Annotated in this window: 40 protein-coding genes and 3 pseudogenes; 18 read left to right on the top strand and 25 right to left on the bottom strand. The window is 39.5% G+C overall.

Annotated features, from left to right (window positions below):
* Positions 1–479: 479 nt before the first annotated feature.
* Positions 480–845, top strand: a complete 366-nt coding sequence (locus GN217_RS15580; protein ID WP_156857573.1) for a riboflavin kinase — start codon at positions 480–482, stop codon at positions 843–845.
* A gap of 347 nt (positions 846–1192) precedes the next feature.
* Here GN217_RS15580 and GN217_RS15575 read toward each other — a convergent pair whose 3' ends face one another.
* Complete coding sequence (locus GN217_RS15575) at positions 1193–3421, bottom strand: MMPL family transporter (RefSeq protein ID WP_156857572.1); 2229 nt, start codon at positions 3419–3421, stop codon at positions 1193–1195.
* Positions 3422–3546: 125 nt separating this feature from the next.
* Here GN217_RS15575 and GN217_RS15570 point away from each other — a divergent pair, with 125 nt between their 5' ends.
* On the top strand, positions 3547–4182 hold the full coding sequence (locus tag GN217_RS15570) for a TetR/AcrR family transcriptional regulator (RefSeq protein WP_156857571.1): 636 nt from the start codon (positions 3547–3549) through the stop codon (positions 4180–4182).
* 155 nt (positions 4183–4337) lie between these two features.
* Here the strand turns inward: GN217_RS15570 and GN217_RS15565 are convergent, their stop codons facing one another.
* From GN217_RS15565 to GN217_RS15555, 4 genes are all read right to left on the bottom strand, one after another.
* Entirely contained in the window at positions 4338–6257 is a 1920-nt protein-coding gene (locus GN217_RS15565) for an SEC-C domain-containing protein (RefSeq protein ID WP_156857578.1), read from the bottom strand.
* Between the two features lie 117 nt (positions 6258–6374).
* A complete protein-coding gene (locus tag GN217_RS15560) occupies positions 6375–6620 on the bottom strand; it encodes a hypothetical protein (RefSeq protein WP_232334463.1) in 246 nt (81 codons plus the stop codon).
* The gene (locus GN217_RS19270) at positions 6608–6733 is read right to left on the bottom strand and encodes a hypothetical protein (RefSeq protein ID WP_255454413.1); all 126 of its coding nucleotides are present in this window, start codon (positions 6731–6733) and stop codon (positions 6608–6610) included. The genes GN217_RS15560 and GN217_RS19270 overlap by 13 nt, the downstream gene beginning before the upstream one ends.
* Positions 6734–6805: 72 nt before the next feature.
* Positions 6806–7396, bottom strand: coding sequence for a Uma2 family endonuclease (locus GN217_RS15555; protein WP_156857570.1), 591 nt, complete (start codon positions 7394–7396; stop codon positions 6806–6808).
* A 458-nt stretch (positions 7397–7854) separates the two neighbouring features.
* On the opposite strand from GN217_RS15555, the gene GN217_RS15550 reads away from it, so the two are divergent.
* From GN217_RS15550 to GN217_RS15540, 3 genes are all read left to right on the top strand, one after another.
* Positions 7855–8436, top strand: a complete 582-nt coding sequence (locus GN217_RS15550) for a Uma2 family endonuclease (protein WP_370459809.1) — start codon at positions 7855–7857, stop codon at positions 8434–8436.
* 492 nt (positions 8437–8928) lie between these two features.
* Positions 8929–9672 (top strand): spr1630 family ClpXP-sensitive toxin, encoded by a 744-nt coding sequence (locus GN217_RS15545; RefSeq protein WP_156857569.1) that lies wholly within the window; start codon positions 8929–8931, stop codon positions 9670–9672.
* A gap of 17 nt (positions 9673–9689) precedes the next feature.
* Entirely contained in the window at positions 9690–10874 is a 1185-nt protein-coding gene (locus tag GN217_RS15540; RefSeq protein WP_156857568.1) for a spr1629 family repressor/antitoxin, read from the top strand.
* 276 nt (positions 10875–11150) lie between these two features.
* Here GN217_RS15540 and GN217_RS15535 read toward each other — a convergent pair whose 3' ends face one another.
* The 7 genes and pseudogenes from GN217_RS15535 to GN217_RS19560 all read right to left on the bottom strand — a co-directional run.
* Positions 11151–12011 (bottom strand): hypothetical protein, encoded by an 861-nt coding sequence (locus tag GN217_RS15535; protein ID WP_156857567.1) that lies wholly within the window; start codon positions 12009–12011, stop codon positions 11151–11153.
* Positions 12012–12274: 263 nt separating this feature from the next.
* A complete protein-coding gene (locus tag GN217_RS15530; protein WP_156857566.1) occupies positions 12275–13198 on the bottom strand; it encodes a catalase family peroxidase in 924 nt (307 codons plus the stop codon).
* A gap of 41 nt (positions 13199–13239) precedes the next feature.
* A complete protein-coding gene (locus tag GN217_RS15525) occupies positions 13240–13749 on the bottom strand; it encodes a hypothetical protein (protein ID WP_156857565.1) in 510 nt (169 codons plus the stop codon).
* Between the two features lie 25 nt (positions 13750–13774).
* Positions 13775–15100, bottom strand: a complete 1326-nt coding sequence (locus tag GN217_RS15520; RefSeq protein WP_156857564.1) for a Dyp-type peroxidase — start codon at positions 15098–15100, stop codon at positions 13775–13777.
* Between the two features lie 2167 nt (positions 15101–17267).
* A pseudogene (locus GN217_RS15510) lies at positions 17268–17381 on the bottom strand (flagellin); the annotation flags it as partial.
* A gap of 354 nt (positions 17382–17735) precedes the next feature.
* Positions 17736–18326: pseudogene (locus tag GN217_RS15505) on the bottom strand (flagellin N-terminal helical domain-containing protein); the annotation flags it as partial.
* Between the two features lie 284 nt (positions 18327–18610).
* A pseudogene (locus tag GN217_RS19560) lies at positions 18611–18817 on the bottom strand (flagellin N-terminal helical domain-containing protein); the annotation flags it as partial.
* 353 nt (positions 18818–19170) lie between these two features.
* Here GN217_RS19560 and GN217_RS15495 point away from each other — a divergent pair.
* Together GN217_RS15495 and GN217_RS15490 are read left to right on the top strand one after the other, a co-directional pair.
* Positions 19171–21633 (top strand): YheC/YheD family protein, encoded by a 2463-nt coding sequence (locus GN217_RS15495; RefSeq protein WP_156857561.1) that lies wholly within the window; start codon positions 19171–19173, stop codon positions 21631–21633.
* Positions 21634–21772: 139 nt separating this feature from the next.
* Positions 21773–23233 (top strand): APC family permease, encoded by a 1461-nt coding sequence (locus GN217_RS15490; protein WP_156857560.1) that lies wholly within the window; start codon positions 21773–21775, stop codon positions 23231–23233.
* Positions 23234–23388: 155 nt separating this feature from the next.
* Here the strand turns inward: GN217_RS15490 and GN217_RS15485 are convergent, their stop codons facing one another.
* From GN217_RS15485 to GN217_RS15470, 4 genes are all read right to left on the bottom strand, one after another.
* Positions 23389–24258: a Yip1 family protein gene (locus tag GN217_RS15485; RefSeq protein ID WP_156857559.1), complete on the bottom strand. Its 870-nt coding sequence runs from the start codon at positions 24256–24258 to the stop codon at positions 23389–23391.
* A 301-nt stretch (positions 24259–24559) separates the two neighbouring features.
* Positions 24560–26257, bottom strand: a complete 1698-nt coding sequence (locus GN217_RS15480; RefSeq protein ID WP_156857558.1) for an acyl-CoA dehydrogenase family protein — start codon at positions 26255–26257, stop codon at positions 24560–24562.
* A 29-nt stretch (positions 26258–26286) separates the two neighbouring features.
* On the bottom strand, positions 26287–27804 hold the full coding sequence (locus tag GN217_RS15475) for a class I adenylate-forming enzyme family protein (RefSeq protein WP_156857576.1): 1518 nt from the start codon (positions 27802–27804) through the stop codon (positions 26287–26289).
* Positions 27791–28198 carry a MerR family transcriptional regulator gene (locus tag GN217_RS15470; protein ID WP_370459808.1) on the bottom strand — a complete coding sequence of 136 codons (408 nt, stop codon included), beginning with the start codon at positions 28196–28198 and terminating at the stop codon, positions 27791–27793. Before GN217_RS15470 ends, GN217_RS15475 begins: the two co-directional genes overlap by 14 nt.
* 615 nt (positions 28199–28813) lie before the next feature.
* Here GN217_RS15470 and GN217_RS15465 point away from each other — a divergent pair.
* The 10 genes from GN217_RS15465 (at position 28814) to GN217_RS15420 (ending at position 38592) form a co-directional block, all read left to right on the top strand.
* Positions 28814–29728, top strand: coding sequence for an ABC transporter permease (locus tag GN217_RS15465; protein WP_156857556.1), 915 nt, complete (start codon positions 28814–28816; stop codon positions 29726–29728).
* Positions 29729–29744: 16 nt separating this feature from the next.
* The gene (locus GN217_RS15460) at positions 29745–30638 is read left to right on the top strand and encodes an ABC transporter permease (RefSeq protein ID WP_156857555.1); all 894 of its coding nucleotides are present in this window, start codon (positions 29745–29747) and stop codon (positions 30636–30638) included.
* A complete protein-coding gene (locus tag GN217_RS15455; RefSeq protein ID WP_156857554.1) occupies positions 30631–31557 on the top strand; it encodes an ABC transporter ATP-binding protein in 927 nt (308 codons plus the stop codon). Before GN217_RS15460 ends, GN217_RS15455 begins: the two co-directional genes overlap by 8 nt.
* A complete protein-coding gene (locus GN217_RS15450; RefSeq protein WP_156857553.1) occupies positions 31547–32338 on the top strand; it encodes an ATP-binding cassette domain-containing protein in 792 nt (263 codons plus the stop codon). Before GN217_RS15455 ends, GN217_RS15450 begins: the two co-directional genes overlap by 11 nt.
* Before the next feature lie 34 nt (positions 32339–32372).
* Positions 32373–33905, top strand: a complete 1533-nt coding sequence (locus GN217_RS15445) for an ABC transporter substrate-binding protein (RefSeq protein ID WP_156857552.1) — start codon at positions 32373–32375, stop codon at positions 33903–33905.
* 15 nt (positions 33906–33920) lie between these two features.
* Complete coding sequence (locus tag GN217_RS15440; RefSeq protein WP_156857551.1) at positions 33921–34364, top strand: hypothetical protein; 444 nt, start codon at positions 33921–33923, stop codon at positions 34362–34364.
* Positions 34365–34845: 481 nt separating this feature from the next.
* Entirely contained in the window at positions 34846–36246 is a 1401-nt protein-coding gene (locus GN217_RS15435; RefSeq protein WP_156857575.1) for an alanine/glycine:cation symporter family protein, read from the top strand.
* A gap of 56 nt (positions 36247–36302) precedes the next feature.
* On the top strand, positions 36303–37421 hold the full coding sequence (ald, locus tag GN217_RS15430) for an alanine dehydrogenase (RefSeq protein ID WP_156857550.1): 1119 nt from the start codon (positions 36303–36305) through the stop codon (positions 37419–37421).
* Between the two features lie 379 nt (positions 37422–37800).
* Complete coding sequence (locus GN217_RS15425) at positions 37801–37992, top strand: superinfection immunity protein (RefSeq protein WP_198042683.1); 192 nt, start codon at positions 37801–37803, stop codon at positions 37990–37992.
* 138 nt (positions 37993–38130) lie between these two features.
* Positions 38131–38592, top strand: a complete 462-nt coding sequence (locus GN217_RS15420) for an SRPBCC family protein (RefSeq protein ID WP_156857548.1) — start codon at positions 38131–38133, stop codon at positions 38590–38592.
* A 60-nt stretch (positions 38593–38652) separates the two neighbouring features.
* Here the strand turns inward: GN217_RS15420 and GN217_RS15415 are convergent, their stop codons facing one another.
* From GN217_RS15415 to GN217_RS15375, 9 genes are all read right to left on the bottom strand, one after another.
* Positions 38653–40674 (bottom strand): TRAP transporter permease, encoded by a 2022-nt coding sequence (locus GN217_RS15415; protein WP_156857547.1) that lies wholly within the window; start codon positions 40672–40674, stop codon positions 38653–38655.
* Positions 40671–41141, bottom strand: coding sequence for a DUF1850 domain-containing protein (locus tag GN217_RS15410; RefSeq protein WP_156857546.1), 471 nt, complete (start codon positions 41139–41141; stop codon positions 40671–40673). The genes GN217_RS15415 and GN217_RS15410 overlap by 4 nt, the downstream gene beginning before the upstream one ends.
* Entirely contained in the window at positions 41131–42120 is a 990-nt protein-coding gene (locus tag GN217_RS15405) for a TAXI family TRAP transporter solute-binding subunit (protein ID WP_156857545.1), read from the bottom strand. Before GN217_RS15405 ends, GN217_RS15410 begins: the two co-directional genes overlap by 11 nt.
* A gap of 174 nt (positions 42121–42294) precedes the next feature.
* Positions 42295–43098 (bottom strand): formate/nitrite transporter family protein, encoded by an 804-nt coding sequence (locus tag GN217_RS15400; protein WP_232334462.1) that lies wholly within the window; start codon positions 43096–43098, stop codon positions 42295–42297.
* Positions 43099–43493: 395 nt separating this feature from the next.
* Entirely contained in the window at positions 43494–44741 is a 1248-nt protein-coding gene (fdhA, locus tag GN217_RS15395) for a formaldehyde dehydrogenase, glutathione-independent (protein ID WP_156857544.1), read from the bottom strand.
* A gap of 241 nt (positions 44742–44982) precedes the next feature.
* Entirely contained in the window at positions 44983–45465 is a 483-nt protein-coding gene (rraA, locus tag GN217_RS15390) for a ribonuclease E activity regulator RraA (protein ID WP_156857543.1), read from the bottom strand.
* Positions 45466–45498: 33 nt separating this feature from the next.
* Positions 45499–45732 (bottom strand): TM2 domain-containing protein, encoded by a 234-nt coding sequence (locus GN217_RS15385; RefSeq protein ID WP_156857542.1) that lies wholly within the window; start codon positions 45730–45732, stop codon positions 45499–45501.
* A 130-nt stretch (positions 45733–45862) separates the two neighbouring features.
* A complete protein-coding gene (locus GN217_RS15380; protein ID WP_156857541.1) occupies positions 45863–46972 on the bottom strand; it encodes a hypothetical protein in 1110 nt (369 codons plus the stop codon).
* A 116-nt stretch (positions 46973–47088) separates the two neighbouring features.
* The gene (locus GN217_RS15375; protein ID WP_156857540.1) at positions 47089–48015 is read right to left on the bottom strand and encodes a threonine ammonia-lyase; all 927 of its coding nucleotides are present in this window, start codon (positions 48013–48015) and stop codon (positions 47089–47091) included.
* A gap of 382 nt (positions 48016–48397) precedes the next feature.
* Here GN217_RS15375 and GN217_RS15370 point away from each other — a divergent pair, with 382 nt between their 5' ends.
* Complete coding sequence (locus GN217_RS15370) at positions 48398–48649, top strand: hypothetical protein (protein ID WP_156857539.1); 252 nt, start codon at positions 48398–48400, stop codon at positions 48647–48649.
* The last annotated feature ends 190 nt before the right edge of the window (positions 48650–48839 follow it).

Here is a 48839-nt window from a genome sequence, read left to right as displayed (position 1 = left end):
TAATTCATGGTGAGTCCTCTCCTTGGTATGTTTTAATTTAGGGGTCAATGCGCATTGACACCCAGTACTATACCAGAGAGGCTCTTTTTTGTTCAAACCTCAAATTTCTTCATTACAGGAATGCTCCATTCTATTATTAAAATTCATATGAGTTTTATACTTTTCTTCTAACCCTATGTAACACCGACCTATTTACCACTACGAATAATACAATATAATACTTTCCCCATTTACCTTATGAAAATTTAAATCAAACACATAAAAAAATTACAAGCACACATATATTCTGACAATTCTTCTATAAAACTATTCAGCACCCTTTACAACTTCTAGATTAAAAAATACAGCTTATATGATAACGCAAACTACCTTCCAACCTCCCCCAATGAAAGCCCTTGCATTATTGCGCAATTTTATATATAATGATAATACTAAGTGATTTTCTTCACAAATAGTGCATACATGAAAGGAGCGAAAACATGGACAACTTTAACACAACGATTTCATGTCTGTACCAAACACAAGGTGCGATTACACACGAAAATATTCGTTCAAGGTTTTTGGACTATCAAATTGCGGACATAAATATCCATCCGGATATCCCGTTACCTGCAACAGGTTACCATCCAATTTCAATTAAAATTTCAGGTGTTTGGTATGAAGCAGTTGCTTCCATTGTAACTACACCAACAGAGGGAAACAATAAAAGAGTGAAAGTATATATTCATAATTTTGAACAGCGACTTCAAGCTTGTAACGTCTTACTTTCTTGGAATAATTATGTTATTCCTTCAACAAAACAAAAACGACAAAACGAAGCGTTTCCGGCAGCTATAAGTTTGTAACATGTCTTGCAGCTATCTACTATAACTCTCTGGTCTTTTACTCCGTTTCCCTACTTCCGGGCAAACATGTGATAGTAACAATGATTAAAGTTTGCCGCTATATACACATTACTTCCCATTTCAGCGTCAATTTGCTATCACTCACTGGCTGGCTGACACATATAGGAATAATGTATATATCGTCACTCCATCCAACCGGGGTTCATACCTAATAAATCTCGGTCCTAATCTCTATCACTTCAGTTTCTTTCTCATTTATAAGATGCCAAAAATGAGGACCTAAAGATCCTCATTTTATTAATTCGAGTGCGCTAAGCACCCGAATGTATCATCATTTGTAATAAAAACTATTCATTTTTAGAACGTTTATACAATGTTTCATCACCTTTCAGTTTCCATAGCTTACCTGGCCAGAAAGAAATTCTGCCAAGGACAGAGGTGATTGCTGGTACAAGCAGCGGCCTTACAATAAACGTATCAAGCAAAATTCCAATCGCTGTAATTGTACCGAAGTGCACGAGAACGTCGAATGGCATTGTGGCGAGTACTGCAAAAGTTCCGGCAAGAATTAAACCTGCTGAACTGATAACACTCCCTGTAATTGCTACACTTTTAGATATCGCATCTTTTAATGGGAAAGTCTTTCTGTAATCCCATAAGCTCGATACGAGGAAAATATTATAGTCGATTCCTAATGCGACAAGAAATACAAACGAATAAAGTGGAATTAGTCCCTGAATTGCGGATACATCAAAAATATAATGCAGCACAATCCAACCTAGTCCGAGAGCCGATGCATATGAAATGATAACGGTGAATAATAGGTACGCCATTGCAACGATGGAACGTAAGAAAATCATAAGCATAACGGCAAGAATTAGTAATAACACCGGCATGATAACTGACTGATCCCGGCTAGTCGCCTGATCCGTATCATAAAGAGTTGCTGTTTCCCCGCCAATCCACACAGAATCATCGGCACCGCCTAATGCATTTGCGGCAATTTCCTTGATCTCAGGAATGCTCTCCACAGCTTCTGCCGAATATGGATCAATAGAAAGGATGACTTCCCATTTCTTTATTTCGCTGTTTTCCTCCCCTACTTCCAAATCAGATACAGCTTCCACGAATGGATGGTCCTCCAATTCTTCTTTTAAATCAATCTCCTCTCCGTCCGTATCGACGATTACTTCAATCGGCGCTATTTCACCAGGTGGATAGTGCTCAGAAATCATCGTGAACCCTTCTTTTGACGGCATGTCATCCGGGAATGAATCAAGCAATGCATACGTATATTGAATTCTCGGTACAAACGCAGCCAATCCACCAAGAACAATAAGTGTAATTAGAATGACCGTCCACGGGCGGTTGGTGACCACTTCCCCAATTTTTTTACCGAATTTATTCGTTTCTTTCGATCTGCGCAGTTTCTTCCCTTTCTTTTCTTCCAACTCCTGAATCATTTCCTCCGGCCGGGGAACAAATGGAATGAACGCAAAGCGGCCAATCAATGCCAAGATTGCTGGAAGAATACTAAGTGCAGCAATCCCCATAATGAAAATCGATAAACTGAACGGGATTGCAAAACGATGATAAGAAGCATAGACTCCAAGCGCGAGCGATAATAGACCAATCACCGTCGAGGACGAACTCATCATTATCGCTCCACCGACTCCACTCATCGCATTTTTTAACGCTGTATATTTATCCCTTTCATGGCGCAATTCATCGCGGTAACGTGATATTAGGAATAAACAGTAATCGGTTCCCGCTCCGAATAGGAGAACCGTCATAATCGAGATCGCCTGTGCATCAACTTCAATCCAACCTTTCCCCGCTAAAAATCCGAGCAATGGACTGATGACCCCGTAAGCAATGCCCACCGTAACAAGTGGAACAAGTGCAAGAATAGGTGAACGATATAAAATAATGAGTAGGGCAAATACAATAATTACCGTCCCAAGCAGTAACGTAAAATCAGCATTACTGAATAAGGATACCGTATCCGTCTGAATCCCGACAGGACCGGAAAAACGTACATGAAGACCCGATTCATCCAATTCTTTTTGTGTAATTTCCTCATTCGCTCCGTCTTCAATCAGTGTGCGTAAATCTTCCAATATCGACTTAAATTCATCTGTTGTTGTTCCATTTTCGAAAAAGACCGGTGTAGTCAATGCCTCCCCGTCTTCAGAAACGCTTCCAAGTAATGCTTCAACAGGAATTTCCGAAAATGGCGGGATCATTTTCTGTTTAAATAACGGTTCAGCGTCCAACTCCTTATAAATCTCCTGAATCATTTCAACATCTTCCAGCTCAAGTCCACCATCCTTGTACCAGACGAGCAATAACGGTGTACCCGAGTCATCAGCAAATTCCCGTTCCACAATTTCCTTGGCCTGAACCGACATCATATCATCTGGTAACAACTGCTGATCTGTCGTTTCCTCATCATTTACTTGCGGCCAAATAAATGAAAATATACCAATAAGTAAAATCCAAATAAAAATGGTCAGCCAACGCGTTTTCGAACTCGCAACGAGGCCACCCCAGCTTTTAAGGAAATTCTTCACTATTTCAAATCCCTTCCCTGAAAAATAAAATCCTTTTATAATTATATATACTGGATAGTTAATTAATCAAGCAGTATTTTTGTATGTTATAATATTGTCACGAAAAACACGCTGGAGTTGGATGAATAATGGAAAAGAAACAACACCGTTCCCTAGGTCGTCCGCGCAAGGAACAAGGTGCGGTCGCAACAAAAGATATCATATTACATACGGCAACAACGCTATTTTTGGAAAATGGGTTTCCGTCCATTTCCATGGATGATGTAGCGGAAAGCTGTAATGTTACAAAAGCGACCGTTTATTATTACTATAAAACAAAAACAGATTTGTTCACCGCTGCCATGGTGCAATTAATGACCAACATCAAAGAAAAATCTGCCGCTATCTTGACGACAAATGAACCGTTCAAAACTAAATTATTTCATTTTGCGAAGGGTCATCTGCAAGCAACAGTGGACATTGATATTAATGTATTCATGAGAGAAGCAAAACTTTCCCTGTCCAGAGAGCAGCTTGAACAGATGGAAGAAACTGAAGAGGCTTTATACAAAGAACTTGAAACTGCATTAGCTACAGCAATGAAACAAGGCGAGATCCCCAAGACGAATACACGGCTTGCAACTTTGATTTTTGTGAACTTATTAACCGTCAGGAATTCAATGGATGAAGATTTTAAACGTACCTTTTCTTCCACGGATGATTTAGCTAGAGAAATTGTGGATTTTTATTGGAGTGGGATTTCTAGAGGAGCTTCAAGTTCCTGATTAATTTGCCTCCCGGATGATATATAACTTAAATAAAGCCCAAGTGCACCAACACTTGGGCTTCATCATTTTCATATTCTAAGATTATTCTGCTTGTATAAAATAACGTGAGCGGGACTATCTAAGTTCCATGATCTTCTCCACTGAAAAGTAGACTACATTTTTTTAATCGCTTCAATCAGCTCCCCAGCTTGTTGCCACAAGGCAATGTTATCCAGAACATAGGCATTCGCTTCCATGTCTTGGATATTTGCCACTTTGTCTCTCTTCGTCCGAAGCTTTGTTTGACCAGTTAAAAAATATTTGACAAACGGGTTCTGCTTCATTGCTTGTTTCAATAGTTTCTTTGTTTTTGCTGTGATTCCATCTCGGAAATAATGCAGCAACACATTGTTGAAAGCAAATTCTACAGACGCATCATCCTTATATTCAGTGACTAGCTTCCAAGCAGATTCATAATCTCCAAGTTCAAGATATAATCGCAATAGATAATATCTGATTCCCTGATTATCATTTGGGTTTAATTCAAGTAATTGTTCATAATGCTCTTGAGCTTTCGTCTTATCGCCATATTCATCAAGGAACATAGCAAGTCCTGCCTTTGCCCTCATAAAGGGACGAGTTTCCGTAATTCCCCAGAAATGTCCTTTATCTTCATGAAAATATTCTTTATCTAACTCTTTTTCAGCAAGGGAGAGCGCATAGGAATAAAGCTGATATTTTTCATTAGTTGAGCTTGTATCTTCCGCTTTCATTAAATATGCATCGGAAAAATCCGGATCAATTGCTAACGCTTCGTCAATAAGTTTCTTCCGGGCCTTTCCGCTCGTTTGAATTGCTTCAGCCAGTTTTTCTTCAGCGAGATCTCTAGGTGTCTCTAAAATAGGATCAAATAACCCAACACTTTCCAGCAACTGATCGACAAAGGCCTCCGCTTCTTCTTCTGATTCAAACTCCTGTTCCTCTAGAAGGCTTTCAACTTCATCCATAAAACTCTCCATTATTTCTGGATCCAGAAGGTCGTCCAGATCATGAGGTAAGTCCGCTTTTATGTTCTCCGCTGCTTCAGTGATCTGTTCTTCTAATAGCTCTTTCAATTTCTTTGCATTTTTAGATAATGTCGTAACACTTATCCCGTACTCTTCCGCCAATTCCTTTTGGCTATCCAATTCAATCCCAAGAATTTCACGCTGAATAACATACTCTAATGCCCCAGCATAAGATCCTACCTTTGTAAACATGGGCTGTTCCAATTCTGTAAAGTACTTCCAGAGTACTATCCCAGTTGAAATCACAATTTGAGGTGCTTCCTTTTGTTCCATATGTCTTGCGAAAAGCTCTGCAACCATTTCATAGGGTGGATAATCCCATTCGAGCTCACCGGTAACTGTTTCAAATTCAATGAATGCAGCTAATACATCAGGGTAGTTATTTATGATTTCCTCTTCACTCCATGTTTGGATCATTTCCAGAGCTTCTGGAGTCGTATCGGTGAACTCTGGTATCATCATAAAGAAATCATACAACTGAATATAAGGAAGCAAGAAGCCCATTAGATAACTTCCCTCTAAAAAATCTCTTTCTTCATCCCCTGCTCCTATAAGTTTGTACGTTTCTTGGGAACGCAAATCTTTAATTTCTATTTCGTCTTCTGTATTCGAGAGTACCTCATAAATCGAAGGAACCGTTCCCGACCATGATGCAAAAGTTCTCCTTACCCTTTCATTACTAATTTTCCACTTTTGTTCCATATAATATAAATCAAAAATCGTTTTACCATTTTGTATTGGTGCATGGAGAATAATCCAAGCACGGAGAATGGATGAAAAAACTTCTTTCTCTCCATCATCCGCTACTTGTAGTTCCTTATACTCTTCTAGTATTTCATCTAATTCTTTTTCTATAAAATATGAATAGTTGTGCGTGGCAAATTCTAATAAACCTATATGAAGGCGTTCCAATTCAGCATTATACCGTTCTGGACTAATTTCGATCACATTTGAAGCACCATGACATTTTTTATATTTCTTGCCGCTCCCACAGGGACATGGATCGTTTCTTCCGATATTCTTCATCAGCCTTCACCTCATTTTTGGGGTCTTTCTTTGTATTATGAAGATTAATTGCAGGGATTTCAAGAGATTTAGGGGAAGATAACTTGATACATTTTGAGTGCTTTCACATCAAATTCCTCAAAACTTCACGATCATCCATTCATTTCTCCTCCTTATGGTTGCTAGTAAAAATTCATCCGCTCGCTGATTTGCTTCAATTTGCCAGCCCCGGTCCGTATATACAATCATCGGTAGCTTATCTGAATAAAATATTTCAAGAAAATCATGCTCAATCATCCAATCTACTTTTTCCGTTATCGCTGCGATTGTTTCGGATTGAAAATAACCATAGACAGGTGATTTATCCAATTCTAATTCAAGCACTTTTTTCTCGCGGGATCCTTTAAGATTTTGGAAAGAAGATTTCTTCCACCTGTCGCGATCAGTTCATCCGCCGCTCTTAATATTGCCAGCTTTTCGTTTTTTGTTAAATTCATGACTTTCACTCCTTATTGATTGAGGTTACATCCCTGTATTCTCACACTGCAACCACAGATAAATTAGTTTAATTACAGATTGGGAAAATCCGGAATCTCATTAAAAATAGTATCCATAGAAAATGCTGCACACTTGATATGAGATGATTTTATTGTTTCATCATGCATGTAAACTTCATTTAATTCATAGATTGCTTCGTTTAAAATATATTGTTCTAAGAACTTCTGAACGGGATCAATAAGCCAATATTCAGGTATGTTATATTTTGCATAGGTATCTAACTTGTCCTTTCTATCGCGTTTCATAGATGAAGGTGATAAAATCTCAACAACTAAGTCTGGACTCCCTTCAATTCCACGATTGGTAACAAATTCTGATTTCCTTGTGTGTATCAGAAGTAAGTCTGGCTGCCTCACTTCATGCTTAGAGAGAATTAAATCTATTGGCGCTACGAAGAGAATATATTCATTTTGACAGCCTTGCCTTAATTGATATGCTATCTCTTGGCTAACTAATTGATGAATGGGATGAGGCGCTGGCGTCATAGCTTGAAGTATCCCATCAGCTAATTCATACTGCACACCATCATCAGCAAGGCTTGCATAATCGTCATAGGTTAGCGGCTCCTCGCGGATGACATTTTTTTTCTTTTTCGATTGCATATTTTCACATCCTTTTAGAAGATATGACAGGAAAAAAGCCTCACGTAGATAGAGGTGTATTTTAGATAGAAGTTTTTAAAAGCAAATCGTTCATTATGTATTCATTGTAATGCATTCCACTTATACCCTGCAATAAACACAGATCCGTTGAGGGTATATTAGGTTAATAAAATTTAAGTAAAAGTGTTAGTTGGCTTACATGATGGGGTGCGAGAGATTTTTGAGAAGTATAAATGGAGATACAACCGTTGAATGTGTATGATCTGTTTTCCCTTCGTTTGGTTCTTAGTGTTACAAACGCTTGAAGAGCGTGGCAGGTGGCTGACCTCATAACTTTATTTATTGAAAGGCATTACAAAACAGGGTATACTGCCATTAACTATAGGCAAAGACAACTAACAATTCCAGAAATATTTGTTTCTATTTTACCGCGTCTCACATAAATTTAAGGAGCGATAATGAGTATGACATTGGATAATAAGAAACATTCCTACGCCGATTATATTTTAGAAAAGGAAGAAACCTACGAGGTTATTGCCGGCGAGATTCTCAATATGTCCCTTCCTTCTCCTACACCAAAACATCAAGATGTCGTTGCTGAATTGACCGCTGAATTCAAAATGTTTCTTCGTGGGAAAGAATGCATAGCTTTTTCAGCTCCAATGGACGTTTGCCTATTTGCCACAGAAACAACAAAAAAAGAAAACATTTTCGACTGGGTACAGCCTGATTTATTTGTTATATGTGATCGAAAGAAAATAAAAGATACGAATATTGTCGGCGCCCCTGATTTCGTAATTGAAGTATTATCCCCCTCAACAGCCCGTATTGATCGCTGGATCAAATTCAACAGTTATGAGAAGGCGGGAGTAAAAGAATACTGGATTGTTGACCCAGCTAATATGTTTGTTGAAGTTTATAAACTTCGGGATACATCCTTTCATCAAGCGGGAATCTATGAGCAAGAGGAGAGCATAACAGTGGGAATTTTTCCTGAGTTGAAAATAGATTTGAAAAATATTTTTAAGGAAAGGGTTTAGGACGGTGGATCAGGTAGGTTCCTTGACCAATTACGGTCTAATGTAATTTATAATAATAGTTGCTAACGACATTAGAAGAAAAATACCAACGTTAATTAGTGTATGACCACATTCGAAAAAAAATGTAGTACCCTTCAATTTATAATATTATTTATTGAAAGGCATTTCAAAACGAGGTAAACTAACCTTAAGAAAGATATATAATAATAGCTCAGGTGCGTCTACACCCGAGCAGTTGCAACTACATGCCGTAAGATATACGGTGACCTATTTTAAATTGCGAATAAGTAACCGCCTTATCCTTTAACTGGGAAGAGCGGTTACTTATTTTATTGATGACAATAATTTAATACACTGTAATACATTGCATCCAACTTTGCAAAAGTAAATATTGTATATGCTATCACTTTAATTTTTCTCCACCTTTTATAGATTTACTTTAATAACATTTTTGTTTATAATAAATTTAATATAAGGGGGAGGGAGAAACCGATGGATGAGTATAAATTTACAGATGAAATGAGTGCAAGTATTGTAAAGGGAATCATGAGAGGATATAAAAGTTACTTAAATGAGCGTATTCAAAAGAAAAAAGAACTTATTATCAGCAGTGCATATGCATGGGTTCAAGGAAATCATATTGACCACTATGTAGCAATGGAGACAAAAAACTTAGGCATCAACTATATCCCCTCAAAGGCAGGTTATTCATGGGGATATTTACAATTTCAAAATATTAACGATAAAGTGCTCTTTTTAATTAAAAACGGGGCTGCAATCAAAAGGAATGTAACCAAAAAAAGAGCTAATCGGGAGGACAACTACCTCGAACAAATGGCAAGAAAATTCAATGGAAAAATCAATTTTTCCAGCAAAACAACTGTTAGTGAGCAATTAGATTTGTTTAGATTGTATGATCAGATTCAAGTTGTTCCCGACTTGATTGAAAGTGAAATAGAAGAACTAGAAGACCAAATTGACCGTTTTTATGTTGTTACCTATACACTTGATGAACAAAAAATGATTTCCGATATTTCTTTATGCCTCCCCCATCCAGATACTTTTAAATTGCACCGGGTTGATTCATTGACGAGATTTATTGATATAATCGATATAGAATTTACGGATGAAGATTTTGCAGGAATTAGGGATGATAAAGAAATTGATACACAAATAACCATTGGTGATTATGATATAGTAGTTGAAGACAAAGATAAAGCTAGTGACACAGAATAATAAAGGAGGAATGCAACATGTTTGTTGGTGATTCCTTAACCAACATTCGATTACTCCGCGGACTATCGAGAAAACAACTAGCTGAAGAGTTAGATCTAACAGAACAGTCCATCTGGCAGTATGAAAATGGGTATATCTCCCCCAGTTTACAAGTCATTAATAAAATGAGGACATATTTCAACGTCCAGCCAAAGTATTTTTATTCAAATCTTAACCTTTCTAATGAAATAAATGAACAACAAATCGCATATCGCTCAACCGTACGTAATAGCAGGCAGAAAACAAAATCGGAAACGGTTTATTTGGAATTTCTTAATTATGTAACGAATTATTTAAGTTCTATTATTACGTTTCCACCAAATCAAATAAAGGCAATAAAAGACTATGCCGTTAACTACAAAAGTAAAAACGCTGGTTATTTAGAAATGGATGAAATAATCGAGCATATCGCTTCATACGCAAGGAGCTCGATTGGGTTGAGCGACCAGCACAATGAAGACCTTCTATTTTTAATTGAGAAGAGTGGAGCCTTTATTTTCGAAAAATCATTCGGGTATACTGTTGACGCATGCAGCACCTGGTCAAGCGGTGGTATTCCTTATATTATCCTTGGAAATATTAAAAAAACTGCGGTAAGACGAAACTTCGATTTAGCACATGAATTAGGACATTTGCTCTTACATTACAAAATGGACATCACTGATTTAAACAATAAAGAATATAGCACAATCGAAAAAGAAGCAAATACGTTTGCAAGACACTTTCTTTTACCAAAAGAAGAGTTCCTGAGCGATTTAAAAACAGTGAGTAAAATTTCTAATCCCGATGCCTACAGCGATCTCAAGAAAAAGTGGAAAGTTTCAATCGCCGCTATGGCTTACCACGCTTACTCCCTTAATCAGATGACCTATCAACAATACAGATACTTTAATGCTTCATTGAACCGGAAGAATTATAAGCTGATGGAACCTCTTGATGATGAAATTGTTATAATGAAACCCGGTAAAATCAGAAGTTCGTTCGAAGCTATATTTGAAAAGGACGTACGGTCGGTGGAGGATGTATTGGGTTATTTAAAATTCGAGCTGAAGTCGTTAGCTAGTTTGCTTGATGTGGAGCAAGAGTTTTTTGAAAAGTATATGATAAAAGCGGAACATCCGAAAGTGTATGATTTTGTTGTGCAGGAGAATGGAATACTGTAAGGGATGTAAGCCGAGGGGCAAGGTGTAAAGACTTCTATCTCCGCTTTATATTTTGGTAAAGTTAGCATACCCGCCGTTGTAAATGATAATCATGAATGGGAAAGTGTCGAATAGGTGATTTAATACTAAAGGACTAGCTATCCAAACTCCTAAGCATAAGAAATAACCGCCTTATCCATTGGTTCGGAAAGGCGGTTATTTCTTACTTTTATTGATAAAATTTCATTAGCAAGCAAGTCCTGCCAACCTTCCATATCAATCACAACTGAATATGACCTATTCGAACTTTAATAAAATCCCTGTCTTATCATCCCTCTGTTTAAAACGCGGATACATCTCGCAATCCGCATCCCATTCCTCTCGTCTTTCAACCGCTGCTACCAATGAATGAAGCCCGTGTTCAAAAACTAGCTTAGCAGTTTCCATCCATATATCCGTCTCAGTTCCATCTGTAGGTAAAAGCAATCCGTCGCTGACAAGCAGAAGATCTGTAACTTTATGAAGCGGCAGTCTGCCATAGGAAATATATTCAAGCGCTTCTTCACTGCCGTCGATGATACCGTAACCCTCGTTTGTATTAAGTTTTTCTTTATTACTGAGTAAAATAGCATTTACAGATTGTTGGATTTCTTGCTGGCTGATTGGTGGATCTTCCTCCCGAAGGCGAACCATCTCTTTAATGGCTAAATCATCAAAGTAATGGATTCCATCGTAGGTCACACTTCGAATTTCGCCAGTTTTATATCTAAGAAACAGCATACAGTCACCAGCATGCACATACTCAAGATTTTTTCTTTCTGGATGAATTTTTACTGCAGCAATTCCTGCTGTACTTCGCTGACTTTTAGGTATTTCCGTGATAACAGGGCTTGCCAGTTTTCCGATATTTGTTTCATAATAATCAACCATTTTGGTACCAAGTCTCTCATTAGCTTGTTGAATAGATTGGTAGAGACTGCTGCTTTCGGTCATTTTTGACAGACCCTCTTGTAAGGTCTGAGAAGCGAGATAGCCCGGTGCGCCAAACAGGCCAGTAGCCCCGTCAATAGCCGCAAATACTTGTGCAGCTTCATTTACTACACAAGAGTCCTCGTTAATTTGGCTGTCTCCTTTTTTATATACTTTTTGTATTTTCATAATGATTTCCTTTCTGTAAGAGGCGGGTTTTTTCTTGTGTTTGTATGCGTTGTTAATTATTTAAAAATTGCCTTGTACAAAATGGGAAACTATTTGTTTGTTTTATTATAACTCAACTTTCAGTCTGAAACAGTATAATTAATCAGTACGATAATCAGTACGATTGCTTCATACACAAGTACCTAAAAAAAAGAGCTGCCACTTTCAATAAAGTGGTGGCTCGTTTTTATCTTGTGATCAGACCGTTAACCGTGCAATCTAAATCAGCCGTTGGTCCGTCGGTCGAGAGAGACGGCGTACGCTTCATGACGGAATTTCAGGAATGGGTCGCCGGAAAGTTCAATTCCAGAACTTACAACGGTGGGATCAAACAATAGATTCTCTGGTGTTCCAGTCTGTTTGCTGATTACGGAAAGCCGTCCGATTGAAATTTTCGTCCTTGCTTCTGGCCAAGACTTCGAAGGATCATCAATCGGATCCCCCTCCTCACCCAGCTGAATGATCAAATCAAATGAGATGGGGCCTCTTGTCAGTCGATCATCCAGTTCTTCCATCAAGTAATCATGGGATGTCTCCTTAGCTTCTCTGCTGGTGAGTGTATGCTTATCGAGCATCGGATGCCACTCGTACCGGACTGGCTGCTTCATTCCTTCTTTATTTACAAAGTAGAAAGCGTGCAGCGGATAATAGGACAGTTCCGAAAAACTGGCAGGCGGATGACTTTTTAGTTCCTTTACTTTCAGCAGAGCTTCCTTACTGTCTGGGTAGCGAGTAAGCAGATTTTTGAGTGCCATCCTTTTGTCCGTTTTATCGTCGGTCAGTATTTTAATCATTTCGATAAAATCTTCCGGACTCTCAGCAGGGAAGAGAGGAATCGATACACCGATCAAATCATTGTGCCCGCCATCTGGCAAGTTGAATTTAACGGCCATCCCTTTTACTGGGGACAGAATGTCAGCTGCCGTCGGATTCGTAGAACTGTTTGAAAAACGGACAGTTGCGGACACTTCTTCTTTCTGTAGATGGGGTGCCGTCGTATAGGGCACGGCATTTCCATTCGGTACAAACTTCGCGTCATACACTTGTCCTTTTGCATGCGCCCGGCGAGCCGAAGGGAATGTACCCGCTATTTTTTCAAGCGTATCGATGGCATCTTCGGTTAATGGTTTCTGTTTGTGATTAGTCATGGGGATCTCCTCTTTTATATACTTTAGCTGTCAAGGTGGTCTTAATAACCCTGCACGGCATCAATCAGGTCGTTGAAGGCTTTCAAACTGCGTTCGCCGCGCCAAATGTCACGTACAGTAGAGTTAGGGTACGCACAATACCAGCCAGTAGCAGTCACTTGATGCTTGGCAATAAAGTCTTTGATTGTCGGATCATTGATTCCCGGATAATCTACAACTTCCGAAAAGAAATGGTCGAGTAGCTCCGGAATCTTCGTGCCGAAATCGTCAATATAAGCATCCCAGTCACCATCATAGGCGGTCGCGAACAACAACCGCTTGTCATCATCAAAAATCACCCAGCGCATGTCATGAACAGTTGCTATTCGGGCCATAACTTCCATTTGGTCCGGATTATTTGAAAGTTTTTTTCGCAGACGTTCAGCACCGCCTTCTTTCAAAGGAGCGATGACGGTCAGTTCTGAGACTTTACCCAGTCGCAAGCCGACCCGACCTGCAGTTTCCATCTCAATTGCTTGATTTTGTTTGTTCTCGTTGTTTTCATTTGTCATTGTTGTTAACCTCCGAAATAATAAATTATTTTTCACCCAACTCAGAAATCCATTTTAATGCAGAAATACTGGGAATAAAGAAATATGATCCTCCTTTTGTTACAGAGAAAGCAGGAATTCCGTGCATTCTTTTACGGAATGGCTCCTCCGGGATGGTATACATACCTTCACCGGCTTTGTTGCCTGTAATAGGGTCTTCTTCAGACAGTTCAATGAAATTGCCGTCATTCAGCCAGGTTGATTTGATGAATTCATATTGGCGGGAGAGCGAGGTGCAAATCCCTGCAAAGATTAGTCCTCTATCTTCCCCATCGTCTGCAAGCTCACCTTCAGGAAGGGGCGGACCATACATGGTAGAGCGCCGGAGCAGACGATGAATATTTACATCTGCAATTGAGTCCTCCAGGCTATCCCGCGGATTAGCTCTTCTAACATGGGAGCTCAAAGGGCATTTGAGCCCTTTCGGATCGTCTTTGTACAGGAAATCATTCCGTACATTCTCGTCCAGTGCAAGTTTTGGATCGTCCTTATCCGGTGACAAGGAAAGAGGAGTTCCGCTTGGCCACCTGCCGACCATTTTTGCCGCAAGTAATTCACGCTCTTCATCAGTTTCTCCTTTTTCGTGCAAGTACGAGCGAAAGGCCGCGACCCGCAAATGAATTTTCCGCAGCGCCATATAACTGCCATTATTCCCAAGTATGTTCGGAGTCGGACCCTCCTCGATATTCCCTTTTTCATTTTCTTTTCCGATGATGAATTCTCCCGCCTTGAGAGGGGTCTCACCTTTTAATGGCGGATGCAGCTCATTTCCTTCAATTGCCGGGTTGCTGATCCCCTCCGTAAACCCCATATGGGACAGCCCATTTTCCGGTGAACTGACGCTAAATTCGTACAGCAGCGTAATTCCATCCAACTCATCGTATACCTTTCTCGCACGGTCCAGAGCTTCCTTCAACCGCTCCTCATCGGGTGAGAAAATAGCAATCGCTAAATGCAACCGTTCTTCTTCAAAATAATCTTCCCAGTTTTCGGGTGCACTTTCGTTGTAATCTCCCAGCTTTTCAGCTCGTGAAGACATGCCTTCCCTGAATTCAGCCGGAAAACTTTCCAAAGACTCTTTTGGAACACCGAGCTTTTCCAGACCTTTATAGGTCAAGGCACCATTAACCCAAGCCCCATCCGATGGTTTTTCCCAACGATTGGCAGAGGTGATTTCAGGAAGGAGTTTTTTTAGAACACTACGTCCGCTCTTTGGATCATCTATTTGTAAGAGTAAATACATACCAACATACTTTTCAGGGCGCTCCTGCAGTAGGATTCCTTGTATGTCATCATAGTCAAGACTCGCCATAGATCTTCTCCTCGTCGTTAATTTAGCGCGATAAAGCCTACTTTTTCGCTATGTCTTAAGTATGCCCCTGAATGCCCTTGAATATTTATTTTAAAACAAAAGAAAGAGTGAGTGGTCTGTATCAAAAGATAGGAGTTCTTAGTGTAATTTATTTCAAAAAAACATAATTGAAGTGTTCTCCCAATCAACTGTCCGTATTGATCGCTGGAATAAATTCAACAGTTATGAGAAAGTGGGAGTAAAAGAATACTGAATTGTTGACCGCTAATATGTTTGTTGAAGTTTATGAACTGTGGGATACATCAAGCAGGGATTTATGAGCAGAAGGAGAGCGTAACTACTGGAATTTTTCCTAAGCTGAACATAGATTTGAAGAATATTTTTAAGGAAAGGGTTTAGGACGGTGGATCAGGTTCCTTGACCAATTACGAACTAATGTAATTTTGTATAATAGTTGCTAACGACATTACAAAAAAATACCAAAGTTAATTAGTGTATAACCTCATTCGAAACAGAAATGTAATGCCCTTTCATTTTAAAATACTATTTATTTATTGAAAGACATTTCAAAACAAGGTATACTAATCTTAAGAAAGACATATAATAATAAAAGCTCAGGTGCGTCAACACCCGATCTATTGCAACTACATGCCGTAAGATTTACGGTGACCTATTAATCAAGTGAATAAGTAACCGCCTTATCCTATGGCTCGGGAGGGCGGTTACTTATTTTTATTGGTGACAATAATCGCAATTATCGCTACGATTGTTCCTAACGATACTACAATGAAACTTCCAAAATCAATTAATAATTTAATTAATTCTAGATATGTCACCATCTTACCACCTCCCTTCTCAGGGAAATGGTCACCGCCCATCCTACTTATGTAGTTGCTAGGTTAATATTACCATTTTTCATTTGAATTGGCTATCATATTTTGTTGCTATGAATGACTATCACTATTATAGTATTATACTCTATTGTAAGGCTTTACAAAACGAGGTATACTGTCCTTAAGTAAGCTAAATTTAAGAATAACTCAGGTACGCTGACTCCTTAACTACTGCAACCGCGTATTCTCCCAGAGATATTGTTAACAACTATTCTTCCAGTACTGCAAATCTCTTTTTAGTTTGTTGTTAATCATTTAATTGAATGGAGAGACATGCGATGACTGTGTTTAGAAAAATTGCAAACAGTGAAATCTTATACAAGGTGATGGATTCACCCGATGACCTAAAAAATAAAGAGGTTGAAATAATTGTATTTCCGCATGATAATCATAATAGTTTACTTTTCCTCTCCAAATTCAAATAAGCCCTAATTCCAGCAATAGGAATTAGGGCTATATAATTGATTCCGGATTATAATATATATTTACTAGTGTATTTAACACGATTAATACTATTAAAATCAACATTTCAATTGCTTAGCGTAGTATAAATCAAATATCTCTTAATATATTAAAATTACAGGAGAAATTGACTAAATATACTTAGCATTTAGCTCTACATCTATAGATTCTGACCAATAGCACATAACTTGTAAGTGTAATATGTATGAAAATATATTTTTGCGAAAAAAGGCGGTGAGAATAATGAAGAAATCAATTGTAGACTATGCAATAGTAAAATAAAAGGGAATGCCACTATTTTATTTTTATTCGGATATTGTACAAATCATTTATGTAAATTTACTTCCCCTATTTTTATCGAAAGGGCTCTTTCAAAAATGTTCTAAGTAAAAAGAGACTCCAGCCAAAACTAGAGTCTCTTTTAATTTGAAAAATTATTGTAATAACTGTAAAACACCTTGTGGTTGTTGGTTGGCTTGCTTCGCCGCTATGCCTTTCGATCATAGAATAGACTATATCTTCACCCTTATATTCATAAGGGGCTGGGCACTTCGAATGATTGATTGCAATCACCCTACGAATCTCATTGCCTTAAGCTTTGCTGTTAGGCAGTGCATTCTAGTCGTTGAACCTTCGCCAGGTTTTCACCTTAGGCGCTTGGCTGCTGATTATCCATTGTTACATTGTTTTGATTTTCGACCTTCACGTTTGTCGTTTCCGACTGCGTTGTGGTACAAAACACTTTAGGAACTTCCAGCAATTCACCCAGTTATTCTCTAACCCGTTACCAGATTAGACGCCCTTCTCAACAATTACTGTAAGAGTTGTAATACTCCCTGAGGCATTTGTTGAGACTGAGCTAACATACTTTGTGCCGCTTGTGAAAGGATATTGTTCTTAGTGAACTCCATCATTTCTTTCGCCATCGTGCGAACATTTGCTTTAACAAATGACTAGACTATATCTTCACCCTCTAATTTTAGTAGGGGCTGGGCACTTCGGATTCAGATGGGTTTGCGGCTCCATCTTTCACCTACGAATTTCATCACCATTGCATTAGCATTAGGTGGTCTATTCTAGTCGTTGAACCTTCTCCAGAGTTTCCTCACAGGAGCTTGGCTGCTGATTGCCCAATCTTGTCTTTTTTCGAACCTTCACGTCTACTGTTTCCAGTTACGTTGTAGTAAGACAAGCTCTAAGGGTTTTCCAGCAATTCACCCAGTAATAATCGCTAACCGTTCCCAGTTAGGACGACTGTGCCTCATTCTGCATTAAGCAGCTTCGGCATAATCAACGTCACGGATACGTGATTCTGCTGCAGTTAAGTTTTCTTGAGATGCCCCTAAGTTATTGATTGTGTGATCTAGACGGTTTTGAACAGCACCTAATTTAGAACGCTGAGTTGAAACGTTTTTAATAGCGGAATCAATAAGTGCTAATTGCTCATCGTATGCTTCCGTATCTGCTTCGAGTACGCCTTCCGAACCTTCAGTTACAAATTCAGTTACATCGATTAAACTACCTTCAGCAGTACCATCAGTTAATCCTAACCCTTTTGCTGACATATCATTAATATTAACACTTAACTGTTGTCCTCCATTAGCACCAATTTGGAAAACTAATTCCGTATCAGCATAATCACCGGTTAGTAAGTCTTTACCGTTAAACTGAGTACGATCTGAGATACCTTTACTTGCTCCTTCAATTCCACCTAATTCTTCCATCAATGCATTAATTTCATCTTGAATTGATTGTAAATCATCTGAATCTTGTGTACCAGTGTTTCCTGCTTGAACTGTCAATTCACGCATTCTTTGAAGAATTGAATGAGTCTCACTCAATGCACCTTCTGCAGTTTGGATTAGAGAAATCAAATTTGTTATCGTAGTGGCATTTAATCCGCTACCTCTTTATGTTTCCATAAAGTTCAGATCATATCTTCATCCTCTAAAGGATGCCCCGCGCTCGTGGGTAAGTTATTGGTATGTATCCTCACTACCTGATCGTTACACCTTCCTAGCTACACTCATCCGTACAATTCACTAGGCTTGGCTCGGTATTGCCCACCATCCACACTGCTTGTTTGGTTTGGGGTTCTACCGAATTCACGGGGTTATCATCTAAGCATTACTACTTAGAGCGGCATTTCTAGTTTACCGTCTTGAGCGTTTTTACCCGCCATTTCTAATCCTTGGATTTGAGCACGCATTTTCTCAGAAATTGCAAGACCAGCTGCGTCATCTCCAGCTTTGTTAATACGAAGACCTGAAGAAAGCTTCTCCAATGAATTTTGTACTGCACCTTGGTTTGCTCCTAATTGGCGATGTGCGTTAAGAGCTGAAATATTGTGATTGATAATCATGTTCAATCTACCTCCATGTATTTTATTGTCTAGCAAGCCACATCCTTGTGAGCTTGCTGATCTATAATAACTTCACATTTTGTGAAATTATTACCTATTTAATTAGAACTGTCAGGAGTAATTCACAGCCGAAATTTCTACCTATGAACAGGTTGAATGGCCATAGCTGTATCTCTTTCCTGCTGTTCTGTTTCTTATATCGGCAAGTATTTTAGATTGTTTAATAAAAATACAAAATTTTTTTCTTTAACGACCTGCCTATTATTTCAACTTAACTTTGATAGGATATAATCCGATATAAAATATTGAATGATCGATTTTCAATAATGTTAAAAGACTTAGAGGTGTAACTAATGAAATATGATAAGCAATTATTTCAAGTACAAAATATTTTAGATACATTAATAGAAGCAACGGACCATTTTGCAGCTTTAGCTAAAAAGAAAGAATTGAATCAAAGTGTTTATATTTTCAGTTCAATAGTTGAAGGCTCACAATCTATTATCCTTATACTTAATGGAAAAAACAAAAAGCTTTTTTCTGATCACCTAGTCAAACTGGAGAAATACCTGCTTATGATTGCAAATGAACTCGAGGAACAAAACTTTATAAAAGTCATGGAAATCATTCAATTTTCACTACGACCGCAATTTATAAATATAAGGCAAATATTTATAAACAAATTTGGTAATCAGCAAAAAGAAAAAGAGATTTCAATCGGTGTGTTTAATAGTTGGGCAAGTCCCCTTAAGTTTTATCCAAAAGAACGTATTAATGCAATGGTTAGTGAAAGTGTAAAACAAAATTCCGTATTATATTTCTTTAGTTCACAAGATGTAGATTTTGAAAATAATCAAATACACGCGGATACCTATCAGAGTAATAATTGGGTACGTGTTACTGTTCCTTTCCCTGATGTCATAAATAATGTAGGTGTAGGAAGACAAACTCATACAGAGCGTAAATTAAGACGAGTTATCCCATTCACAAGTTTTCACGTTGGTAATAAATATACATTACCAAAACGGATGTTGAAATATCGCAAATTCGCCGAACTATTAGTTCCGTTTACCGTTTGTATCAACGAATCTACTACATACCGTTTTTTAGAAAAACATAACCGTGTAGTATTTAAGGCATTAGGAAGTAACCGCGGGGAGAATATATATTTTGTTACGAAAAAAAGTACTCGTTTTGTTATTTTAGACCAGAAAAAAGAGATGATTCTAAACTCATCTGACTTCAACCAATGGATTTACGATATCATTTTAAAAGAAAAAGGCAGCTATATTATTCAAAAATACATTCATACTCGAACAAAAGATGATGAGCCTTATCATTTTCGTGCCCATGTCCAGAAGAATGGTGAAGGTAAGTGGCAATTAACACACATCTATCCACGTATCGGTAATAAAAAAACAAACTTGAGTAATATTAGTACAGAAGGAAGAGTGGAAGATTTCCCAGTATTTCTAAGGGAACAATACGGTGAGAAACAAGGAGCATTATATGAAGAAAAAATCCTTAAACTTTCCATTGATGTCTCCTCTCATCTTGATAAATTATATGGTCTAGCGTTGGATGAATTAGGTCTTGACTTTGCAATTGATGACACTGGTCGTATTTGGATGCACGAAGCTAATAACGGTCCGCAAACAGCATATCATGAAGAAAAAAGAGCAGTAAATACAATTGCTTATGCTAAATACATTGCGGAGAATGGCATCATGTATACAGACCCCAGAACACAAGCTGCAATAACAAAAGGACAATTCCAAGCTAAAATGACAGATATCCTTTACAGACCTGCCGATAACCAAAAAATTATCGGTCTATTAATTGGTAAACAAACAGAGCATAAGTTTGTACTTGAACTGGATAAGTTTGCAAAGTTAAATCATATGATATTATTTCAGTTCACACCAAAAGATATTGATTACGATAGTGGACTGATTAGAGGTAAGTTCCTTGATAATGAAAGGTGGACTACAAAAATAGTTGAATACCCTGATATGATTATTGATTATTTGAAAATAAGAGGGAAAGCTGAATCAGCATTCCTTTATGAAGAATTGGAAGACATACCCTTTACAAACGAATGGGCCGTTTATTCGAATAGACAGTCATCTATATTGGACAGTCTAAAAGGAAACTTTAAATCAATACCTGATTTTCAACCTATTAAAAAACTGCGTCACATATTTCAATTTATTGAGGAATACAATAATGTGCAATTGAAGCCTGAAATAATGGTAAAACCAGCTATTGCAATCCAACCCACAAAAGATAAAAATTATTTAGTTTCGTCAGGGTCTCAGTTAAAAACATATCGAGAAATAGAACTTAGGAATTATATTGAAGATTTATTAGAAAAAGAAGCGTATATTGTATGTGAGGATTTAAGAACACAAAGATCGGAAAATATCTTCGAAGAGATTCATATTCATTTAATGAAAGATGCTAAAAATGAGTGGTATTCTGTTACTCAATATGTAGAAGTGGAAAAGTATACAGAAGCTAATAGAATCGAAACCGAACAAATAGATCTCACTCAACATATTAGCTCATTATACAACACTGATAATGTAGATAAACTCCTACAAAAAATAAAAACATTCTCCTTTAATGCAGCTTCTGCATTGGAAGACTTTAGTGAAACTCAAATAGATGAACTTGCTCTTATCTTATCTATAGACGAGAACCAAGAAGTGAAATTAATAGAAATCAACCCAAATGGACCTAAAACTGTTTATGATGACACAGCTCTTGCTAAGTCAACAATAAATTCCGCAGAATCACTTATCTTGAACAAATAGAATCTTAAAGTAATGCGTCCATCTACTAGGCAGAAAACAAGATTTTGTTCTCTGCCTATGGTTATTTAAAATGAATAATACAACAATAAAGAAAACTGCATTCTGAACTTTCAACACGGTAACTTCTTGGAGGGTAATGATGGAAGAAAAAACAACACTCAAAAAAACATTAAAACCACACTGGGTATGGGCTATTGCACTAGGCTCTTCCATCGGCTGGGGAGCTTTTGTACAACCTACTAATTGGATTGCACAAGCTGGACCACTTGGTGTTATAATAGGTTTTTCAATCGGATCCCTACTTATGATGCTTATTGCAGTAAGTTATGGATTTCTAATTAGAAAATTTCCTGTTTCCGGTGGAGAATTTGCTTATGCATATTTAAGTCTAGGAAGAACCCATGCATTTATTAGTGGCTGGTTCCTAACACTAGGGTACATATGTATTGTCGCTTTAAATGCCTCTGCCTTAGCATTGATGTTTAAATTCGTTTTCCCTAGCTTTGTACAAAATATGAAAATGTATGAAATTGCAGGCTGGGATGTTTATTTTACAGAAGTAATTATTGCCACAATTGCACTTGTCCTATTTTCGTATTTGAATGTAAAGGGTACTGGGTTAACAGGAAGTATCCAATTTATTTTCTGTATAATTATGCTTTTAGCCGTAGTGCTATTAACAGTTCTTGTCAGTGCTTCTCCTGTGGCTGGACTAGAAAATATAAAACCTTTATTTAACCCAGGTATCTCAAGCTATGCTGCAATAATATCAATTGTAGCAATTGCACCTTGGGCATATGTTGGCTTTGACAATGTACCTCAAGCTGCCGAAGAATTTAATTTCTCATCTAAAAAAGCTTTCAGTCTTATCATCTTTGCTTTAATTGCAGCCGCACTACTTTATAGTTTAATGATACTTACTACAGCGATGGCTGAACCATGGGTAGAGTTTGTCGGTCAGCCTCATGCTTGGGGTACAGCGGTGGCAATTAAGAATGTACTAGGTACATCAGGTACAATTATTTTAGTAACAGCATTAAGTATGGGAATTTTTACTGGTCTAAATGGATTTATTCTATCTTCTAGTCGGCTATTATTTGCCATGTCTCGCGCAAAGGTACTTCCTGCTGCCTTTTCTAAAATACATCCAAAGTATGGTACGCCCTATATCGGCATTATATTTATATCTATTATTTCCCTAATCGCTCCTTGGTTTGGAAGAGAGGTATTGCTGTGGATTGTTGATATGTCGTCAATTGGGGTATCTATTGCGTATCTTTACACCTGTTATACAGCATATACTCTTTTCAAATGGTCTCCTAATCAAGTAACAAAACCTGGAATGCAATTTGTAGCACCTTTTAAAAAGTTCCTAGCTTTAATCGGGGCTTTTTCAAGTATTATCTTTATATCATTATTATTAATTCCAAGTTCCCCGGCATTTTTAGGTATTGAATCTAGAATTGCTTTATGTGTATGGGTTATTTTAGGACTTGTTTTCTATCTCTTTAAACGAAAGGAATATAACGCCATTCCCGAGGAAGAATTGCGATATCTTATTATAGGAGATGAAATTCCTGATGGGATGAATAAACAATAAACCTAAATAGATTCAGGTCTTGGTGTTGGTTGGGTTTTACTTTGACTTACCCCACATTCTATACAATATTTCAACTTGCTTCCCCTCTCTTTTTCATAAAAAATAGGCAGCTCATCAAAGCAATATTTGCATTGATGAGCTGCTTTTCAATTTTCTTACCACCCATAAGATGTTAGGTCTTCGATTTGACTGATAAAGTCCATTAAGACCGCATCAGCAAGCAGGAAACAGATAAAGCTGATTAATAGAACCGTTGCCAGACTAAAGTATATTTTTTGTCCATTTGGGTTGACCTCGGAAGCTTTCTGATAAACATATAAGACAGGAACATATGAAAATATCATTACTAGTGAAATAACGAGCGTAAAGAATGTTAATTGATAAGAACCAATCAGTCCACCGAGCACGGCGACTAAATTTAATGCAACGAACGGAACATAGATCGAGCCATACTCGGCGATAATTTTTTTAAATGAGTCCTGATTTTTCGCAAGTTTCGTCATTGCAAGAGCACTTCCGAACGTAATCGCAATTAATATGAGCGCAAAGAAAAAGAGCCTTGGGACAATCCTGAAGAATGGAAGTGATTCACTCATCCAGCTCCCACCAAATGATTTAAATAAGGAGTTGCCAAGAAAATAAATGCTCAATGAGAAAAATAAAGCATATAGCCCGATGTTGATCAAGCTGTTCGCTAATTGTTTTTCACCAGATTGAAATCCACGGGCCGGGTTTTTTAATAAATGTAAAAAATAAGACCAGTAATGATTTAACCCTTCTTTAACCGCCTCTGCTGTTGGTTGTGCATTTCCTTCTATCGTTGCCGCCGCTGGACTCGACTTTGCTGTTGTTTGTTGCTCTACTTGTGCATTCCCTTCCGTAGTATTCGCTTGGGACGGCTCCTCCCCTCTTCTAGATTGCTGATTCGAGTTATCAACATCGTTTTGTGACTGCATCGCTGCGCCACATACACCGCAGAACTTCCCAGTCTCCTGCTGATGGTTACAACTTGGACAGACTAACATTGTACATTCTCCTTTATAATATTAACTATTCCTTTCGTACACTTGCCTTGATGATTTTATGTAAAGGAAAGTAGTTTTATAACCCTAGAAAAGAAACATATAAGTCTTTTAGACTATCTCAATTGATTATAGCAAAGTTCTTTCTAATTTAAAGCATTTTTTTAATAAAAATAGCTCCGAACCTTGTATATAAAATGAACCCTAGATAATAGACACTAATAAAAAACAGTCAGTCGCCCTCTATTATCTAGGATCTATTTTAGTTTTCTCGGAGCTGTTTTTTCACGTATAGATTGCCGTTTTAATTCAATACAATCTCTTCAAACCGGAATAAATTTGCCGGTTCAAGCTGGAAATCATCCTTCTTCCAAACGTTTTCCAGATAAACCATAGCAATGCTAGACTGCCTACTATCTTTTACACTTTCTTCAACTGCAATAACACTCTCAAATAACTCTGCAACCCACTTCGCAATATCCTTCACATAATAAGTCTTCAACTCATAAGCCATCTTCCTAATCTCCGCTACCCGCTTCTCAAACTGTCTTATCTCTTCCATTAATAAGTCCACCCAATCACGCACTAAATCCATTTCCCGAGATGCCTTAATATCCCAAAGTCTCTCCCGCATCTCCTCGACAAATACTCGCTCAACCTCATATTTCTCCATCAACCGTAACACTTCAAGCCCCAAAATATTTGCCGTCCCTTCCCAAACTGTTAAGACTTGGGCATCCCGTAGCAATCTCGGTGTCACAAAATCCTCAATGTAACCATTTCCGCCATGCATCTCAATCGCTTCATGGGCAAAGTGAACAGCCTGCTCCGCCGTTTCCTTTTTCATAACCGCCACATATAACCGGAATAATGTTTTTTCCCTATCCGTTGCTGTATGTTTCGTATCCTTCCCCAAAACCTTATCCATTAGCTCAATTATACGGAACATCGCATTCATCTCTACTTCCTGCTTGGCAACCATTTTACTAAGTGTCGCTTGTATCATCGGATAATCGATAAGCCTTTTACCAAATGCCGATCGCTGCTTAGCATAATTACGAGCTTCCAAATAAGCACGGCGCATAATTCCCAGTGAAGCAACTGCATTCGAAACACGAGACAAATTCAGTGCTTCTATCATATAATAAAATCCTTTTGTTTCTTCTCCAACAAGATAACCAACTGCGTGTTCAAATTCAACTTCGGCAGACGGCACCGCCCGAACACCGAGCTTGTCTTTCAACCTGCGAATTCGCAAGTTTGCTGCAGCCCGATTTTCTTCCCAGGGCACAAGGAACAAACTTAATCCCTTCGTTCCCTTCTCGGCCCCGTCAATACGGGCTAATACCATTGCAACACCGCAAGCGCCGGCATTACTTGCAAAATACTTTTCACCACTTATCCGGTAACTATCCCCTTCCTTCACAGCAGATACTTCATTCGCACCGACATCCGAACCACCCTGCCTTTCTGTAAGCAATGTCGCACCTTCATATAACTCAACATCCCCCGTTGAAAGAACATGCGGCAAATACTTTTCCCTTAGTTCGCCGGATGCATAATGGTCAATCAAATAAGCTGTTGCTTTTGTCAGCGTCACGGGACAGGCAAGACCAGGTTCTGTGTGGGATAGCAAATATTTCTGCGCATAAGAATAAACGTAATTCCCTTTCTGCCCAAAGGCTGGAATTTCCTTATGAACGTAACCGACAATACCTGTATTGTATGTCTCTTTCACTGATTGCTTATATCCCTCGTTCAACCAGACACGCGACACTTCATTCCCCATCTGGTCGTAGCGAATGAGCTTGGGCTCTCCTTCTCTATCCGTGTGAATCGCTCTCTCATCAATCGGTCCCGCGCAGAGCTCTCCGTATTTTTCCAATTCTTCATCCGCCCACTGAAAAAAGTCATCGGAGAGAGAATTCTGTAACAGTCGCCGGAGATTTGGGTCACCTTTATAAAAATTTTCTTTGTTTACTTTTTTCTTTATATCCAACATATTCAATCCTCCTTGCTGTAACTTTGCTCTTACTCTGTAACCTGCTTCCTTAACTGCTGTTTCTGTAGCTTACCGGTCGCATTCCGCGGAAGCTCTTCTAATGCTTCATAGAGTTTTGGAATCTTGTAATCTGCAATTTTACCTTGCAAAAATTTCTTGCATTCTTCTTTTAGATTTTCTACTTTTCCATCAAGCACGACATAAGCCTTCACCGTTTCACCCCAGTCCGGGTTCGGAGTACCGATTACGGCAACATCCGAGATAAGTGGGTGTGTGAGAAGAAGATTTTCGATTTCTTTCGGATAAATATTTACACCACCAGAGATGATAATGTCTTTCTTCCTGTCAATCATCCAATAGAAGCCATCCTTATCTTGTCGCGCCATGTCGCCAGTATAGAGCCAGCCGTCTTTCAGCACAGCCTTCGTTTCTTCCTCATTTTTATAGTATCCTTTCATATTTCCTTCACCACGCAGGATAATTTCACCAACCTCACCGGGTACCGTGTCTTTACCATTTTCATCAACCAGACGGATTTCACAATTAAGCGCCGCGCGATTTCCGATACTTCCGGCCCTTTCCTCATGATCATCGAAGCCTAGTAACGTCCCATTTGGTCCAGCTTCTGTTAACCCATACACGCAGATTAATCGGTCGGTAGCAAATTGATTTTTTATAAGTATGACTTCTTCCTTGGAAAGCGGCGCAGCTCCATAGATCCAATATTTCATAGAGGAAAGGTCATAGTTTTCAATTTCTGGATGTTTAGAGGTTGTTAGATAAGCAATCGGTGCTCCGAAAAAATGGGTCGTTTTTTCTCGGGAAACTGTTCCAAGCAACAAATCCGGTGTAAAGGTTGGTACAACAACATGAGTTGCTCCAACATAAAGACCTGCTACCATGAATAGATGCAGTGGTGCAGAGTGGCTAAGTGGCATCATATGAAGTATACGGCTTTCTGGCTTTAACTCCATTTCTACACAAATCGTAACTGCGACCGTAAGGATACTGCGGTACGTGAAAAGGACACCTTTCGGATTGCCGGTTGTTCCGGATGTATAAAGGATGGAAGCATCATCATCTTCTGTGAGACTGCATTTGATTTCTGTAGTTGAACCGCTTGCTAGCAGGTCTTCCAAGGAAAGCCAAGCCCTTTCCGCAGATCCAGTTTTGATGAACTTAATCTCTGAAGATTGTTCTGGTAAATGACGGACTTGCTCGAATATAAGCTCATGTGTGATAAATACGGAAGCTTCGCTGTCGTCTAAAATATACATGACTTCTTGTCCAATCAACCTTGCATTAATCGGAACACTGAGAGCTCCAATGCGCTGAACGGCAACATAAGCAATCAGAAACTCTTTCGTATTTGGCATTTGCAAGGCAACTTTATCACCTTTTTTAACACCCAAATCTTCGAGACTATGAGCGAACCGATTAACAGCTTCATTCCATTCACTGTAAGTGACCCTTTCTGAGGGCGTTACAATTCCTTCATGATTCGGATACTTCCTTGACATAACGGCTAACAGGTTAGGGATATTCATTTTTTTCACGCTCCAACTCATTTAATTTAGTTTGAAACTCGTCAAGCAACTGCTCCATCTCTGAACGTATTCGCAGTAATTCCTCTATCCGTTCGGTCACCTCCTCGATCTTTCCCTTCCCATATTCGATTGTCCGCTCGAGTTGCTTTCTGCCTGTCCGATCGAGGTCAAACAGCTGGATCATTTCACGAATCTCATCTAACTGGAAACCATATCGTTTTCCCCGGAAGATGAGCTTCAGCCTACCTCTCTCTTTGCTAGAAAATATCCGCTGTCCAGCTTCTGTTCTTTCTGGTTTTAATAGACCGAGTTCTTCATAGTAACGAATTGCTCTAGTCGTTATACCAAACTCTTCAGCCAGCTCTGCAATCGAATATGTCTTTGCTGTCTTCATAGCCATCACCTTTAATTTAATTTTCTTACAATTATAGTGTAACATTGACGTTAACGTAAAGAGCAAGAAGGAATTTCGGGACAGAGGGTCAGAGCATTTGTCCCATTTTGAGAATGCGGGTGCCTGGAACTTATGGGAATAAAAAACCTAAAGCAGATAAAAATATTGCGATTCATCCACTCTAGCTCTCACCTGGAATCAGAATTGCAACAATAAAATCCTATTCATCAGAAAATATCCCGTCGTTATTCGACAAAATTCGTCACTTGGATAGCATACCTTCCTTTTAACTATATGTTCATCCTACTTCTAACTTAACTCGAAAACGCGCACTTTTTATTTCGCTTTCATTCGTTAATAATCATGAAATAAAAAATGATTAGAACTAATGGGACAGATAGGCAGCAACTGTCCCACTTTCAACATTTTTCAATGAAGTCCACGAATTGGAATCCCAATTCTTGACTTTTAAATCCCCAGTAAATATATTTGATTTATATACTCAACAAATGAAGGATTCCAGAAAGCATTTTAGTAGTGTATTTTACAATTAATCATTAATATATAATGATGGGAATTTTTTAAGGCAGTATTCGATTTAGAGGTGGTGATTGCTTGGCTTTTATAAAACGTTCGTTCCTGCAAATTGTTCCGACGCTATTTATTCTGACGTTGATTGTCTTCGGACTCGTTTATGTTGCGGGTGATCCGGTCGTCAGCATGCTTCCGGAAAATGCTACACAGGAAGACCGTGCCGTACTAGAAAAAGCGCTTGGATTAAATGAACCTTTTTACGTGCAGTATGTAAATTACATAAAGGATTTAGTAACAGGGAATTTCGGTCAGTCGCTACAATACCAAGAGCCGGCACTGGACCTTGTGATGGAACGGCTTCCGGCAACACTCGCCCTCTCCCTGATGGCTTTAGGTGTTGCAATTGTGATATCGATTCCCCTTGGTATTTTTGCTGCATTAAAACGAAATACGGTGCTTGACTTTCTCATTTCCGGCGTTTCGATCGTTGGAAAGGCGATGCCGAATTATTGGATTGGGATTATGCTCATTCTCTTCTTTGCGGTTATTATCCCGATTTTCCCAGTTTCCGGTGCGGAATCACCGATTCATTTCGTCTTGCCGGCGGTGACGCTTGGGGTTGCACTTGCAGCTGAAATTACGCGACTAATTCGCGGTAGTGTACTCGAAGTAATTGAACAAGATTTTGTCCAGACGGCCCGTAGTAAAGGGCAAAAAGAAATAATCGTCATTTTACGTCATGTATTTTTAAATTCGCTTATACCTGCTGTTACTATTATTGGATTACAATTTCCTCAACTAATTGGCGGGGCTATTGTTGTGGAAACTGTCTTTTCCTGGCCTGGTGTAGGGAGATTATTACTCTCTTCCATTGAAACGGGTGATATGGCGGTAGTTCAAGCGATTGTCTTTATCATTGCCTTAATTACGATTGTGGCTAATTTATTAACCGATGCCGTTTATCGAATCCTCGATCCGCGGATTAAATATAAGTAGTTTGGAGTGAGGTGTAATGAGTAAAAACAGCCCAATAACAAAGACATTCACAAAAATACGCAACTTTACTTCACCTCTAGGACTCATTGGATTGATTACCGTTACCATTATTGTCCTTTTGGCAATTTTTGCTCCGTGGATTGTACCGCATGACCCGTTTGCCATTGATGCAACAAAGCGCCTCATCCCTCCCTTTTGGGTAGATGGCGGATCGACCACTTATCTTCTTGGTACAGACCATGTTGGGAGAGATATATTAAGCAGGCTTATCTATGGTGGCCGTGTATCCCTTCTCGTAGGATTATTTTCTGTAATCATTTCAGGAGTTATTGGACTTCTTCTTGGTCTTTTAGCTGGATACCTCGGCGGAACTTGGGTTGATCATGTGTTAATGCGTGTAGTTGATGCGATTCTGGCTATTCCAACATTACTGCTCGTTCTTGTTGCCATCGTCGTTTTTGAACCAGGACTCATCACGCTTATCGTTGTCATTGGACTGACAAGCTGGCCGCAATATACGAGACTCGTCCGTGGCGAAGTATTAAGTGTGAAACAGCGAGAATTTGTCCAATTAGCATATACGCTTGGAGCGCCTCACACGTATCTGATTAGGCGGCATATTTTACCAAATGTCGTGTCATCGTTTATTGTTGTGGCAACAATCGGGATTGCATCTGCTATTTTAACGGAGTCTTCCTTGAGCTTTTTGGGCCTTGGTGTGCAGCCACCCGATATTACGTGGGGCGGAATGTTAAATGATGGCCGGAATTATATTGCTACGAGTTGGTGGATTGCGACATTTCCTGGACTTGCGATTACGATCACCGTTTTGGCAATTACCTTCGTCGGTGATTGGTTCCGCGATGTGCTCGACCCAAGATTAAAACAAGGAGGGGAAGGAAATGAGTGAACCGCTCCTATCTGTTAACAATCTCGTTATACAGTTTCCTGCAAGAGATAAGGACAAAATAACCGTCGTTCATGACGTATCTTTTCATGTCAATCAAGGAGAAGTCGTCGCCATTGTTGGTGAAAGCGGCAGTGGGAAAAGCATGACATCCCTCGCCATAATGGGATTGCTTAAAAGCGAGGGCGAAGTTGCAAGTGGTGCCATCCATTTTCAGGGAAGAAACTTGCTCGCCTTACCAAAAAACGAACGGCGCAAAATTAACGGGAAAGACATGACGATGATTTTCCAAGAACCAATGTCATCTCTTAACCCGATGCTCCGAATCAAGACACAAATTGCCGAAGCGTTAAAAATCCATCATCCGGATATATCGAAAAAAGCAATTCAGGAAAAGAGCATTGATTTATTGCGCCAAGTGGAAATAAACAATGCAGAAGCTGTTGCAAATCGATTCCCCCATCAATTATCCGGGGGAATGCGGCAGCGGGTCATGATTGCGATTGCTATCGCTAATGAGCCGCAACTTCTCATTGCGGACGAACCAACAACTGCCCTAGATGTTACTATTCAAAAACAGATTTTATCATTAATCAAGAACTTAAACCGCAAAAATGAGATGGGGGTTGTTTTTATCACCCATGATTTAAGTGTCGTCGCCGATATTGCCGATCGGGTTCTCGTCATGCGCCAAGGGAAGATTGTAGAAGAAGCAACTGTCTTTGAACTGTTTGACAATCCGCAACATCCTTATACGATCCGCTTATTGAAAGCAATGCCTACACTTGAAACGGATACTGATACGATTGATTCACTTATGGATGATCCTGCACAACTTGAGAGACTAGAGGATGGCCCCTTTCAAACAATAAGTGACACCCATTTTGTACGTAAAAAGGCAGGTGCTGACGATGAAGGCTGAGGAACATTTACTCGAAGTAAAGGGATTAAGAAAACACTTTTCCGATCAAAAAGATGGCCCCATCTTAAAAGCGGTCGATGGGGTGAATTTTCATGTAGAGCGCGGGGAAACGCTTGGAATTGTCGGTGAATCTGGCTCAGGTAAATCAACCATCGCTAAAATGATTATGCAGCTTGAAAAACCGACAGAAGGAGAAATCCTTTTTCACGGAAAAAATATAACAAGTTTAACCAATACCGAGAAGAGAAAGCTCCAAATTATTTTCCAAGATCCCTACGGTTCGCTAAATCCCCGGATGAAAGCGAAAGATATCGTTACCGAGCCCTTCTTTATTCATGAAAAAATGCCAAAAAGGGAACGGTATGAACAAGCTTTAAAACTTTTACAAGAAGTAGGACTTGATAAAGAACATCTTAATCGTTATCCGCATCAATTCAGTGGCGGACAACGACAACGTCTCAGTATTGCCAGGGCGATTGCGTTAAAGCCAGATTTAATCGTCTGTGATGAAGCCGTATCCGCTCTTGATGTATCGCTACAGGCGCAAATTTTACATTTATTATCTTCGCTACAGAAGACATACGGAATTGCTTATATTTTTATTGCGCACGGTTTACCTGCTGTCCGATTAATAAGTGATCGGATTGCCATTATGTATAAAGGGGAAATCGTCGAAACCGGCACCCGTGACGAAATTTTTGAGAATCCGCAACATGATTATACGAAATCACTACTAGCTGCAGTTCCTCCCTCCCACCCGCGATTAAGGGAAGATGGATGAATCAGCTGTTACGAATTATAGGAGGAATTACTTCATGAAAAAACTGAAATGGCTCAGTATGACTATCGCTATCACACTTTTACTTTCTGCTTGTGGCTTTTCCGATCCCGATCAGGAAAGCGAAACAAGTCATAATGACTCAGGCAATGGTTATGAATTACTTACATTTGCCAATCCTGCAGATATTACGACACTGGATCCACAAAATAACAACGTCATCACAACTTCAGCAGTACTCGTAAACATATATAGTAAACTTGTAAAAAGAGATGCTGCTGGTGAAATCGTTCCAGAGCTTGCAACAGCTTGGGAACAAGTTAATGATACGACTTGGGAGTTTACATTGGAAGAAGGAGTAACGTTCCACAACGGAGACGACCTTACAGCAAAAGACGTGAAATTCTCATTAGAACGAGTGGCAAACGATGATACGTTACAGCAGTATTCCGTTTTTAACAAAATAGAAGAAGTAACGATTATCGATGATTATACGGTACAGATTATTACCGAAGAACCGGATCCGCAGTTATTAAGCAGATTATCAACGGTTGCTGCGAGTATTTTCCCAGCTGCCTATTTTGAAGAAGTAGGAGCAGAGGAATTTTTCAAAAATCCAATCGGCACAGGTGCTTATGAATTTTCCAAATGGAATCGAGATAGTTATGTTGAACTAACGAAATTCGCAAATTACTTCGAGGGTGAACCGAATTGGGAAAAGGTTCAATTTACCGTTGTACCAGAAGACTCGACCCGGGTTGCTGAACTATTAACGGATAAAGTCGATGTTGCCTTTAATATTCCTACGGCAGATATCGACCGAATAAATGACAATGAAGGAACCCATGTCAGTCTGGAACCAATCCAGCGTGTCATCCAGCTATGGCTGTCAACAGAAGATGATGCACCAACTGGTGATCCGCGGGTTCGTGAAGCAATCGATCTTGCCATTGATAACCAAGTCATTATCGATGAAATTCTATTAGGTGCAGCAGCACCGACAAGGACCCATGTTACTCCAGGGAACTTCGGAGCCGATGAGTCCCTTTATGATACGTATGAGTACGATCCAGACCGGGCAAAAGAGTTACTCGCAGAAGCTGGATACGAAGATGGAATTACAGTAGATATTTCAGTTAACAATTATTATACAGAGATGGCCGAAGTCGTTGGTGGAATGCTCCAGGATGTTGGAATCACAGCAAATCTGGAACTACTCGAACAAAGTCAATTTGCTAAACGCTTATTCGATGAAGATTTAGCAGAAGGTGTCTTCGTCGGTTGGGGAAATGACATGTTTGACGGCAGTGTACTCGATCTATTTAGAGAAGAAAATGTCACAAGCTATGCGAACGAAGAAGTTGACGAATTACTTGAAGCTGCAGCCTATAACATGAATGAAGAGAAACGGACAGAACAGTACCAACAAGTTCAGCAAATATTAGCGGAAGACAGAGGAGCCGTCTACTTATTCCAATTAGAAGGCCGTTACGGTGTGAGCGACCGGCTTAACTATACACCGAGACTTGATGAGTTGTATGTAGTTGATGAAATTACGTTAAATGAATAAGGGGAGGAAAATACGATGGCAGTCTCCGTCACATTAATGGAAGCATACATGATTGAAACATTACTTGCATCCGGAATGGAAAAAGCCGACTTGATTCACGCAATAAAAACAGAGGATCTGGATGCGATCTTGCAGGTCGATGATTCATTCGACTATCTAGCCTTTATTAAGGAAGCGAAAGATGATTTCAGGCGAGTGGAACAAGCAATTCAGTCTGGCTATACGATTAAATTTATTTCCGTTTACGGAATCGAACGGCTATTAAATATCAAATTTGCTTTGGAGCCAGGGAAAGATTATTCGTTAGAGGATCATCAATTTCATGGAATTAAACTGAAACAAGATGAATTTACCGATTTTGAAACAATGCTCTCTCCAAATTGGAACATTACAAATAAGAAAACAACCAATACCAAAGTAACATTTGACATCATACACCAAACCCACTCCCCTTCCTAACCGGGACAGGGGGTCAGAGCATTTGTCCCACTTTTTGCAGGAGAACTGTTCGGATGAAACTAGCTGGTAACATGTTTACCAGCTGGTTTTATTGGGACAATAACAGCCCCCTTTTTTTCTAAATGGAGCATCACAATCCCTTCCTTTCCGCATTTTTATCCATTCTGATACAGCTACTCACTAGATTCATATTTATGTTTTTACATCTCCATTACACAACAATACCCGATCCCTTTCCCTTCCAATTCACCAAAAAACAACAAGATCCACCAAGTGATTTAACGAAAAAAAACTAGTAGTTGACGCTAAATAATTTTAACTGTACAATTACAGATAACGACATTTTCTACTAGAATCCAATCTAGTAGAATCTTTAAGTACATGAGTTGTAAGCGCTATTACATAATATAGCTATTTTTACCACAAACAAATATAGCGCTAACATCATCTATTGTAATACAGGGGGAAGGGGTTGAATATTTTGTTAGAGGTATTAAATAAAATTAACGCATTCCTCTGGGGTGCGCCTAGTATGATCCTGCTAGTTGGGACAGGGCTCTTTTTAACATTTGCGTTAAAGGGACTGCAGTTCACCAAATTATGGTATGCTTTCAAACTAGCATTTACGCCTGATAAAGAGGATTCAGAAGCTGAAGGGGATGTAAGTAACTTCAAAGCTCTGATGACATCGCTCGCCGGGATGATTGGTAATGGGAATATCGCCGGAATTGCAACAGCCATTACGCTTGGAGGGCCTGGGGCGCTCTTCTGGATGTGGGTTGTTGGACTGATTGGAATGTCGACCAAGTATGCTGAAGCTGTTCTTGCGCAAATCTACCGTGTCAAAAATCCAAATGGCGAATATTCCAGTGGGCCAATGTACTATATTGAGCGCGGGCTAGGGAAAAAGTGGAAGCCACTAGCCATCGGGTTCGCATTTTTTGCGGGAATCGCAGCATTAGGAACCGGTAATGCCGTTCAGTCAAATACAATTGCTGACGTAATGGATAATAGTTTCCATGTAACGGGCTGGGTTACCGGAGTTTTACTTGTTATACTTACCGGTCTCATTATATTTGGCGGAATAAAACGAATCAGTAATGTTGCTGGAGTGTTCGTCCCTGTCTTAGCTATTTTATACATTGCGGGCTCTATGTTAATTTTAATCTTGAATTTTGATCAAATCATACCTGCATTTGGGCTAATTTTCCACCATGCGTTTACACCTGTTTCGGCGGCTGGTGGATTCACCGGATTTGTCGTCACGCAGGCAATCCAGCATGGGGTCTCGAAAGGAATATTCTCCAACGAGGCTGGTATGGGTACCGTAGCGATGATTGCAGGAAATGCCAAGACGAGCCATCCGGCCAAACAAGGCCTTGTTGCCATGACAGGTACATTCATCGTTACGATTATCGTTTGTTCGATGACAGGGCTCGTACTCGTTATTACCGGTTTCTGGGATCCATCTGGCGGATTATTGTCAGGAGTCGAGCATAATGCGAATCTTGATGGCGGCGCTTTGACTAGTGCTGCATTTGGAGCTGTTCTAGGCGTTATCGGTGAATACATCGTTTCCATTTCTGTTGTTTTCTTTGGATTTTCAACGATTATCGCCTGGTATGTCTATGGATCAAAAAGCTTTGAATACTTATTCGGCGTAAAATACGTCGGCATCTATGGTATTCTTTTTCTAGCAGCTACATATATTGGTTCAGTAGCCGACCTTAAATTGGTCTGGGCATTTGCCGATATGGCAAACGCACTTATGATTATTCCGAACTTAATCGGTCTATTATTATTGTATAAAGTAGTTAAACAACAAACAGAAAACTATTTCGCCAATCCAATTGAAAAAGAGCAATTGCAAAAAAATGCATAGCACTAATTTTAGGTGTAATATAGAAAATAAAAAACAAATAGAAAGAGGGATTCAAAATGAGAATCGGTATACCTAAAGAAATTAAAAATAATGAGAACAGAGTTGCCATGACACCAACAGGAGTTATTAATTTGAAGAGAGCCGGACATGAAGTATTTATCGAAACAGCTGCAGGACTTGGGTCAAGTTTCAAAGATGAAGATTATGAAAAAGCTGGCGCCACCATTGTATCTTCTGCTGAGGAAGCATGGGCTCAAGATATGGTTATGAAGGTAAAAGAACCACTTCCTGAAGAGTATGCCTACTTCCGTGAAGGACTAATTCTTTTCACATACTTACACTTAGCAAATGAGCCAGAATTAACAAGGGAACTCGTCGATAAAAAAGTTGTTGCTTTAGCTTATGAAACCGTACAACTTCCAGATAACTCACTACCATTATTAACACCGATGAGTGAAGTGGCTGGTACAATGGCAACGCAACTTGGTGCTCATTATTTAGAAAAAACACAAGGCGGAAAAGGTGTTGTACTTGCTGGGGTTCCAGGTGTTAAACGCGGGAAAGTTACGGTCATCGGCGGTGGTGTAGTAGGTACAAATGCTGCGAAAATTGCTGTAGGACTTGGTGCAGAAGTTTCCATTCTTGACTTGAACCCAACTCGTCTGCGCGAGCTCCACGAAATATTTGGCAATAATGCTAACGTGCTTATTTCCAATGATGTAAACATTGAACAGGAAGTAATTGATTCTGATATTGTTGTTGGCTCCGTGCTCATCCCAGGTGCAAAAGCTCCTGTGCTTGTATCAGAAGATATGATTAAACAAATGGAAGATGGTTCTGTCATTGTAGACGTTGCAATTGACCAAGGTGGAAACTTCGAAACAAGTGACCATGCGACAACACATGCTGATCCTGTTTATACAAAACATGGGGTTATCCATTACACCGTAGCAAACATCCCAGGTGCCGTACCAAGAACAGCAACAATTGCACTATCAAACGTTACAGTTCCCTATGCGATTCAAATTGCGAATAAAGGATATAAAAAAGCGCTACTCGATAATCCTTCATTACTTAAAGGTTTGAACACTTTAGATGGTAAAGTAACCTATCAAGCGGTAGCAGAAACATTCGACTTGCCATTTGAAGATGCGATTGGATTATTGAATAAATAATGATTGAAAAGACCTTTCAGGTGATTACTCCAAAAGTTAGATTATAACTCTAACTTTTGGGGGCGGCACCTGTTCCTAGCTTGGAAAGGGTCTTTTTATTTTTTTTAGAAAGTATACTAGTGTATAACGAATTAACCTTTTCTCCGACTATCTCCCACACCAAATATTCGAGTCATGCATACTATGATTATAATTTTTAGTGAAGTTTGAAGTGTAAACTTTCTCACAATCCACATTGATATGGATAATAATAAATAGTATCATTCAAATCAGACAAATTTTTCCATTTTTCCGCAAAAACATAGATAATACTATCCAGATTGTAAAGAAATTATGGCATTCTGGATATATCATATCGGTATAAAAGGGAGGGATGATAATGGAGCTTTTCATGCTGTTTTTCATTTTCTTAATGGGCGTCATTGCTCTAGGAGTTTACTTTTTACCAACCATCATAGCTAAGATAAATAATCAACCAAACTTCGTATCTATCTTTGTATTGAACCTATTTTTAGGCTGGTCCTTGGTTGGATGGGTCATATCACTAGTTTGGGCTGTTAAAAAAGTTTAACCTGAAAAGATGCTAATATTTTACTGCACTAATACGAATACCTTTATAAAAGAACCGGGAAAAAGCATGAAAAGTGATTCATGCTTTTTCCTTTTTATTAAAATATGACACGATTCAAAGCACGCAGGGGGATTTTAATTGAAAATATACACACTGACCACAACGCAGCACCTCCCCGTTCCCCAACAAAAAGCGTGGGATTTCCTGTCCAACCCTTCTCAATTAGAGAACATTACCTCAAGTGATTTATCATTTAAACCACTCCATCCCCTTCCACAAAAAATGAAAGAAGGGATGACTTTCCGTTATCAAATCAGACCTTTCTTAGGTCTTCGCATGAACTGGCAGGCGGAGATTACCCGTATTGAAGAAGGCAGCATGTTCATTGATATTCAACGCTCCGGGCCGTTTCGCTATTGGCAGCACGAGCACCGCTTGATCCAGAATACGGATGGTACAGAGATGCGTGATACAGTAAACTACGCAATGCCGTTCTCTATCTTTGGGGACATAGCACATCAATTATTTATCCGAAAGATGTTGGAAGACATATTTGAATACCGGAAACGGGCAATCGCAACCTATTTTGAAAACAACTAAGCCCCAAAAAATCCCAAGCTCATTTTAAATGAACTTGGGATTTTTAATGAAGCAATCCATTCAACCAGATCTCGTTTCAAGTGCCACTTCAGGTCCTTTTCTTCCTTTTATATAATTCCAAGCATAAATCACAAATATAATTACATAACCAATAATATCAGTTACAAGCTCGGGAACAATCAAAAGCAAGGAACCGACCCCGAGAATGATTCGAGTGATGACACCTAAATGTGTTTTAATATACCCTTCGACCGCCGCACTAATTGCAATGACAGCTATGGCCGAACTGATTGTGACAATTAGGATATCCATTACTGCGGCAAATGGAAATTCCGTTGCATTGACCGGTAATCCAGTTGGATTAATCAAAAGCATTGCAGGTTCGTAAACAAAAATGAACGGAACGATGAATCCTGCTATCGATAATCTGAGGGAGATAAATCCGGTTCGCATCGGATCTCCTCCTGCAAGTCCTGCCCCGGCAAAGGAAGCGAGTGCTACAGGTGGAGTAATGTTTGCAAAAATACCAAAATAAAATACAAACAGGTGAGCAATTAGAACCGGAATACCAAATTCCGCAAGTGCAGGAGCAGCCATTGTCGCGGTAATAATATATGCCGGAATGGAAGGGAGGCCCATCCCTAGTACAATGGAAGCAAGCATTGTCAGAATTAACGTAAGCATGAGTGAACCTGCACCAAGGCTAGTAATAGCAGACGTCAATGTCGCTCCAAAACTTGTTAAGTTAACAACACCAATTACGACACCGACAACTCCACAAGCAATAATTGTTGATAGGGATTGTCTCGTTCCCGTTTCCAGCGCTTCGAAAATATCTTTAATCGACATTCTCGTATGTTTCCTAAACCAAGATACAATCACGGTAATTACAATTGTATAAAAGGCTGAAAATGAAACTGGAAGTCCGTAGAACAGCATCGCAATTAAACATATAAGCGGAATGAGCAAATGCCATCCATTTTTCAGCACTTTTTTCAACTCGGGCAGATCTGCTTTCGGTAACCCTCTCAAGTTTGCTCGTCCTGCCCGGTAATGAACTTGCATAATACTACTCAGGAAAAATAATAGCGCTGGGATCAATGCTGCGAGGGCAATCGTTCCATACGATATCCCAGTTGTTTCCGCCATAATAAAGGCACTCGCCCCCATAACTGGTGGCAAAATCTGTCCACCAATAGAGGAACTTGCCTCAACTGCTCCAGAAAAGTTTTTATCATAACCGATCTTTTTCATTAACGGAATCGTAAAGGCTCCGGTACTAACGACGTTACCGACTGCGGATCCGTTAATTGATCCCATAAAGGCACTTGAGATAACAGCTACCTTAGCCGGTCCGCCTTGTTTATGTCCGGCTAGTGCAAGAGCAAGATCATTGAAAAACTGCCCCATCCCTGACTTTGCAAGAAATGCCCCAAACAAGATGAACAGGAAGATAAATTGGACCGAAGCACCGATTGCTGTTGAAAAAAGGCCTTCTGTTTTAATGTAAAGCTGACCAAATATATCGGATAAATCAAATGGCCTTGTCAAGAGCATCCGTGGTAACCAGTCTTGGTGGCTGAAGAAGGGATAGACAAGAAATAACATGGCCAAAATCGGCAAAATCCATCCCGTAACCCGGCGTGCTGCTTCAAAGACTAAAATGACAGTCATAATCGCCATTAGAATATCTGTCGTAGTCGCAATCCCGCCACGCGTTGTGACAATGTCGGGATATACAACAAACAAATAAACAGAGGAAGCGACACTTAGCCCGACGAGAATCCAATCATAGAATGGTATCTTTGTGCGATTTTGCTTTTTAAATGTCGGATAGAGTAGGAATACGAGAACAAGTCCACCCATTAAGTGGACATTCCGCTGTAAGAGTGTTGGGAGCGGATTAAATGTTACATATAAATGGAAGACAGCAAAAGAAATTGCGAGAAGCGATATGCCCCATAAGATTGCCTTATTATTTACTTTCCGCACATTCGATTCCAAGTCAAACTTTTCCAATACTTTCTGGACTTGCTCATTCGAGACTTCAACAGATGTTGTTGGCTGCTTTTCGTTATTCATAAAAATTCCCCCCTTATGTATTCCCATATAGGTACAGTACGCACGCTAATAAGAACGCGCTCGTGATCATTAAAGTAATGATGCAAAGGAATTTCACGATTTTCCACGTATATCGTCAAATCCACATATTCGGAAGCCGTTACATTTAATTCCTCATAAGCCACATCCATCTCCATATGGATAAAACCATTTTCAGTCGTTGTTCCTTCAACTTCATATGGTGTGCCAGCACCAAACGTCTTAAAATATGTTTCTAGTAACACAATTTCCTGCTTTTCTCGTTTATAGTTTTCAAACCATTCTTCTTTCTCAATGGAATGAATCCAGCCAAGTGTAAATTCGTTATGTTTAAGATAATAAGCGGTATTTTCTCCCGCTAATTCAATGACTGGCAAACGTAAAAGAAGAAGAAAAAGGAGCACGATGAGAAACGCGCTCCCGATCCAGATTTTTTTCTTATTGCTCATTAAAGTATTTTTCAGCTCCTGGATGTAATGGCGCAATAAGGCCGTCTTGAGCTGTATCTAATGATATATCCGCCGCTGCCTGATGTGAGTTAGCTAACTGTTCCAGATTCTCAAAGAAGGATTTGGTTAATTCGTACACATCATCCTCACTTAAATCTTCACGCACAACGAGCGCATTCGGAACAGCTGCAGTTGATACAACGTCCGCATTGTCATACATATCTGCTGGAATCTCATATGGAACAAAGTACGGATGTTCCTCTGCAATTTCAACAACTTTATCTGCATCTACCGTTACTAGATTAATATCAAGCGTTTCAGACAGTTCCAATACAGAGGCATTCGGCAGCCCACTTGTTAAAAAGGCTGCATCAATCGTTCCTCCAGATAAACCGTCAGATGCCTCCGCATAACCGAGGTAGTCCACCTGCAAGTCATCATATGTAATATCATGACCATTTAATAAAGCGCGTGCATTTATTTCTACTCCAGAGCCCTGGTCACCAACAGCCACACGCTTCCCGACTAAGTCTTCTATTGTTTCAATGCCGGCATCTGCCCGTGCAACAATTTGTACGACATTCGGGTAAAGATTCGCAATTTGTGTAATACCCTCTAACGGCTCTGAAAAACTTTCCTCTCCATTTAAAGCCTGGCTCAATGCATCACTCATAACAAATGCCATTTCTACTTTTTCATTTGCCAAGAGATTCAAGTTTTCAGCGGAAGCCCCTGTTGTTTGTGTACGAGAGTTGACATCGTAAGTTGATGTATAAATATCCGCAAGTGTCGTAGCGATAATATTATATGGACCAGACGCCCCGCCCGTAGCAATGGTCACAATATTTGTTTCAAGACCGGCAGAATCTCCATCTCCGCCATCACTGCTATCAGCGTCGTCTCCTCCATCATCGCCACAGGCTACAAGTACGATTGATAATAAACCAATCACGAGTAAGCCTAACCATTTTTTCCTCATTTCTTGATCCCCTCTCCCCTTTTTTCTATTTAATATAGCGTTTTCATTATAATATCTTAGTAATATTTTGTCAATTACAATATATTACTCTATTTAAATAATTCGACTTTATTTTACCCAATAAAAAAGAGGTGCCATGCACCCCCCCAAACTACACCACTTCTTCCTAGCATTCTACAATTTTTCCCTTTGCTCTTTCGTCACAATATGAAAAGCTAGACCAACAAATAAAAACCCACTAACAAAGTTCCCAATCGTCACAGGTATTTGATTCCATATCCACCAGTCCGCCATTCTGATATCCGCTCCGACCATCATGGCTGCAGGTATTACAAACATATTCACGACAGCGTGCTCAAACCCTTGAGCGAAGAAAATGAAAATTGGTATCCACATGGCAGTAATCTTTCCGATTGTGGAGGTGGATGTAGCATTCATCAGGACTCCTAACGTAACCATAAAGTTGCATAGCATCGCCTTTACAAATACAACAACCATTCCATCCCAGCCGTATGCTTTATAATCTAATGTTTTACTTTCTGCTACAGCAATTAATTTTTGTATCATGATTGAGTCCTCAATATTTCCAAAATGTGTAATATAGATTGTGTATAATACCGCATAGATAACACTACCAGCCAAGTTTCCAATAAAAGCCCATGTGAAGTTACGAGCAATATTGGGCACGGTTATTTTATTGCGAAATCGTGCGATCGGCATCGCAACAAAAGATCCCGTTACAAGTTCAAGATTCAATAATAGAGTTATAACAAATCCAGTTGGAAAAATAAGCGCCCCAACAATATCTAGCCCTGTTTGAGTCGCACCAGTAAATGCCAATGTTGTCGCATATCCTAATAATACACCAGCTAGCATCGCTTTAATCAAAATGTGACTAATTGGCAATTGTGCTTTATTCTTTCCAGCCACTGCAACAGACTCAATTACTTGAGGTGGTTTCACATAGTCCATATCCATCTACCCTTTTCATTATAATAATCTTTTGTTCACTTTTTCACATTATTTAAGTGTTACGTCCATTATAATCTATTTTCGGGAGATTGAGTCTGACAGTTTTGTGTACATATAGTTATCGACTCGGATGATAGGCTCCAATCTAAATTATGGCAACATAAAAGCCAGAACCGATTGCAGCTCAGCTATCAGTTCCGGCTAAAATAGATTTATGAATAACAGTTCACCTAGCTCTTTTTCTTCACTTTGGCTTTCTCCATTTACATGGATTTCGGACAAAAACACCCTCACTCTAAAATAACACTCGGAATGTACGTTAGAATGTGGGTTCTCTATCCATCTAGTGACTTTTAATCATACATGAAATCATCCAATAAAATTCATATCGTAGCCGAAGCCTAATTAATTACTTCAGCAGTATCAAGACTCAAGTGTTTTCGAACCGTTCCATGTGGGTCAATGACATATTTTCTTGCTGCCCCGCCGTCAAACTTTTTATATCCATCTGGTGAGTCACCAATAGATATAACCGTAGCGTTCACCACTTTTGCAATTTGTGCACGATCACTTAAAATCGCCTGCATTAAATTACGGTTATATTTCATTACAGGCGTTTGTCCCGTAACAAAATGGTGTGCTTTTGCAAAGCCTAATCCAAACCGGATTTTAAGGGTTCCCTCTTTTGCCTCCGCGTCAACTGCACCCGGGTCCCCCGTAACATATAATCCAGGAATACCGAGACGTCCTCCCGCTCGCGTTATATCCATAATCGAGTTCAGTACCGTCGCTGGTGCTTCCCCGGCATCTCTTCCATGTCCGCTCGCCTCAAAACCTACCGCATCTACTGCACAATCCACTTCCGGTACACCTAAGATTTGCTCGATTTGCTCACCAAGATCATCATGCTCTCTCAAGTTTACCGTTTCACAGCCAAAGCTTCTCGCCTGAGCCAACCGTTCTTCATTTAAGTCCCCTACAATGACAACCGATGCACCAAGCAATTGTGCAGAGTGAGCAGCCGCAAGTCCAACCGGGCCGGCTCCTGCTACATATACCGTCGATCCCATCTTAACTCCTGCACTATAAGCACCGTGATATCCAGTCGGGAAAATATCCGAAAGCATCGTTAAATCAAGAATCTTATCCAGCGCCTGGTCTCTATCAGGGAATTTTAACAACTGGAAATCAGCATACGGAACCATCACATATTCGGACTGACCACCGACCCAGCCTCCCATATCTACATAACCATATGCAGAACCTGGACGATCTGGATTTACATTTAGACAAATATGTGTGTCTTGCTGGCGACAATTGACACAACGCCCACAAGCGATGTTGAACGGGACAGAAACAATGTCACCTTTTTCAATGAACTCTACGTCACTGCCGACTTCTATTACTTCTCCCGTAATCTCGTGCCCCAATACCAAACCACTTGGAGCGGTCGTTCTTCCGCGAACCATATGCTGGTCACTTCCGCAAATGTTCGTTGCAATCACTTTTAAAATAACTCCATGATTACACTTCCTTCCGACGTTCAGCGGGTTAACACCTGGTCCATCACGGAGAACAAGATCCGGATAACCGATATCCTTCACTTCCACCTCTCCCGGCTTGGAATACACTACTGCTTTGTTTGACAAACGAATCACTCCTTAAAAAATTTTTATAAGGATGTCCATCATGTAGGCATTGCTCTCTGAATTCGATTATATCAGGGTTAAGCAAAAATTCAATTAGTTTTAATTTACATGAATTTACAAAATATAACACCATAATGTCTGTTAAGACGAAAGTTTTGTTGAATATACCACAAAAATGCAAATAAAAAACTAGAACTGCAATTTATTCCAGCAGCCCTAGTTTAGTTAAAATCTTACTTCCTTATATCATTTCTTTTTCTGAAACGATTACACCGTCTTCATCCGCATAAACGAAACTCCCCGGTCTCCATTTTACATCACCAAAAGTAAACCTCACATTCCGTTCGCCAATTCCATTCTTTTTACTTTTAAGCGGATTTGTTCCAAGTGCCAAAATCCCGACATCCATCATAGCAAGATCTCCGGAATCACGGACACAGCCGTTAATAATCACACCAGCAAGCCCGCGGGTAACCGCAATCCCTGCTAATCGATCTCCCATAAGTGCACAGTTCCTTGACCCCCCGCCATTTACGACAATGACAGAACCTGCTGGCACTGATTCAAGCGCTTCTTCGAATAAAACATTATCTTCATACACATGAACCGTTTCAATTTTCCCGGAAAAACGGTGCCGCTTCCCGAAAGAACGAAAGTCCATTTTGCATACCTGGACCTCACTTGCATGGTCATCACAAATGTCTGCTGTATTAAAATTAGCCATTAACTATTCCCCCTTTTGCTGATCCCTTCCTTATTAGCGCGGATTCCTGCACATTCCTGGAATGAGAAAGATATCGACGAACATCCATAGCCAAAGAATGCTAAGCGGAATGTAGCCGATTAAGATCCACTGCGTTGCCCACCCAGTTACCCCTAATAATAACTGCATAATTCCAGTTGCTACCCTTCCAGTGTAGAACCGATGAACTCCAATCTGGCCGAAGATGAGCCAGAGGATATATGCTAATGCGATACTTTTCTGATGCATGATGTTACCTCCTGTTTGTCTATCTGCTCCTTTAACAATAAACCGTATCCTAACTTATATTATTCCACCAGCACAATCCTCCAAACCTCCAGTTGACCAATTCGATAACAATTGGGTGACACGAGGAACTTCAATAGTACGTATCTATTAGCTCCTGTGCCTCTTTTCCTAATTCCGGTGTTTTGGTTACGCCACTGAAGAAGTCCAGGTTATCAAAGGAGCGCTCATCGGCCATTGCAGAGTCAACTATTTCTAGTAATTCACTTTCCGGTAACTCGAAAGCATCCTTATCTACTTTAATCACATAATTATAAGTACCATCATTCCAAATATACTTGTATTCAAATCCAACATTTTCTTCGACTTTAGTGACTGTAATCCCATTTTCCGTCTGGAAGTCTTCCTCTGTTTTCACTGTCGCATACAGTTCTTCTTCATCTGTAATTTCATATGTCAGATGATCATCCTCGATAAAATAGTCAGCTCCTACAACAGAATAATTTGGTTCCAATTTACTCTCGTTATAACTAAGCCAAGTCCCTCTCAGCGTAGCGCGGTTTTCGCTAAGAGATGGAAACTTAATATTATCTAAATCAATGGTGAAACGCGAGTAGACTGGGTCGTACGCTCCCTCTTCTTCTGTTTTGAACGTTTTACTCATTAACTCCAGGAAGCCTTCATCTGCTTCATCATATTCATCGTCTTCACCATAAATAGTCGCAATATAACATTCATCCTGATGCTTCACAGCGAGATTGGAAGTTTCATATTCATAATGACCATAGTACCCTTCCACCTGATCATCTTTAAATTCCTCTCTATATTCCAAGTCACTTGTCCATTCATCCAACCCATCTTCACAGGCCCAAATCTCATTGGAATAATGAATCCCTCGATCCGGTGATTCAGACCGGTATGTAGACGCATAGGTTGATTGATCCGCTTCCGCAAATTCCTTATCCATAAAACGATGCATATAAATCGAGTCGAGGGTCATATCCTCTGTAATAAATCCAAGCTTCAATCTTTCCTTCTGATCTTCTACTGTCATAATGATTGACTGACGTTCATCAAGTGCGTGGTCCGGATCGATGAGCGGCCCCGTTCCAGATGGTTCCGTTCCTTCCGTTTTATCATCTTCATTACTTGTTTCCGTGCTGCTCGCATCACCCTCATCACTACAACCGGCAATTAGAATTGCAATAAAAAGCAATAAGAGTATAAATAGTCGTTTTTTCATATTCTCTCCTCCTGTATACTAAAATCGTATCGTTTTACAGGCAGGCTTGAAATCGGAAGAAAGAACTATTTCCCAAAAAATTCCGTAAAAAGAAAGACTCATACCATATGGATTTTTTACCGAACGTCCACATTACCACCACTTAACACACAGACGATATTTTTACCTTCCACTCCTAATTTCCCGCTCATCGCTGCAGCTACCGTAACGGCAGCTGACGGTTCAATAAGTTGCTTCATCCGTTCAAGAACAAGGATTTGTGCCTCTTTAATTTCATCCTCTGAAACAAGAACAATATCATCCACATACTGTTGGATAATCGGATAGGTCATGAATCCTGGTTTACTTGCCCGAAGCCCATCTGCAATCGTGGATGATCCAGGAACTTCCGTGATTTCCCCACTTTTTAATGACAAATACGTATCATTTGCGATTTCCGGTTCCACCCCAATTACTTTCACATTCGGCTTACTCTGCTTAATTGCCGTTAGAATACCAGCTATTAGCCCGCCGCCACCAATTGGAACAACAACCACATTAGCTTTAGGCAGCTGAGCAAGTATTTCCAGACCGATTGTTCCCTGCCCTGCCATTACAAATGCATCATTATATGGTGGTATAAATACACCGTTCTTTTCTTTCGCAAGCTCCTTTGCCCGAGAAATCCGCTCCTCTGAAGTCGTACCGAACGTTTCAATCTTCCCGCCATACGCTTCAATTGCTTTACGTTTCGTATCCCGGACATCTTCCGGTGCAACAACCGTAGCCGGCACCCCGAGCTGCGTTGCAATATAGGAAACCGCCTGTCCATGGTTTCCACTGGATGCCGTTGTGATATACGCCGCTTTCTCCCGGACCATCTTCTTCACTTTATTTGTCGCCCCACGAATTTTAAATGATCCGGTTTTCTGCAAATGCTCCGCTTTAAAATACATTTCATTTCCACAGATTTCACTCAGGCTGCGCGAATGTAAAATTGGTGTCGTATCAATCACATTTTGAATATCCCGCTTCGCCTGTAATATGTCGTGAACAATTATCATAAGTTAATCCCTCCTGATCAAACGTGAAAATTTTCTTAAATGTCATTATAAGCGATAGAGGAAGCGATTGCACGACTTGAATTTTTGGGCAATTTGAAAAGAGGAAGAGACATAGCTAAGTAGTTCTTTTCAGAGATGGAAAAATAAATAATCGCAAGTGTTGAATTAACATAAAACAAAAAGGACAATATCTATTAATGGTGCTAATCAAGTAAACAATCGTAATATTCATCTAAATAAAAGAAATTTTATGTTAAACTATCTTTGCAGAGTTTATGAATCGATGTATTTACACTATCGGGCAGGTTAGTGAAAGTAAAATCCTTGGGAACCTTTCGTTTTCTAATTCGTATATGCCATAAGGATAGGAGGGAATTTATTTATGAAGAAAGTGTTTGAGGTTACATATGAAGGACACCATATTCAAGTGGTTAATACCTGGTTTAATGGTGAAAAGTTATACATTGATGGTAAACTACAGGATGGAAATTTAGGTATCGCATTGAGAGCAACTTTGAGAGGAATTCTTAAAAAGAATGATCAAATTACAAAAAACATTAAAGTCAGCCTCGGTGGTATTTTTACAATAAAATGCAAGATTTTTGTAGATAATGTTTTGGTTTTTAGTAAATAGATAGCCTTTTATAAATTAAATGGTGCAAGCGCTAAACAAGGGATTAAACAAAACATTGTCTTTATAGGAGCATTCCTGTAATGAAGAAATTTGAGGTTTGAACAAAAAAGAGCCTCTCTGGTATAGTACTGGGTGTCAATGCGCATTGACCCCTAAATTAAAACATACCAAGGAGAGGACTCACCATGAA

Origin of the sequence: Oceanobacillus sp. AG (assembly GCF_009746545.1) — a bacterium.
GTDB lineage: Bacteria > Bacillota > Bacilli > Bacillales > Amphibacillaceae > Oceanobacillus > Oceanobacillus indicireducens.
This window is presented reverse-complemented; position numbering and strand designations above follow the sequence as displayed.

What these genes read in the sequence shown, in the direction of transcription:
- GN217_RS15545 (WP_156857569.1), top strand. Translation starts at nt 8,929, where the DNA reads ATGGATGAGTATAAATTTACAGATGAAATGAGTGCAAGTATTGTAAAG.
- ald (WP_156857550.1), top strand. Translation starts at nt 36,303, where the DNA reads ATGAGAATCGGTATACCTAAAGAAATTAAAAATAATGAGAACAGAGTT.
- GN217_RS15405 (WP_156857545.1), bottom strand. Translation starts at nt 42,120, where the DNA reads ATGAGGAAAAAATGGTTAGGCTTACTCGTGATTGGTTTATTATCAATC.
- GN217_RS15540 (WP_156857568.1), top strand. Translation starts at nt 9,690, where the DNA reads ATGTTTGTTGGTGATTCCTTAACCAACATTCGATTACTCCGCGGACTA.
- GN217_RS15470 (WP_370459808.1), bottom strand. Translation starts at nt 28,198, where the DNA reads ATGAAGACAGCAAAGACATATTCGATTGCAGAGCTGGCTGAAGAGTTT.
- GN217_RS15555 (WP_156857570.1), bottom strand. Translation starts at nt 7,396, where the DNA reads ATGCAATCGAAAAAGAAAAAAAATGTCATCCGCGAGGAGCCGCTAACC.
- GN217_RS15520 (WP_156857564.1), bottom strand. Translation starts at nt 15,100, where the DNA reads ATGGCGAGTCTTGACTATGATGACATACAAGGAATCCTACTGCAGGAG.
- GN217_RS15370 (WP_156857539.1), top strand. Translation starts at nt 48,398, where the DNA reads ATGAAGAAAGTGTTTGAGGTTACATATGAAGGACACCATATTCAAGTG.
- GN217_RS15550 (WP_370459809.1), top strand. Translation starts at nt 7,855, where the DNA reads ATGAGTATGACATTGGATAATAAGAAACATTCCTACGCCGATTATATT.
- GN217_RS15455 (WP_156857554.1), top strand. Translation starts at nt 30,631, where the DNA reads ATGAGTGAACCGCTCCTATCTGTTAACAATCTCGTTATACAGTTTCCT.
- GN217_RS15530 (WP_156857566.1), bottom strand. Translation starts at nt 13,198, where the DNA reads ATGACTAATCACAAACAGAAACCATTAACCGAAGATGCCATCGATACG.
- GN217_RS15375 (WP_156857540.1), bottom strand. Translation starts at nt 48,015, where the DNA reads ATGATAATTGTTCACGACATATTACAGGCGAAGCGGGATATTCAAAAT.
- GN217_RS15415 (WP_156857547.1), bottom strand. Translation starts at nt 40,674, where the DNA reads ATGAATAACGAAAAGCAGCCAACAACATCTGTTGAAGTCTCGAATGAG.
- GN217_RS15380 (WP_156857541.1), bottom strand. Translation starts at nt 46,972, where the DNA reads ATGAAAAAACGACTATTTATACTCTTATTGCTTTTTATTGCAATTCTA.
- GN217_RS15400 (WP_232334462.1), bottom strand. Translation starts at nt 43,098, where the DNA reads ATGGATATGGACTATGTGAAACCACCTCAAGTAATTGAGTCTGTTGCA.
- GN217_RS15475 (WP_156857576.1), bottom strand. Translation starts at nt 27,804, where the DNA reads ATGAATATCCCTAACCTGTTAGCCGTTATGTCAAGGAAGTATCCGAAT.
- GN217_RS15495 (WP_156857561.1), top strand. Translation starts at nt 19,171, where the DNA reads ATGAAATATGATAAGCAATTATTTCAAGTACAAAATATTTTAGATACA.
- GN217_RS15480 (WP_156857558.1), bottom strand. Translation starts at nt 26,257, where the DNA reads ATGTTGGATATAAAGAAAAAAGTAAACAAAGAAAATTTTTATAAAGGT.
- GN217_RS15460 (WP_156857555.1), top strand. Translation starts at nt 29,745, where the DNA reads ATGAGTAAAAACAGCCCAATAACAAAGACATTCACAAAAATACGCAAC.
- rraA (WP_156857543.1), bottom strand. Translation starts at nt 45,465, where the DNA reads ATGGCTAATTTTAATACAGCAGACATTTGTGATGACCATGCAAGTGAG.
- GN217_RS15425 (WP_198042683.1), top strand. Translation starts at nt 37,801, where the DNA reads ATGGAGCTTTTCATGCTGTTTTTCATTTTCTTAATGGGCGTCATTGCT.
- GN217_RS15440 (WP_156857551.1), top strand. Translation starts at nt 33,921, where the DNA reads ATGGCAGTCTCCGTCACATTAATGGAAGCATACATGATTGAAACATTA.
- GN217_RS15485 (WP_156857559.1), bottom strand. Translation starts at nt 24,258, where the DNA reads ATGTTAGTCTGTCCAAGTTGTAACCATCAGCAGGAGACTGGGAAGTTC.
- GN217_RS19270 (WP_255454413.1), bottom strand. Translation starts at nt 6,733, where the DNA reads ATGAATTTAACAAAAAACGAAAAGCTGGCAATATTAAGAGCGGCGGAT.
- GN217_RS15490 (WP_156857560.1), top strand. Translation starts at nt 21,773, where the DNA reads ATGGAAGAAAAAACAACACTCAAAAAAACATTAAAACCACACTGGGTA.
- GN217_RS15525 (WP_156857565.1), bottom strand. Translation starts at nt 13,749, where the DNA reads ATGACAAATGAAAACAACGAGAACAAACAAAATCAAGCAATTGAGATG.
- GN217_RS15565 (WP_156857578.1), bottom strand. Translation starts at nt 6,257, where the DNA reads ATGAAGAATATCGGAAGAAACGATCCATGTCCCTGTGGGAGCGGCAAG.
- GN217_RS15580 (WP_156857573.1), top strand. Translation starts at nt 480, where the DNA reads ATGGACAACTTTAACACAACGATTTCATGTCTGTACCAAACACAAGGT.
- GN217_RS15450 (WP_156857553.1), top strand. Translation starts at nt 31,547, where the DNA reads ATGAAGGCTGAGGAACATTTACTCGAAGTAAAGGGATTAAGAAAACAC.
- GN217_RS15385 (WP_156857542.1), bottom strand. Translation starts at nt 45,732, where the DNA reads ATGCATCAGAAAAGTATCGCATTAGCATATATCCTCTGGCTCATCTTC.
- GN217_RS15535 (WP_156857567.1), bottom strand. Translation starts at nt 12,011, where the DNA reads ATGAAAATACAAAAAGTATATAAAAAAGGAGACAGCCAAATTAACGAG.
- GN217_RS15570 (WP_156857571.1), top strand. Translation starts at nt 3,547, where the DNA reads ATGGAAAAGAAACAACACCGTTCCCTAGGTCGTCCGCGCAAGGAACAA.
- GN217_RS15410 (WP_156857546.1), bottom strand. Translation starts at nt 41,141, where the DNA reads ATGAGCAATAAGAAAAAAATCTGGATCGGGAGCGCGTTTCTCATCGTG.
- GN217_RS15445 (WP_156857552.1), top strand. Translation starts at nt 32,373, where the DNA reads ATGAAAAAACTGAAATGGCTCAGTATGACTATCGCTATCACACTTTTA.